This is a genomic window from Paraburkholderia ultramafica (assembly GCF_902859915.1).
Taxonomy (GTDB): Bacteria; Pseudomonadota; Gammaproteobacteria; order Burkholderiales; family Burkholderiaceae; genus Paraburkholderia; species Paraburkholderia ultramafica.
Genome location: NZ_CADIKK010000045.1, coordinates 1 through 48588, shown reverse-complemented (window position 1 = coordinate 48588; position 48588 = coordinate 1). Strand labels below are relative to the sequence as shown.

The window sequence follows — 48588 nt, the reverse complement described above, 5'->3', positions numbered from 1 at the left end:
CACGCCTTGCCAGCCGCCTTCGGCGAACTGGCGGAAGGCTTCCCTGAAACCCGGCGTCGCGGTGACGACGCCATCTTTCCAGCTGCTCGGATTGCGATCGCCTTCGACGTTAAGCGGCGCCAGCACTTCGCCGCACAGTTTCGCCGACTCTTCGAGCACGGCCTGGGCCGTGTCCAGACCCGCATCTTCGAAGCCGGGCAGTTTTGCAATGTCGTCGATGCTGCCCAGTTCCTTGAGCACGAAGAGCATTTCTTTGACGGGGGCGATGTAACTCATGGTCGATTTCCAATCAAGCGGTCAATGGGTAACTGCCACGACGCCCGAAAAGGAAAAACGGCCAGGCGGTGACGATGCCGGCCCATACTACCGAGATATCACGTATGCGGGCTGTCCAATCCCGCCCACGTAGTGACAAATCCAGCCACCTCGAACACGTGGATGCAGGTGGGCCGCCACGCTGGCGGAACCTCACTGCGCGCCGGCGGACCGGCGATAGGTTCCGGGCGTGCTGCCCGTCCAGTGGCGGAAAGCGCGATGAAAAGCGCTGGGATCGTCGAATCCGATATCGCCGCCAATCGCAGCGATCGTATCCTGCGTATCGGTCAGCCGCTGGATGGCAATGTCGCGCCGCAGTTCGTCCTTGAGCAACTGAAATGTCGTCTCTTCGGACGCGAGGCGCCTGCACAGCGTGCGAACAGAGCAATGAAGGTTTTTGGCGGCCTGATCGATGTTAGGCAGATCGGGCAGCTCCGCGGCGAGATACTGCCGCACGCGATGGCTGACCAGTTGCTCGCTGAACGTCTCGAAGATCCACTCGCCGGGCGAACGGGCGAGAAACTTGTGCAGGTTGCGCTTGCTCTGGCGGATCGGCATATCCAGAAACGCCGCGCTGAAACGCATCCGCGTGACGTCACAGCCGAAACGCACCGGCCCCGAAAAGAAATATCGATGATCGAACGCATGCGGCGGACGCGCACACGCGAAATCGACCTGCAATAGCGGTATTTTCTGGCCGATCAACCACGAAGAGACGCCGTGCGCGAGCTTGAGCATCAGCTCCTGGCCAAGTGGTCCGATGTGACCGTAAGCGGGTTTCGGACAGAGTTGGACCTGGGCCACCAGCTCGCTGCGGCGCGATTCGAAACGAAAATCATCGAGGACGATATGGAAGAACTGGCCAAAACGGTGCAGCGCCGTTTCGAGGTTGCGCGCGTCCAGCAGGCTGAGACAGAGGAACTTCAACGTGCCGCTGCGAAACGGACGACTGAAGATGCCGGGCATCTCGTCGTCCAGCTCGATTGCAAGCGTGCGATACAGCGTGGAGAACTGTTCCTCGGTGACCCGTGCGCCCGGCTCGCTGCGCAGCTCAGGTGGGATGCCCGCCTGTTCGAGATAGCGGTGCATGACTTCAGGTTGCGCACCGGCGGCGGCCAGGAAGCCGTTGACCAGCGAAATTGGAACAGTTGCACTTGGCGCTTGCATTGAATGGATAGTCCGGGGAAAACCCGGATCTGAGTGAATCACACCGCCTCAGGCGTAAATGCGCTTCTGGTTGAAGATACCGCCGGCGTCCTGCTTCCTTCTGATAGACGAACAAGCTTACCCGTAACTGGCGGCGCGGAGATAACACTGCACCGTCCTCACATGCTCAACCAACGGCGGCACTGTGAAAAAGGCCCGGCGCGAATTCTAGCCGGCGCTGTGATCAGGTTTGAAATATGAAACCCGGCGGTGCCAACCTTCGATGACTGTCAGTTCAGTTCTTCTCTTCACGATCGAATCGGCAAGGTATCGCAGCCCATGGCAAGGCCTTCATAACGTTTTCCCTACTCGCATCTTTTGAAGCGTTCGTTGAAACGTCAACCACAACCATGCGCATAAGCATCGGGGTGGCTGAAAGCGAATGGATCCAGCGCTCCCCTCTGTCACAAATCCGCTACAGCTGTGGTCCTGACTCCGTCCGAAAACGGCGTGATTGCCCAATCAATTCAGCCCCAAACCCATACAGATCATTGCTGTCCGGGATTGCCGCCGGGATCCATCACGAGAAACCCTGCCCCCCGCCGTGAGGGGGACGCGTATCCAGTCTGGATACGTATGCTTTCGGACCTGACGCAACACGGCTGCCCCACCTTGACCGTGCTACTACTTTACACGTTAAACATTAGACAGGAGACCACATGAAGTTGAGAGTTACAGGAGTGGCTGCGTTGCTCGCATTCACAGGGGTTGCGCACGCGCAGTCGTCGGTCACGATTTACGGCTCGGTAGACTCCGGGCTGCTTTGGCAAAACACGTCGGCGGCGAACTTTCTGCCGAATGCCAAACTGAATCCCAACACGGGTCACGTCTTCCGCTTCAAGGACGGTGGCATCTATTCGAGCCTGTTCGGCATGAAGGGCACCGAGGACATCGGCGCCGGCTACAAGATCAACTTTCGCCTCCAGGGCTCGTTCGACAGCGGCACTGGCAAGTTCGCGCTGAGCGATACGCCGGGTACGCCGGCGATCTTCAACCAGATCGCGACAGTCGGTGCCTCCGGACCTTTCGGCAGACTCGACGCAGGGCGGCAGCTCGCACCGATGGCCTATGCCTTCGCTGACACCGACGTTCGCAACGCGCAGTTTTTCGGCAGTGTCCTGACCGCGTGGCTGACCATGAACACAGCCTCAGGCTGGCCCGGCACCAGCACGAACGGTCAGATCGGCGCCCTTTACGATAGCAACGCGCTGGTCTATAACTCGCCCACCTTCTATGGCGTCTCGGTCGCGCTCGAATACGCGCCCGGCGGCGTGCCTGGCCAGATCCAGGGCGGCACGCGCGAATCGGCGGTCCTGAAGTATTCGAACTACGGCCTGAATGCAGCCGCGGTCTATTACAACGGTCACGATGCCAACCCGTTCGGTCCTAAATTCCCGACCACGCCGGCTACCCCGGCGACCGGCCTGAACAATAACCGCTTCACCTACTTTGGCGCGAAGTACACATGGCGCGGCTTCTCGGTTTCCGGGTCGTTCGGCAACGGTCGTAATCCGGCGAACGAAAACGGTAACGCCGCTATTGGCGGCGCCTCGGGGGATTTCGACATGTGGACGGCCGGGTTGGGATATCGCTTCTCGCCAGCTTTCGGTGTCACCTCCGGTGTCTATTACGTGAAGGATGAGAAGCACTCGCAGAACCAGTCCACGGCCTACGTAATCGGTGCTGACTACTCGTTGTCCAAGGCAACCGTACTCTACGCTCAAGCTGGTTATGTATCGAACCGTGGCGCAATGAATCAAGAGCTTGTGTATGGACAGCCGACTGCGGTTGGGAAGAACACGGCCGCTGGCATGATTGGTATCCGTCACAACTTCTAAAGCGATTTTCCGACGTCCGGTTGGCAAGATTACAGAGCCTGAGAGATAAAAGCACCGGTCGATGATGAGGGTCGCTCGCTTATGCGCGGCGACCCTTCATGTTTTGGTGCCAACCGCATCCCGGCACATTCTTGACGCGCTACTTTGGATCTTTCAGACCGGTGAAAAATGGCACAGGCTCCCGGCTAGCTACGGACCTCCACAAACCTGCTATATGCGCTTCATCGCATGGAGAAAGTCGGGTGCAATGGCTCAGGTCATTGAACTTCTCGACGACGCCACCGACTAGTCGCCATCGGTTCGTGTCGAATAGGCACGCAGTGGCGCCGCCGCCGTTGTCCAACATGACTGCGTGGGCAGTGGCTGCGGCAGGCAGTGCAGGCGACGTGGATTGAAATTGAAAGTCCCGCAATGCGGCGATGCACTCAGGATTTGCTGCTGTTCAGAAAATCGCAGGGCTGGGCGCAACCGTGCAACGATGGCACCATACGGCTCGTTGCCACCGCGAATTGGCCAGCCGGATTCAGACCGCTAGTTGCGCCAGCCGGCTTTCGGCCGCATTGACCTCGACGGTAGACCGCCCGCAGCGAGACCGCGGGCGGCACCAGCTCATTACTGGCCGCCGAACGGCCTTTGCACCGTCAGCCTGTTGGTTACGGACGTCACTCCAGGCACGCCTTTCGCAATTTCCCCGACCGTAGCGATTTGTGACGCATCGGTCACGGTGCCATTCAGTGTCACTGCTCCATTTCTTGCGGTGACGCCGATGCTTCCTGCGCTGATCTCTCTGTGTTTTGAAATCGCGGCGTACACACTGCGCCGCAACGCGCGATTCGCCTTCCTGGCCGGCACGGGCGACGACGACGGTGCGGCAGCGCCAGTAACTGACGCTGCCGCGCCTGCGCCAGACGCGTTGCCACTCTGTGACCACGCGTTCGTGGACATCGCAACCACAATCGCGCCGACAAATAATCCGAGTCCTGCAATTTTCCTCATTGAATGCCTCCTCTTGTTGTCGATGGCAAAATCGCCTCCGATATTCGATACCGACTTCACGCACGGGAATGCCGGGCGCACCCGGCTGGATCTTCACGCTATCGATAACGACCGTGCGTCAGGCTGTCAGGTAGTAGTCACCATACTGCTCGCGGAGCTGGTTCTTGAGCACCTTGCCGGTGCCGCCCAATGGCACCGACTCCACGAAGACGATTGCATCGGGTTTCCACCATTTCGCCACGCGGCCGTCGAAGAATTCGAGCAGCGCTTGACTATCCACGTCGCTGCCGGGTTTCCTGACGACCAGCAGCAGTGGCCGCTCGTCCCATTTCGGATGCCGTGCGGCAATGCAAACTGCCATCGCTACTTGAGGATGGAGGCACGCCACGTTCTCGATGTCGATCGAACTGATCCATTCGCCGCCGGACTTGATCACGTCCTTGCTGCGGTCGGTGATGTGCATGAAGCCGTCGGGATCGATCTTCGCCACGTCGCCCGTCGGAAACCAGCCGTCCCGCAACGGCGACGCGCCTTCGCTGCCGAAATAGTTCATCGCGACCCAGTGGCCTCGCACCAGCAGGTCGCCAGCCGCGACGCCGTCCCACGGCATAGCCTCGCCGTCGGGACCGACGATTTTCATGTCGATGCCGAACAGCGCGCGACCTTGCTTCGACTGCACGGCGTAGCGATCTTGCCTGGGCAACGCTTCGTGATGCGCCTTGAAACTGCAAACCGTCCCGACCGGACTCAATTCCGTCATGCCCCATGCGTGCAACACGTCGACCCGGTACTGCTCCTGGAACTCGGTCGCCATCGCGGTAGAGCAGGCAGCGCCTCCGATCACCGTGCGCCGCATCGACGAAAACTCGCCGCGACGCTCGCCGACATGCGTGAGCAGCCCTTGCCACACGGTGGGCACACCGGCCGACAACGTCACCTGTTCGCCCTCGATCAGTTCATAGAGCGACTTGCCATCCAGCGCGGGACCGGGGAACACCAGCTTCGCGCCGACCATGCACGCGATATAGGGCAGACCCCATGCGTTCACATGAAACATCGGCACGACAGGAAGAATCGAGTCACGCGCCGAGCAGTTCAGCGAGTCGGGTAACGCGGCGGCGTAAGTGTGCAATACGGTCGAACGATGGCTGTACAGCACGCCCTTCGGATTACCCGTGGTGCCCGACGTGTAGCACAACGACGCGGCGCTGTTTTCGTCCAGCAACGGCCAGTCGAATTCGTCGTTGCTGCCCTTGATGAGGTCTTCGTAGCACATGAGCATGATGGGCACATTGTGCTTTGACGGCATGTGCGCGCGATCCGTCATTGCCACGAAGATCTTCGGGCTCTTCAGGAGCGGGGCGGCCGACTCGATCAGCGGTAGAAAGGTCAAATCGAAGAACACGACACGGTCTTCGGCATGATCGAAGATGTACGCCAGCTGATCGACGTGCAGTCGCGGGTTCAGCGTGTGCAGGACGGACCCCGAACCCGATGCCGCGAAGTACAGTTCCATATGCCGGTAGCCGTTCCATGCGAGCGTACCGACCCGCTCGCCAGGACCGATTCCCAGTGCCGCCAGCGCGTTCGCGAGGCGGCGGGCGCGTTGCGCAAGATCGCGGTAGGTATAGCGGTGGATGTCGCCTTCGACACGTCGCGACACGATTTCCTGTCCGCCATGATGCCGCTCGGCATGCGTGAGCAGCGAAGCAACCAGCAAGGGTTGCTGCATCATCAAACCTTCCATCTTCTATCCCCCTGAATTTTCCCGGCTGCATGCCAGACTATCGCATCGCTGCGGCGCCGGTTCATCGAGAACCACCTCCAACTCACCTTCAACGACCCGGATCGGAAAAGTCTTCAAGCGCAATCCGACTGATCCAGGCATGCAGCCAGTTGTGACATCGAAGCGCAGACCGTGTGCCGGACAACGCAACAACGTCCCCTCGAGCTGGCCATTCGCGAGCGAAGCTCCGTTGTGCGGACACGAGTTGTCGATGGCACTGAGCGTGCCGTCGATATTGAACAGTGCGATGCTGCGGCCGTCCACGAACACCAGCTTGCGCTGGCCGGGCACAAGCTCATCGATTGAGCCCGCTTGTATGCAGCGTGACATCCCTTAGTCCTTTTAGTCGCTTAATCCCTGAGGGAGTACATCATTGCGTGCAACATCGCCTCAGAAGATTGCGCACCCGAAAGTGCGAATCTATCGTTGAACGCGAAGTACGGAACGCCGTCCACCGCGTGTCGAGCCTCGGACGAGCGCCACTCGCCCGGGTGACTCCCACCTCGCTGCTCCAACAGATGCAGAACCAGCGCGTCGCGATCGAGACCGCATTCGGCGCCGATCTGCGCGAGCACTTCGGGATCGGAGATGTTCTTTCCATCCATGAAGTAGGCGGTAAACAGCCGCTCGACCACCGCGGCCTGCTGGGCAGCGGTGCCGTTTGCGCGCGACCAGGCGACGAGCCTGTGCGCATCGGCGGTATTGGGCATCAGCTCGATCCGATCGAACGCGAAGCGGATGCCGGCAGCGTCGCCCGCGCGTTGCACCTGGGCACGACGCGCGGCAACGGCCTCGGGGCTGCCAAGGCGTGCAACATAAAACGACTGATAGGGAATACCGCTGACAGGCGTATCGGGAAGAAGCTGTTGAGCTAGCCACGATACTCTGACGCGCACATGCGGCCGCAATGCGGCAAGCTGGCGTATCGCCGTCTCCAGATTGCGCTTGCCGATCAGACACCACGGGCAAATGAGATCGAAATAGACTTCGACCGTCAACCAGCGAGGTTCTCCAGCAGCAGCGGCAGCGCCCTGCTCCACGTCATGCAAGTTCACTGATCAACGTCTCCGCCTGCGGCCATGGGCCATATCCCGCTACCGGGTTCAGATGCCCGACTTCGCCAAGGTCGACGAGGCGGCTGCCCCAGTCGGCGGCCAGCTCCGCGACACGCTCGAACTGCGCGAGCGGATCGTTACGGCTGGCCCCGACAATGCTCGGGAATGGCAACGGTACACGCGGACAGGGCACCCAACCGTTCACGGTCAGTGCATCGAACGCGGGATAGCCGTCCGGAAGCGGCCGCTCGAGATCGGCGGGCGTCGCGAGCAGCGCGCCTTGAATCGGCCGCTTGTGCCGCTGCGCCCAGTGCACCGTGATCATGACGCCCGCGCTGTGTGCGACGAGAATCACGGGACCGGTGATCTTCGCGAGGGCCTGGTCCAGCGCGGCAACGCGAGCGGCGCAGCTGAGCTTGTCGTGTTCGAGCGGCGGCACCGATACCGCCTTGGGCAACTTCAGTTCAAGCAACGTCTGCCAGTGTTCCGCGACGTGGTCGCGCAGACCGGGCACGATCAGAACAGTCGGTGTCGTTTCGAGGGTCATCCCGTTCATCCAGTCAGATCAGTACGGCTTGTCGCCGATAATGCCCGCGCGCTCCATCTTGCGATGGCAAGGCGGATAGTCCATCACGGCGTAATGCTGCGTGCTGCGGTTATCCCAGATAGCAATGCTGTTCGGCGCCCAGCGCCAGCGCACCTGGTACTCCGGGATGTACGCCTGACTGACGAGATAGCGCAGCAGGTCCGACGCGCCGGGGTTGGCGTCCTGGCCGAAGCGCACCCGCGCCGGGGTGTGGTAATTCGTGAAGTGCGTGGTGAACGCATTGACGAACAGCACCTTCTCGTCCGTGTCGGGGTGTGTGCGCACGACGGGATGCTCCGCGTCGGGAAACTGCGCCCTGAGTGCGTGCCGCTTCTCGATCGGCATCGCCGCGCCGAAGCTGGCCTCGATGCTGTGGCGCGCGCGCAGGTCCGCAATCTGACTCTTCACGTGCTCGGGCAGCTTCTCGTACGCGAGAACCATGTTGGCCCACATCGTGTCGCCGCCGACCGGCGGGCATTGGACACATCGCAGCACGGCGCCGAATTGCGGCGCTTCGCGCCACGTGGCATCCGCGTGCCACGCGTTTTCGTAGCGGTCGTTCGGCTGGTCGGGCGTCTTGTAGATTCGCACGAGACCCGGATACTCCGGATCGCTGCCGGCGACCGGGTGATCCTCGAGTTCGCCAAAGCGTTGCGCAAAGGCTACGTGCTCGGATCGCGAAATGTCCTGATCGCGCAGGAACAGCACACGGTGCTTGAGCAGCGCGGAGCGGATTTCGGCGAACAGGCCGTCGTCCTCGATCGCGTCCGCGAGATTGACGCCGGTGATTTCAGCACCGATCGCGTAGGTAAGTTGTTCAATACGCATGGCATGCCTCTCAGATGACGAAGACAGACGAGCCCGTCGTCTTGCGGGCTTCGAGATCGCGATGCGCTTGTGCCGCATCCTCGAGCGCATAGCGCTGGTTGATCTCGATACGGATACGGCCCGCTGCGACGTGGCCGAAAATTTCACTGCCCAGCTCGGCCTTCTCCGCCGGGTCCGCAATGTAGTCGGCCAGCGCCGGACGCGTCAGGTACACCGAGCCCTTCATGGCCAGCAGTTGCGGATTGAATGGCGGGATCGGGCCGGACGCCGTGCCGACACAGACGACGAGGCCGCGGCGCTTCACGGAGTCGAGCGACGCCTCGAAGGTATCCTTGCCGACACTGTCGAGCACCACGTTCACGCCGACGCCATTGGTCAGTTCGCGAACGCGTTTGGCGACATCCTCACGCCCGTAGTAGACAACGTGATCGCAGCCGTGCGCCCGCGCCACCTCGCCCTTCGCCTCGTTCGAGACGGTGCCGATGACGGTCAGACCGAGCAGCTTCGCCCATTGCGACACAATCAATCCGACACCGCCGGCGGCCGCATGTAGCAGGATCGTGTCGCCTGCCTTGAAGTCGTACACGCGGCGCATCAGATAGGCCGAGGTCAGGCCGCGCATCGTCATGCCCGCGGCCGTCTCGCACGAGATGCCGTCCGGCAACTTGATGAGCGGCGCAGCCGGGATCAGGCGCTCGGTGCTATAGGCGCCGAGCGTGTTCACAAAGCCGGTGTACGTGACGCGGTCGCCGACGGCAACGTTGGTCACGTCGGGGCCGATGGCGTCAACCACGCCCGCGGCTTCGACGCCCATGCCGGCAGGCAGCGGCACCGGATACAGACCGCTGCGGAAGTAGGTGTCCGCGAAGTTCAGGCCGACCGCCTCGTGGCGCAAGCGGACCTGTCCAGGACCGGGCTCGCCGACTTCGACGTTCTCATAACGCAAGACCTCCGGACCGCCGGTTTCATGGAAGCGGACAGCTTTCGCCATGGTTCATTCTCCAGTTCGATTACTCAATGACTAAAAGGCTCGTCGGCGTCGGGAAAGGTAGATCCCGCAGGCCGACGCCTGGCCTTGTTACGGTGCGGCCTGTTCCCGCAATGCGTTGACGCGTTCCAGGTCGCGGGTGTAGTTGCGCCAGCCGATGAAAAACGCGATCGCTGCGACCAGCGGTGCCAGCGGCACGACTTGCAGCGCGCCAAGCAGGCCGATGCGGTCAGCGATGATTCCCGTCAGAATCGCGGCGGGTGCGAGACCCAGCAGGTTGTTCGCCAACGTCAGCGTCGCGAATGCCGACGCATGGATCGACGGCGGCGTGAGGTTGGCCACCATTGCCCCCGAGGGGCCCGTGGCGCCAGCGCTGAAGAACATGCCGGCACCGATCAGCGCGAGTTGCAGCGGGCCCGCCGGCAGTTGGAACGCAAGCCCAAGCAATACGAAGCACGCCAGACAGAAAGCGATCGCCGTGAGCCACTTGCGTTGCGGCACCGTCCGGTTGAGACGATCGGCAAGGTTGCCGCAGACGACCATGCCAACGCCCGTCAACAGCACGAACAAGGCCGCGCTCATGGCCGCCTTGCCAGGCGCCATGCCGTAGTAACGGTTCAGGAAACTCGGCATCCACGCCCACACGGCCGCCGGGACGAGCAGATGGATCCCGCTGCCCACATAGGCGCACACGACGGACTTGGTGGAAAACAGTCCCTTCATCAGCGCGCGGAAGCTCATCCGCACGCCAAGGTTGTTCGCGCGTCCGACGCCCGCGGGTTGCAGCGGAGCGAGCCGTTCTTCAGTCACGACGAAGCGGTAGACGATCACCAGCACGAATCCCAGACCGGCCATCGCGGCAAACGACCAGCGCCAGCCGAGGCTGGTCGCGACGGCGCCGCCGAGCGCCATGCCGAGCACGGAGCCGAATGCCCCGCCCGCCATGAAGGCGCCCGTGAGCGTCGAGCGCAGCCGTGCCGGGAAGATGCTCAGCACCACCGCAATGCCGACGCTGCCGTAAGCCGCCTCGCCAATCCCGACGAAAGCGCGCGCGAGCAGCATCTCGCCATAGTTGGTGGAGATCGCACAGCCGAGCGTCGCGATACTCCACATTGCCGCCATCAGCGTGATGCTCTTGACCCGGCCCCAACGGTCCGCGAGTACGGACAGCGGAAAGGTGAGCACGCCGACCATCAGCGCAACGACGCTGCTGAGCGAACCCAGCCGCGTGTCGGAGAGTTCCCACGTGGCCTTGATATACGGAAATACGGCATTCAGAACCTGCCGTGACATATAGTCGGAAAGCAGCAGCCCGACGGTCAGGGCAAAAACCACCCAGGCGTACGGGCGCACATCCGATTGCGCTACCGACGTATCGCCCGTGGTGGGCTCGGCATGCTGCATAAGCATGATCATCTCCTTGGCGTCTCGCGCCATGCGGTCCGCTTTGCCGAGAGGGGCGATGCGGCCGTCAATTTTCGTCTATTACCTTACACCGAGGTAACCGGTTCCGGCGCTCGACATCGCGTGTGGCAAGCCACCCCGATGTCGAGCGCCAGTGCTTTACGCCGCGCGCAACGGCAGGTTTCTGACACCCGTCGTGCGATTCGGCGCCATGCCGTTGGCGGCGAGCGTCTCGTCGATCGTGTCGTACTGCACGTCGATACGATAGATCTCGCGCGCTTCCTTGCCGCTGGCGATTTCGCGTCCCAATTCGCGCGCCACGCGCACGCATTGTTCGATCTGCTGCACCGAGGTCATCCGGTTGCCGTGCTGATCGATAATCGTATCTTCGATACCGCAGCGCGGGTGCAGGCCCATCGCCATCGCCATCATGTTGAACGGCAACACGTTCTTCAGCAGCGACTCCGCCGTCAGCGTGCAGCCATCCGGCGCACGGTGCACGAAGTTGAAGAAGTTGAACGGATTCGGACCGTCGAAGCCACCGCCGATGCCAATCCACGTCAGGTTCAACGGACCCTTGTACGCGCCCTTGCGCACGAGACGATCGAGCGTCTCCAGTGCATGAATGCCCGTGAGCTGGAAGTGCGGCTGAACGTTCGCGGCCTGCAGGCGGCGCAGGTGTTCTTCCACCCAGGCCGGACCCGCCGGCACGGTCATCTCGCTATAGGCCGCCTGATACGCGGGGTGCGCGAGGGAAGTGCCTTCGAGATACTCGGGATAGAGCAACTCCATGATGTTCATCTGCGTGGTGTTGATCGCCACCGTCACCTGATCCGGCTTCGGATCGAGTTCGGCCAGCATGTGGCGCGTATCGTCCGACAGCCACTTGGCAGCCTGCCCGTCGTCTTCCGGAGCGAACGAGATCGAGCCGCCCACTTGAATGATCATGTCAGGCACTGCGGCACGCACGCCGGCGATCAGTTCATTGAATTTCGACAGGCGCTTCGAGCCCTTGCCGTCGAGTTCGCGGACATGCAAATGCAGGACCGTCGCGCCAGCGTTGTAGCAATCGACGGCTTTCTGGATCTGTTCTTCCATCGTCACCGGAATGTCCTCGGGGAAATCCTCGGGCATCCATTCCGGTCCATACGGAGCCACGGTGACAACGACTTTGTCCTGATTCTCCGGGTGTAGCGAATCGTCGAGAAACTGCATCTCTTCCTCCAGATGTGAGTGATGACCTTCCCGTCGGTCACGCGCAATTGCGTCAGGACCACGGGAAGAATTGAATACGCTTGAGTCACACAATACGGGAGCCAGGCGATACACTTTCCTTTTTACGCGCCACCGTTTTATGATTTCGCGCCAGTACGTGTTAACACCGACCTCGACGTGCCACCCCGCGAACGATATGTCAAGGTGGCTCTGCAACGCGTCCCTGAAGTGCCTACGAACATGGTTTGGCGAGATCTGCATCCGATTAGGCAGGCGTAGGAGATCACTTGCGATTTTCAGCACGGATTGTGTGAGAGCGACCGGAGATACCCGATGCAAACAATGCTGAGGTCGGCATCCATGAGCGGCTACTTTGACGTGACAAGACGACTCGGGCTGAACCCGTTCGAACTTGTCCGGCAAGTCGGACTCGATGCCGCGGCACTGACCAACCCCGAAGACCGCATTCCGATCTCCGCCGCTTGCCAATTGCTGGAATTGACGGCGGAGAAAGCGAAGTGTCCGACTCTGGGGCTGCGGATCGCGGAAACGCGCCAGCAGTTCGGTACTGGCGTGGTCAACGTGTTGCTCGCCCACAAGCGCACGTTGCGCGAGGTACTGTTTGCAGCCGCGCAATATCGGCATCTGCTCAACGAAGCGCTGGCTGTCTACGTCGAAACCGCCGGCAAGACCGTGACCATTCGGGAAGAAATCGTGGCGGAGCCAGGCACGCCCACCACTCAGGCGATCGAACTTGCGATTGGCGTGCTGACGCGGCATTCGAGCGCGCTGCTGGGGAAACACTGGAACCCATGGGGTGTCCACTTCACCCACCAGGCACCTGAGGACCTGACCTTTCATCGACGCTTTTTCGGCTGTCCGCTCACCTTCGGCAGCGATTTCAACGGCGTTGTTTGCGCCACGGCGGATCTGGACTACCCGAATCCCAGTGCCGACCCAGAACTGGTGCGTTATGCCGAGAGCCTCGTCAATCCGCTCAATGCCGCAAAGACCGATTCGATTGCACTCGAGGTACGCAAGGCGATATACCTGCTGCTACCGCTCGAGCAGGCCACCGTCGAGCCAGTGGCCCGTCATTTGGGGTTGAGTGTGCGCACCATGCAGCGTCAGCTCAAATCGGCGAACACCAGCTTCAGCGATCTTGTGGAGGACGTGCGTGAGGATCTTGCCGAGCGATACATGAGCAACCCAGGCTACCCGATTGGACGGGTCTCCGCGCTATTGGGCTATTCACAACAGGGATCGTTCACGACCTGGTTTGCGTCGCGTTTTCACATGACACCGCGCGAATGGCGAGTTCGTCACACGAAATGACCTCGCGGTACGGCTGCATTGCTCGCGGCCGTCTGTGGCGCGATTGGGCGAGGAGCGCCCTTCCCTTGGGAAGCGACGCCCGTGTAAGTCAGTCAAGGCTCACAAATGGGCCTTGAGAGTCCATCCAGTCATAGTGTCCGCTTGCGGCAGTCCATGCCCAGCGTGCAGGCTGCTGCAACGTGACGCCACGTGCGCAACGCTCATCGCCCGCATGGACGTCATGCGCCTGAGCGTCGCTCTGTGCCGCATCGGAGGTTTGCAGTTTTTCCATACCTGATTCGTAACTCATCTTCACTTTCCAATTGATAACAAACGGGTGTCAGGCCGCCGCAATCCGCCGCTTGCCTGATCTGATTCCTGCATCGCCGATCGCTCGACCATGGACCGAATATCGCGCAAAGGCGATGTGCAATAACCCCCCATCACCGGGGGGAACTGAAGATTACGATCGGGCTACTGTGTGTTCCAGCAACTAGCGGCGGCTCGCCGTTTTTCTTCTGGTGCGCAAACCGGAACGGCACGGCACGCTTTGTCACTGCAACGGCAGATTTGGACACCGTAATCAAGGGCCAACACAGTACGATGCCCAATCGCGACAGACGGATCGAACCATTTGGCCGATGCAGATCCCTCTGCGTATCACGAGATCATCGAAACGGATTAACGCAGCCCCTGCATATGGAAAAACCATGAACGACCTTAACGGATACGACTTTGAAGACCTGCAGACTGGCATGAGCGCCAGCTTCGCGAAGACCATCACGGAAGCGGATATCCTGCTGTTCGCGGGGGCGTCGGGAGACAACAACGCAGTTCATATCAACGAGAAATTCGCGCAAACGACGCCCTTCAAGGGACGCATTGCGCACGGCATGCTGACCGCGAGCATCATCTCCGCAGCGATCGCGGGCCGGCTGCCTGGTCCTGGCACGATCTATCTTGGACAGAACCTGCGCTTCAAGGCGCCCGTTCGTCCGGGCGATACGGTTCAGGCGGAAGTGATCGTCAAGGAACTGATCGTCGAAAAGCGTCGCGTGGTGTTGTCCACCATCTGCACGGTCGACGGCAAAGTCGTCATCGACGGCGATGCAGTGGTCATGCCCACTTCGCGCGGCGACGAGGCGAAAGCGGGCGCCGCCTCCGTGGCCAATAACGGGTAACGGTGGGGTCCAACATGAAAATGCTATTTAGCATGCCGGATGAGTTCGCGACCGGCTGGCTCAAGGCCGGATTCAGTTTCCTGCGAGCGTTTCCGGTAGCGGGTGGTCATGGCGATGCGGTACTCGACGCAGAAGGCAACGTCATTGAGCGCGTGTCATCCGGTGCGGGAAACGCCGTCATGCAAGCGAGCGTCAACTACTGGCAACAGCAAGCCGAGCTTTGGAGCAGCACCTTTGCAGGCGCGATCGGCGCGCTGCCGGCCCCGAAGTCAGTGGCCGAGCCCGAGCGCGGCGACCGGCGGTTTCACGCGCAAGACTGGTCCAGCAATGGCTGGCATAGCCTTCTGAAGCAGAACTACCTGATCAACGCCAGGATGCTCGAAGAGGTGGTGGAAGCGGCCACGCTCAACGACAAGGAAAAGCACAAGCTGCGCTTTTACACGCGCCAGTTCATCGACCTGACAAGTCCTTCGAATATCGCCGCTACCAATCCGGAAGTGATCCGGCAGGCCGTCGAATCGAACGGTACCAGTCTGCTGGCAGGCCTGACGCATCTGCTGGAGGATATGAAGCAAGGCAGCATTTCAATCACCGATCAAAGCGCGTTTGAAGTGGGCCGTACGGTTGCGGTATCCAAGGGCTCGGTGGTATTCGAAAACGATCTGTTCCAGTTGATCCAGTATGCGCCGCTCACACCGACGGTCGCACACCGTCCGCTAGTGATCGTCCCGCCGTGCATCAACAAGTTCTACATTCTTGACCTGCAGCCGGACAACTCGTTCGTGCGCTTCGCCTGTGAACAGGGGCTCACGGTGTTCCTGGTCTCCTGGCGCAATCCGGATGAAACGATGGCGCATACGGATTGGGATGCTTACGTCGACCAGGGCGTCATGAAGGCGCTCGAAGTGGCACGCGCCATCAGCCGCGCCGACAAGGTCAACGCGCTGGGCTGGTGTGTCGGCGGCACGATGCTGTCGTCCGCGCTCGCCGTGATGCGCGCCAACGGCGACGAGTCGGTGGCCAGTCTGACGTTGTTGACGGCGTTGCTCGACTTCAGCGAACCTGGCGATCTGGGTGTATTCATCGACGAGCTGGGGGTGTCGATGCGCGAGCAGACGATCGGCCGCGGGGGACTCTATCCCGGGCGTGAACTCGGGTTCGTGTTTCAGGCGCTGCGCGCCAACGACCTGATCTGGCCGAACGTCGTGAACAACTACCTGAAAGGCAAGACACCGGCCGCATTCGATCTGCTGTACTGGAACGCGGACACGACCAACCTGCCCGGGCCGATGTATAGCTGGTATCTGCGCAACATGTATCTCGAGAACAATCTCTGCGTGCCGCGCAAGCTGACCATGTGCGGCACCGCTGTGGATCTCGGGCGCATCGATATGCCGAGCTACCTGCTTGCAACGGAAGAAGATCACATCGTTCCATGGCAGTCCGCGTGGCGCTCGACGCATCTGTTGGGCGGTAGAACCGAGTTCGTGCTGGGCGCAAGCGGCCATATCGCTGGCGTCATCAATCCGGCGTCGAAGAACAAGCGCAGTTACTGGACCGGCGGTGCATCCGGCAGTAACGCAGAAGAGTGGCACGCATCCGCCGAGAAACAGGCGGGTAGCTGGTGGAATCACTGGATCGTCTGGGTCAAGCAGCACGCAGGCGACGAAGTGAAAGCCCGCTCGACGCTGGGCAGTTCGAAACACAAGCCGATCGAACCCGCGCCCGGCCGGTATGTGAAAGTGCGTGCTGACTGATTCCCGTCACAGCCGTCACAGCGGTTGGCACGTCCAGACGATCGAGTGAAGCGGCGCAAGCCGCTTCACCGCTCTGGAAGCTTTCGCCAGGCGCATCGCACACAGGCATCTCTCTCCAGAGCGGTACGACGAAGCTAACGCGCAACGCCAGACCGGTGCGCGGCCTCCTGGACACCCCGGACGGCTGCGGCGGTGATCAGTCCGATGATCAGCAATCCGATCACGCCAAGTAATATCGCATCGATCCGGCCGAACGTCGTGGTGGGCACCACGTCGCCGTATCCGATGGTCAACGCGGTAATCGCGCAGAAATACAAGGTTTGCCCCAGCGGCGAAGGCGTTCGGTTCACGGTCTCGACGGGACCACCAAAGTAGTACATTGCGACCGTCAATAGAAGAAAGAGCGCAAGGAGGGCGGCGAGGATCGCGCGCAAGTACCAGAGCGTGCTGCCGAATTCCACCAGAAAATCGCGAGCACGCAGCGGGACGCGCGCGTCGCGCGTGGCATTTTTCATCGCGGGTACCTCTCAGAATGGACTTGAGCCCTTGAGCACGTCGCCGATGCGGATGTTGCGCGCGCTGTCGTCCCGTAGCGTCGCGTCACGGCACGCGACTGCGTTGCTCGAAAAGCCACAGCATCAGACACGCGTAGACAGTAACGGCCACAAATAACCCCATACGCACCGCGAACGCGCTATACACGTCCTCTCCGGCCACGCTATCCTGCACCGACTGCCCAAGCAGAATAATCATCGTGACGAGCGTATTCAACCAGAACCCGGGCGAGTAGCGCGTCTGGCTGATCCGATGAAGCTTGCGTCCCACCAGCAATCCGAACAGCAACATCCACAGAAAAAACATCCAGATATTGACAAATAGCCTGAGCGAAAACCAGAAGACGATTGCGAGCAGGCCCCCGAGCAGCGTGGACCCAAGCAGATCGCGCGCCGCGCCGCGAGCCGATGTGGTGCAGCTTTGTCGACCAAGGCTGACGGACTTCATGATGATCGGCATGTAGCTGGCTGGATCAGTCATGGCAAGCAGCCAGACAGGCATGACCACCAGAGCGGCCCGCAGCGCAATGCGGGCAGCGGCGTCATCCGGCATGACGCGACCGGCAGGCTGCGGCCTTTCGCTCACAGGCTCGGGAAAGACCCAATGAGTGAATATCGACACCAGTACCGCAAGCAAAAGACCCTTCACCAGCGCGCCCACGACCGTCATGGCCAGTTGAAAATCAGCGACGCCCGCTGCGGAGATCATCGTCAGGCCGGCCACCAGAAAAGTCGCGACCAGATTGTTCCCGCCACGCAATCCGAAGCGAAAGGCGATGAAGAGGCACAGACCAATCAGCAGCACGCCGGCGGCCGGGTAGTAGCGAAGCAACGGCACAGTTGCCAGGCCGCTTCCCGTTGTCAACGCTACCACCAGCGCGAGTAACAGTCCTGCCTTGAACGATATCGGCTGGTTCTGCGTAGCGAGCAGAAAGACGGCGAACACCGGCGCAACCACGGGAATCGGCAGTTCCAGCGCAAAACTGATTGCGAGGCACAGCGCCGTGCCGGCGCCCACGCGTAGCGTACGTTGACTTAGGTGCTCGGACTTGTGCGGCATACGCATCAGTAAAGGTATGAAGTCCAGCTCATCACGCGCAAGAACACGCGGCCGAGCGGATTGAGCGGATTACCCACACTCGGAAACGCCATCACCTCGGCTTGCCCCCCCACGCGAATGTTGCGCAGTCGCGCACTCTCGCCCTTTGCAAATTCGACAATCACCGGGAAGCGTTGAGCCGGGCGCAACCAGTCGCGGCTGTTTTGCACAGTGGGCAGGCTTCCCGGTGGCGTGCTCTGGCCCACGCTCACGCCATATCCGATGCTGCGGATCCGCCCTTCGAATATTTCGCCCGGCAGCGCGTCCAACGCGATTGCGACCGGCGTGCCGGGCTGGAGGTGGCCCAGGTTGTTCTCGGTCATATCCGCGCTGACCCACACATCGTGGATCGCAATCAACGTCATGACGGGGTTGCCGGCCGCGGCGAACTGGCCGACTTCGGTGCGCAGATCGGTGATGACGCCCGCCGAGCGCGCCCGTATCCGGGTATCCGCAAGATCGAGTTCGGCCTTTTCCAGCGCAGCGGCGACGCTGCGCAACTGCGCATTCTCCTTATCGCCGCCACCCTGCTGCTCTTTCGCACGCTCCACTTCGGCACGGGCCGCGGCGACCTGACTGACGGCCTGCTCATGAGTCGCGCGCGCGACTTCGAGACGACGTAGCGAGACGGTGCCCTGATCTTCCCGGTAAAGCCTTTCGAGGCGCTCGCTGTCCTGCCGCGCCTTGACCTCGTTCGCGATTGCCGCCCGCAGCGATGCGAGCGCCGAATCGATGCCCGCCGTGCTCGCGCCGATCTGCCGGCGCGTCGACTCGAGATCGGCGCGCGCGCGATCGGCGGCGATCCGGTATTGCTCGCGATCGACCTCGAACAGCACGTCACCTGCGTTGACCTCCTGGTTGTTGTGCACGACGACGCGGGTCACTCGTCCCGATACTTCCGCGGCGACGGGTACGACATAGGCCTGGATGCGCGCCTGTTGCGTATAGGGAGTAAAGCGGTCGGCGAGCAGATACCAGATCAGGCTCACGACGATCAGGCCTACGACCCACTTGACCGCTTTGCGCGATGGGTCGGCAGCGGGCGCGGGGGGATTGGGCGCCGTGGCGGCGGAGTGCTCGGACGTGTCGCTCATCGTGACCGACCTGCGGACGGGCTGGCGGTAGCAGACGGCACATTCAATTCGTTCAGCAGGTCGCCCCAGTCGGTGCGTTGCTGCATCTGCTGGCGGGTCGCCGGATCGACCAGCGGCTGTTCCGAGTACCAGCCTCCGCCGACGGCCTTGTAGAGAGCAATCAGACTGGCCACCGCGTTGCTGCGATTGACGACGAACGCATCCTGCTGGGCGAACAGCGCGCGCTGCGCATCGAGAACCCGCTGGAAGTCCGAGTACCCTTCCCGATAGATCGTATTGGCGAGCGTGAGCGAACGGCGCGCGGCGCCTTGCGCGTCGTGCAGGATACTGTCACGCTGCAACGCCGAGCCAAGCGCTGTCGCCGCATCGTCGGCCTCGCGCGCCGCCTCGCGCACGGTGTCCTGGTAGGCGACGATCAGCTGTTGCAGACGGGCATCCTGCACGCGCACGTTGTTGGTGATCTTGCCGTGGTCGAACAGGTTCCATGTGATGCTCGGACCGCCTGCGAAGGAGAGTGTGCTCGGCGCGCCCGTGAGCGAACTGGCGCTCCAGACGAGAGAGCCCAGCAACGACACGGACGGGTACAGATCGGCTTTCGCCACGCCGATGAGCGCGGACTGCGAGGCCATCTGCAGCTCGGCGGCGCGAACGTCGGGGCGGCGCAGCAGCAGATTGGCGGGCACGTCCTGCAGCACGGCGCGGCTCACTAGCGGAACCACGCCTTCCTTGTCCGGCTGCGCATCCAGCTCCGGCAACGGGCCGGGCGGCCGGCCAATCAGCACGGACAGCGCATGACGCGCGAGGACGATCTGGCTCTCGAGATCGGGGATGCTGCTCAGCGTGCCCAGATACTGCGTCTTCGCTTGCTGGAGATCCAGTTCGTCGCTTTCACCGCTCTTGAAGAGCCGTTGCGTGATCTCATAGCTGCGCTCCTGCAACTGGGCGTTCTCGCGTGCGATGCGCAGCCGTGCCTCGGCCGTGCGCAAAGTGAAATACGTCGTGGCGACCTGCGCGTGCAGCAGGACCAACGCGTCGTCGCGGTTGGCTTGCGCCGCAAAAAACGCGGCATCGGCCGACTCGATTGCGCGGCTGAAACGCCCCCAGAAATCCAGTTCCCAGCCGACGCTGAAGCTCACGCCGTACTGCCAGTAGCCGCCCGACCGGGGGTTGAATCCATCCGAGCGTTTGCGCGCCGAATAGAGCACATCGGCATTGGCCTGCTGCACCTGAGGGTAACGTCCTGCTACCGCGATGCCCAATTGGGCGCGCGCCTCGATGACGCGCAGACCGGCGATTTTCAGGTCGCCATTGCGCTCATCGGCTTGCGCGATCAGACGTTCGAGGTTCTGGTCAGAGAAAATCTGCCACCACTGCCGAACGTCAGGCTGCGAGCCCTGCTGCGTAACCAGCTCGATCGATGCGCTCGTCCAGGTCTCGCTCCAGTCCTCGTGCTGCGGATGAAAGTCTGGTCCCACCAGCATGCAGCCGCTCAGGCAACCTGCCCCAAGCAGTCCCGCTACCCCATATGGGCGCATTAAAGGCGACACGTCGCGCCCCGCAGCCTCAAGGCTGCTTCTCTTCGTAGACAGGTTCAGGTTGCGGCTGGTCTTTCACCCATCGCCAGAACAGCTGATAGCCGACCGCAAGCATCACGGGTCCGATGAACAGGCCAATGACGCCGCCCGTCACCATGCCGCCGAGCGCGCCGATCAGCACCACGGGCATCGGCACCGCGACGCCACGGCCCAGCAGCAACGGCTTGAGCACGTTATCGGCCAGACCCGCGACGAACACATAGACCGAGAAGATGATCGTCCCCGTGCTCACGCCCTCCGTCACAATCACGAAGATGATCACGGGAACCGTGATCAGCGTGGCGGGCAACTGCATGATGCCGATCAGCAGCACGGCGAGCGCGAGCAGGCCCGCGCCCGGAATATCCATGACTATGAACCCGACACCAATCAGCAACATCTGGATGAACGCAATACCGACCACGCCTTGGGCCACTGCGCGAATGGTGGAGGTGCACAGATCGGTAATCTGCAAACCGTTCTCAGGACCGGAGATGCGCGAAGCGATCTGCACCGCGCTGGTGTGGCCTTTCTCGCCGTGAGCCATCAGAATACCCGCGACGATCAGCGCGACGAAGAAGATCAGCAGCCCCGCTCCAAGGCCGGTGACCGTGCCGAGCAAGGCGATGCCGGCCTCCTTGATTTGCGGTGCGAACCGCTGCGCGAGACCGGCGAGGTTGGTAGAGGCTTGCTGCCAGAGGTCATACACACGTTGACCTACCAGCGGCCAGTGGGTCACCGATTCGGCAGGCGGCGGAATGCGGAAGCTGCCGCTCCGGAATACTGTCACTGCACGGTCCATCGAGTCGGCTACGGCGACGCCCAGCAGATACGTCGGCACAAGGATGACGGCAAACGCGACAAGGATGATCAGTGTGGCGATCAAGCCATCCTTACTGGCGAATCTGCTTCGGAGCCTCGCTTGAAGCGGATAGAGCGTGATCGCGAGGATCAACGCCCAGACCATCAGGTTGAGGAACGGTACGAAGATCCGAAAACAGAGCACAGCCAGAACGGCAATCAGTCCGGCGCGGATCAATGCGTCGAGCAACTCTCTGGACAGCGCCCTCGGGGGGGTCGGCGTGGTCAGCATCGGTTGTCTCCTCGTAGGTCGCCGCGAGAGTCTCGCGACGGCAAACCAGACTTGCTAGTAGCCCGCGATGGCCCGAGTTGGACCACGCCGCTGTTGCCGGCGCTTGCGGGGCAAGAACGTTGCCAGTACCCAGTACTACGAGAAACTGTGCGTGGACGATGCACAGTTCCGAATCGAAACCTTGACGGCTGGAAATGCGCTTCCGCCAGTCCTGGACCGGCAAGAAATTCCCGCCGAACAGGTGGTCGCTAGTCCGAGTCTAGGATAGCTGGAAAAAAGGGACAACAATTCGCTAACAGGCCCAAGATATAGGTGAAGTCAAATTAAAAGCCTGCTGAAAAAGCAATGGCGCGGCTATTGGTTGATTCTGCGGTCAGCGAAGCGGGTTGATGCTGGCCAAAGCGTTCGAACCACAACTGGACAGCCTGCAACTGGGCGAATACCTCATTAAATAGCATTTCATTTGCGTCGACTGCCTGCCCGGCGGTGGCGTCTATTAGAATCGATGCCGCCTAAAGCCTTGCCCAGTATGACTCTGGAATCGCCTTGTCCTCTTCCGACAAATAAGGGTTATTCAGGCGGATGATCCTTCGTTCACTTGAACGCGTCCGCTTCAGCGCATCCTGGATATATGGATGGGTATTGAACAGCCTCATATACGAACCATCGCGATAGGCAGCAGCAAATCCTCGAGCGATCGTCGCAGCCAGCCGATCATATGTCGGAGCCACATAGAACAGGAAATCTGAGCGGTAGACCAGCAGCAAACGCTTCTCCACCACGAGATCCGAACCCCTCTGCCCGCGCGCGTCAAGCTCAGTGAACGCTTCAACCATCCCGCGCGGAAAATAGTCCACTCGCCCACCCTCCACCATCTTGAACGCGGTCTCGTAACTCGACGTCGTCTGCACGCTGAGGCCGGCACTGCGCATGATCCCGGCGTCGATCCAGCCGAGCCCCTGAACGCTCGTCAGTGCCTGTAGATCCTTGAGTGTCTCGACCTTGTCGAAATCAGGCTGCCGGTCGCGTCTGATCAGGAATAGCCGATAACCGATCAACCCTCGATGAATCGGAATGTGGACGACGCTCAGCCCGCGTTCGGCTTGCGCCTCAATGCTGGTCCAATGCAAATTGATGATCGTGCCGGACGCGAGTTCCGCGAGCGCCCTGGTGCGCTCCATCACAATCTCCACCTGGCGGATCGTGTAGTCGGCGTTGGCGGCTTTCATCGCGGCATCCAGCGTGGCGAGTGCAAACGCTGCATGCACGTCGCGGCCGGGCCGGATCCGCGGGTAGACGATTTCGAAACGCTCCGACGGTGCGGCGCGTGCGGCGAGCGCCGCGCCTGCGGCACTCGCCGCCGCGACGATAAAGCGCCTGCGTTGCATGGCTGAATTGACGAAACTGAAGTAATGCGATCGGTCCGCGCGAACTGGCGCGCCCTGACATCGTGCGACTGGCCAAGCCGGTCGATAAATTCGGACAAACCCGCTGACGGAACGGCAGCAACAGGCCAACAACTCGCCACCGGTACCGCAAAGGCGCTTGCGCGCGCGCCGCTCGCTTACTCGATAATCAAACCGTGCCGGAGGGCATAGCGGATCACCTCAGCGTTGTTCGCTAGACCGAGCTTTTGCATGAGTCGCATCTTGTGGGTGCTGATCGTTTTCGCGCTGAGCGCACAAGCGTCGGCGATGTCGTTGATGCTCTTGCCGGCCGCCAGCATCTGCAACACCTGAAACTCGCGGTCCGACAGAATTTCGTGGGGCGGCACATCGGCGCGATGCGTTTCGAAGACCATCGCGTCGACCAGCTTCGGATCAATGAAGCGCCCGCCATCGGCAATCTTGCGAATCGCCGCAAGCAGCACTTCGGGGTCGCTGTCTTTCGTCAGATAGCCAGTCGCGCCGGCGCGCAACGCACGTGACGCCACCTGCGCCTCGTCGTGAATGCTCAGCACCAGCACCGGCAACGAAGGCAGTTCGGCGCGCACGCGCCGGATCAGATCGACGCCGCTGATGCCTGGCATTGTCATGTCGAGCAACAGCAGATCGACGGGACACGCGCGCAGCTTGTCGACCACTTCGGAGCCTTGAGCCGCTTCAGCCGCCACGACGATATCATTCGTCGTCGCGACGATCTGCCTGAGTCCGCCACGCACGATCGCGTGATCGTCGGCAATGAGGATTCTGATCATGGATGGAGTGCGCCATTGCGCGGAATATGAATCGAAACCGTGGTGCCGGCACCCGGTTTGCTGTCGATGGAAAACGATCCGCCGATGAGCCGCGCGCGCTCGTTCATGCCTAGCAGGCCATACGAATAACCGCGTCGCGCCGCCTCCAGATCGAATCCGCATCCGTCGTCGCGCACCTGCAATTCGAGCTTCGCCGCAGCGGAGATCAAGGTCACGTCGACACGTGTCGCACGGGCGTGACGGGCCACATTCGTCAGGGACGCCTGCACGATGCGGAACACGGCGGTTGCATGCGCATCGGTCAGCGTCGGCTCGCCACCGTCAAGGCACAGCCGGCACGCAATGGCATTGCGCCGGTTGAAATCTTCAACAAGCCACTCGAGCGCGGACACGATGCCGAAGTTCAGTGCCGCTGGCCTCAGGTGGCTCGCGACATTGCGCACCATCCAGATCGTCCCTTCGACCAGTTCTCGCATGTCGTCGGCTTTCTTCATCGCCTCGGCGTCCTGAGTCAGACGCATCTTGAGCAGCGACACATCCATTTTCAGCGCCGTCAACAACTGCCCGAGCTCATCGTGAATCTCCATCGCGATGCGCTTTCTCTCCTCCTCACGAATCGACTCCATATACGCAGACAATTCACGCTGCTGCTCGCGCGACTCGAACAGCTGCTGCTCGATGCGCTTGCGCTCCGTGATGTCGTTCAGGCCGACGTAGATGGCCGGCGAATCGTCGTAAGTGGCGACGCGCGCCGTCGCTATGGCCCAGAACAGCGTGCCATCGGGCCGCTTGAACTGGACTTCGGTATCGCTGAAGCTACCCTCGGTTTTCAGATGACGAATCAGCCTGTGGCGCACTTGCGGATCGACGTAGAAGTCTTCTATATTCGCGGCGCTGCCCTCGCGCATCTCGATGCCGAAGAGCTCGCGCAACGGTTCATTCGTGTAGAGAATGCGTCCGCCCGGCATCGACGTAATGCACAACGGCACCGGACTCGTTTCGACGATCGTGCGAAAGCGCGCCTCGCTCGCGAGCAGCCGCGCATCGGCGCGCCGCCGCTCGTCGATTTGCGCGGTCAGGTTGGCGTTGGCGCGCGCCAGTTCCTCTGTGCGTAAAGCGACGCGCCGCTCGAGCTCATCGCGCACTTGCGACAAGGCCGTCTCGGTGTCCTTACGAACCGCCACTTCGGCAAGCAGTTGCCGGTTCTGCGCGACGAGTTGCTTGTGCATCGTGCGCAGCGCGAGATGCGCGCCGACCCGCGCCATCATTTCTTCGACGCACAATGGCTTGCTCACAAAGTCCACCGCACCGGCCGAAAAACCTTCCACCCTGTCTTCGCTGCCGGTCAGTGACGTCATGAAAATCACGGCGATATCGCGCGTGCGCTCGTTGCTCTTCAACCGGCGGCAGGTTTCGAAGCCGTCGATCCCGGGCATCTTCACGTCGAGCAGGATCAGATCAGGTTGCGAAAAAGCCGCGCGTTCGAGCGCCTCGATGCCGTCGAGCGCCACCAGCACGCGAATGCCGCGCTGCGCAAGACTATCGATCACCACCCCGAGGTTAGCCGGCGTGTCGTCGACGATCAGGATCGTTCCGGGCGGAGCGACGGGAGCGTCAAGCTCGCTCATGACGCCGTGTCCCCATGCAGATAATGCTCGACCAACTGGAGAATCGCCTTTGACTGATACGCTTTAGCAAGCTGGCGCAGCCGCGTGGCGAACGGCGCATGAGGCGGATCGGTCGCGGCGATGCGTTCGGCCCACAGCGTGATGCCGTGCATGTTGCCGTCCCGGGCGAGGCGATGCAGTTCGTCCATCGCCTCTGTCGACAGCGCGACGGCCGGTCCCGCGAGCGGATCGGGCGGCACCTCCCGCTGACCGTTCGCGTAGGTCCAGGTGAGACCGAGCAATGGCGCCATCTCCGCGAGCAACGCGTCGAAGTCGACCGGCTTCGATATGAAAGCGTTCGCGCCTTCGTCGAGACTCTTCGCGCCGTCCACGCCGAACGGACTCGCCGACACCGCAATGATCGGCAACTGGGCGAATGCGGGCATCGCGCGAATCCGCCGCGTCAACTCGATGCCGTCGATTCCCCGCATCACGATATCGGTGAGAATCAGGTCCGGGCGTTCGTGCTGCATCCGCGCGAGACCATCATGGCCGCTCTCTGCCTCGACGGTGTCGAAGCCAATCCGCTCAAGGAGTTCGACGACAACAGTCCGGTTGACCCGCACGTCGTCGATCACGAGCACCTTCCGGCGCGGGCCTTCGTAACCCGAGACGATCGACACCGGCCGCACTACACGCGCGACCGGCAACTCCGCGAGCGCCGGCGGCAGCTCGAACCAGAAGAGACTGCCTTTGCCCACCTCGCTCTCGACGTGAACCTCGCCTCCCATCGCACGGACGAACTGCCGGCTGATCGCGAGGCCAAGCCCGGTGCCTCCCGCACGCCGCTCCTTACCGCCACCCTGTTCGAACGGATTGAAAATCGTGTCGTGCTGGTCAGGGCGAATGCCGATCCCCGTGTCATGCACCTCGAAGCGAACCGCGCCATGTGCGCTGCGCCTGATATGCAGGCTGATGCTGCCTTCATCCGTGAACTTCACTGCATTCGACAGCAGGTTGAGCAGCACCTGGCGCAAACGCCGTTCATCGGCAAGCACACCGCCCGGCGCGTCGGCCGCAATTGAGCACTGCAATGCGAGAAGCCGCTGCTCCGCCTTCACGCCGATGATCTCGCCAATAGTATCGACAAGACCCGCCAGCGGCACTTCGGTGATCTCGATGCGCAGCTTGCCCGCCTCGATCTTCGCGAAGTCGAGCGTTTCGTCGATCAGCGTCAGGAGGTGTTCGCCGCTCTGCTGAATGACGGCCACGCCGTCGCGCTGACGATCATCCAGCGTGCTGTCGCGCCGCAAAATCTGCGCGTAGCCGAGAATGCCATTGAGCGGCGTGCGCAGCTCGTGGCTCAGATTCGCGAGGAATTCGCCCTTCGCCCGGTTCGCTGCTTCGGCCACGCGCCGGGCTTCACGCTCGGTGTGCGCCTCGCGTTCGTCGAGATAGGCGCGATGCAGTCGCGTGCCCATTGCGTTAAACGCCGTGACCACCCGGTCGAGTTCATCCGGCTCTTTGGGCGGCGTGCGCTGCAGACGGAAGGGACGCTGGGGCTCGTGAAAATCGTAGTCACCGACGATTCGCGCGATCGTCGCAAGGTGCCGCGTGACGAGCCGCGAAAAAATGTAGAACGTGAAGAGCGCGGCGAGAAACGTGTTGGCGGCCTGGCTCACCAGAATCACCAACGCGGTCCGCTTGAGGTCGTGATAGAGATTGCGGAGCGTCGCCTGGACGTACAGCGTGCCGATCCGCTGTTCATGGCCCTGCACGTGATAGATGAGCGGAAACTCCCTTACCACTGTCATGCTCGGCATGCGTTGCCCCGCTTTCACGACCAGTGGCGTAGCGGCCCGCTCCGACTCCCGAACCTCCGCGGCACCAATATCGGCGAGGCGCAGCATGCCGTCGAGCTCGAGCTTGAGTTGCGGCTCATCGAGGCGCCACAGCGCTTCGCCGAGACTGTCGCGATAGCTGCGGTCGATATCGGTCAGCCGGTTCTGGATCTGCTCAAGGCCGAGTTCGTAGTCGCGATAGAGCTGGAACGCCGTCAGGGTCACCGTGATCACACAGCTGAACGCGAGCACCGTCGCCAGCAGGCGCAGCACCATGCTGCCCCGCACGCGACGGACCCCGCTCAACCATACGCCCAACCTGTCGAGAGTCATATCGCCCCACGAGTGCCGCAGCTTTAATCATCCTATTCTGCACTCGATGTCCAATGCCGGTCTATCACGCTTACTTCAAAGGTCTGACGAAATCCGCTCTGCTTGCTGTTTTATCCGCACGTCTTATCCGCACTGCCCCCGGCCCCGGCCAACTGCAATCGGCTTGACCGATTCGATCGGGCGCCCGGCCAGGTCATCTATCAGATCGGCCATTTGACACAGCGTCTGAAATGCATCCGTATCCAACAGGTCCGCGTGATGGCGCCTGAGTTCATGCATCGTTTCACCGAGCCGTCGAATGGCGGCCGGACCGCTGTCGGACATCGGCCAGCAATGCATCAGGTAGGCGAGCGGCATCACATTGCGGGTCTCGCACCAGCTATCGAACAGACGCAGGCAAATTGAATTGATCTGTTCTACGTCATTCTCGCGCTGTGAAAGATAGGAAATCATGACGCCTTGACTAGATTTGCATTTCGGTAACTCATCATCGACGAGCCTTTTTTACCTCGCAGTCAGTGCAGTCTGGAAAAATGCCGAGGCGCTCCCTGATTCGCGTGTCAGGAAATCCTTAACGGAATTCAATGGCAGAGGCGGTCGTGAGGCGCCGGAAAATCCATGCCGGCTCAGCCCGGCCGCGACTCACCGGCTGCCTGAAAGTAAGGAACTCCTGACTGTTCAAATCAGCACTACCTGAATCGACATTCCGCTGATCCCGATGGAGACAGTCAACGCCACGCGCTTACGATCGGTCTTCGGGCATAGTGGAGTACATATGATTGCAGCCAACAAATCATTGCGCTGGCAGATCGAGAAGCTGGTCGGCCCAGTTTGCAAGGATCGGGCTCGCGTGCGACTGATACATCGTTCGCGATCCGGCAAAACCCGCCGTGTCTGCATTCAGGTCGAGCGGCCGACCGGCTGCTGCACGCTGTTTTTCTTCCGCCACGCCGACGGAACATGGCATGTGTTTCCTCCCGATCTGACGCGTCCAGCAATGGGGATTGACCGCGAAGCCGCCTGATGACCCGGCAACCTGTGGAGCGTATATGTGTGACGATGCTTCGAGCGGACTGCCACAGCACATTATCGACTTGCGCGCGTGGATCAGCGACTGGTACGACCACGCTGTCGCCGCGGGATTCGTGCGTCCGCCGTTCATGCTCGACGACGCGACTGCCGAACGGCTCGAAGGTTATTTCATGGTTGGGCTGACGCCTGCAGAGGGAGCCGCCGCATTTTTTGGATCGGTGCATTGAGGCCGTCGAAGTGACCTCGCCCCCGTTTGACGAATCTGCCGCAGAGCCCTCGCAAACGCAGGACACCCTGACATCGTCCCCAATCAAATATTCATGCCTACAGCACGCACGCTGCCGACACGCGTTTCGGCCCACATCGGATGATGAATATTGCTGCCGACAAATGGCGGAAACCGCTCGAAGTCCGCGCGCATCTGGTGACGCACCGGTGAGTTCATTGCGCGCGTGATCGCCTCGGCGCTATCGAACATCAGCTTGTTGCGCTGCATGTAGTGCACGCGCTTCCACGGCATCGCGTCGACCCAGTCCACCCGGGTGAAGATTTCGATTTCGCGCACGCCCTCGAAAAACTTCATGATCTGCGGATGATGCGACAGGTAGTAGTTCAGCCACGCATCGAAATCTTCGGCATGTCCGGGATAGTGGACGAGAAACTGGCACGGCAGCGCGCCATCAGGCACGGCGGGTGTCGGATCGACGGCCGGAAACGGACGGCGCGCCATCACCTGCTGTTCGACCGCGCAATCAGCGAGGATCGCGAAGCTGCCGCGCGCCAGCGCCTGCAGATGTCCGTCTGGACCGATTGCCGTCTCCAGATCCACCAGACGCTCAAAATCGAGCTGGAAAGCGAAGGTCGGCGACGGACCGTCGTTCGTGTAGTAATCCTGCGCGGCAGCCGGCGTGTACAGACGCGCGCGGCTCAAGCCCGGCGTAGCTTCGACGCATCCAGCAACGCGCTCGCGATCGTCGTTGCTGACGCGCGCGCGTGCATCAGGGTGCGTGAAGGTGACAAGGTAGGAAAATTGCATGATCGGCGTGACGAAGATGAGGACATCGAGGCGCGCTCGTGTGCAGCGCGCCACGGATTCATAGGTCTAGCAGCAGGTTCTGCAGCGCGGCGTCATCCGCGCGGGCAGGCGCTGCCGGATCCCTCGCGGCAAGCGCCAGCATCAGCGCAATGCGCAACTTCGGCGGCGCAAGGTCACCACCTGAAAGCATACTGTCGGCGCTAATGAACCGCTGCACCGGCACGAGCCCGCGCGGCGAACGCGTCGCCTGCACGACGACGACGCCCGCCTTCACCGCATCGAGCAACGCCTCGCGCTCGCCGGACGCGGGCCGGCCCGGCGTCAGCCCCGCGCATACGATGCCGCGCGCGCCCGCTGCCACGAACGCGCGAATCGCCGCGCCGTCCGCGCCAGCATAGGACATCGACACGTCAACGCGCGGCAATCCATCCGAAGCGGGCCTTTGCAGCACGTCGCCGAAACGGGCGGTCAGACTCTGCGCGCCGCGCACCGGACGGCGTCGCCATACCACGCTCGCATCCGCGTCGATCCGCCCAAGGGGCCCGTAAGGCGGCGCCTCGAAAGCGGCCAGCTCGAAGCTCGCCGCTTTGGTCACGTCACGCGCCGCGAAGAACAGGCCGCCCATCGTCACCAGCACGCCCGCCTCACGGGATTGCGGCGACGACGCGAGCGCGACCGCGCCGCGCAAATTGGCAGCCGCGTCGCTGCCATCGGTATTCGCGGGACGCTGCGCGCCGGTGATCACCACGGGTTGCGCGATTGACAGCACGAGATCGAGAAACCAGGCGGTCTCTTCGAGCGTCGCCGTGCCGTGCGTCACGACAAAGCCCGCGAGCGTCGGATCCGCCGCAGCGGTATCGTGAATCAGCTTCGCGAGCTCGAGCCAGTCGCGCGGCCCGATCGATACGCTGCCGAGGCTGCGAAACGGAATCGGCACGATGTCCGCTTCGGGCGCGAGTTCACCGAGCCGTTGCAGCAGATCGTCGAGCGGATGGATTACGCCGCTATCGGCGTATTCGATCCAGTCGAAACGGTGCCGCCCGTGCATCGCGAACGTGCCGCCCGTGCCGATCACCGCAATGCGCGGACGCGAAGTGTGCGGCGTCGTCATGGCTGCAACCTGACGAAGAGCAGGTCGCCGTCCACACGCGTTTCGTGATGCCGCGTGTCGCGGGTGACCGGCGCTTCGGTCGCGCGGCCCGTGCGCACATCGACGAGTCCAGCGTGCAGTGGGCACTCGATCTCGTAGCCGTCGAATTCGCCCTCGCTCAGCAGCGCCTGGCCATGTGTGCAGATGTCGTCGAGCGCGTGAATCTCGCCATTCACGCGGAACAGGCCCACTTTCAGGCCATCCAGTTCGATGCCGCGGCAGTCGCGCTCGCCGAACACTTCGCCGGTTGCACCAATCGCATACCAGCCGTCTTCACCGCGCACGTACTGTACGGCGTCGGCCAGTTTGATCTCGTGAATCGCGTTCATACGGCCACCTGGTTTCTCAGGTCGACCGGCTCATGCATCCGCACGGCGCCGATCAGGTCGGTCAGTTTCGTCACACCGTGACGTTTGCACCACGCCGTCATATCGTCGATCAGGCGCGGCATCGCGGTGGGCGATACGAAGTTCGCCGTGCCCACCTGCACGGCCGTGCATCCCGCCAGCAGGAATTCGAGCGCGTCCGCAGCCGTCGCAATGCCGCCGCAGCCGATCACGGGAATCTCGACCGCCTGCACGCATTGATAGGCGATGCGCAGCATGATCGGCCTGGTGGCGGCGCCGGTAAGGCCGCCCATCACGTTCGCCACGCGCGGACGGAAGGTTTCGACGTCGATCGCCATCGCCAGAATCGCGTTGCTGACGACGAGCGCATCCGCGCCCGCTTCCTGCGCGGCAAGCGCGACTTCGACAACGTTGCCTGCGTTCGGCGTCATCTTCGGCCACACCGGCACGTCGGTCGCGCACTTCATCGCGCGGACCACCGCGGCCGTTGCTTCGGGATCCATACCGAATGCCTTGCCGTTCTTCTTCAGGTTTGGACACGACACATTCGCTTCGATAGCGGCGACGCCCGGAACGCTGATTTTCGCGGCGAGCATGCCGAACTCTTCGATCGTATTCGCCGAAATACTTGCCACCAGCGGCGGCGTGTAGCGGCGGTAATACGGCACGGTCTGCTCGATGTAGTAGTCGCTGCCCTTGCTCGGAATGCCGATCGAAAACAGCGTGGCATCGCGGAACTCGGCCACGCGTGGCGGCGGCACGCCTTCGCGGACGTCGTGAGTGATGGTCTTGGTGACGATCGCGCCGAGGCAGTTCAGGTCGAACACCTGCGAGGTGCCTTCGGCGAAGGTGCCCGACGCGGGCATCACCGGATTGCTCAGTTCGAGCGAGCCGATCCTGACACTGAGAGCTACCATGATGTCGTTTCCTGAAGGTCGAAGACGGGGCCATCCCAGCACACGCGGCGATAGCTCAGCTCATCCGAGCCGGCGTGCTTGCGGAATGGGCGCACGCACGCGTAGCACGCACCGATGCCGCAACCCATGTGCTGCTCGAGTGCTACTTCGCCGGGAATCCCGAGTTGCGAGGCGACGCGTTGCAGCATCGACAGCAGACGGTTCGAACCGCAGGTCGACGCATAGGTGATCGGCTGTTGCGCGTGCACACGGCGGATCAGACTTTCGACCTGCACGACATCGCTCGTCTGCTCGTCGTCGGTCACGATGATCACGTTGGCGCCCGCGTCGCGCAGATAGTCGGCGGACATCATCAGCGCCGGCGAGCGAGCACTCAGCACGGCCGTGACGCGTGCGCCGGCGGCGATCGCCGCATGCGCGAGCGGCGCCAGCGTGGCGAGGCCGACGCCGCGCGCGAGCAACAGCACGTGCCCGCCTGCCGTCGTATCGGGCAGCGTGAAGCCCTTGCCGAGCGGCCCGAGCGCGTCGAGCGTATCGCCCGCCGCAAGTTGCGCGAGACCGCGCGTGCCCGCGCCCTGCACCTTGTAAAGAAACTCGATGCGCTGATTTTCGGGCGCCACGCAATAGAGGCTCATCGGACGGCGCAGATACGGCGTGTCGTCATTCGACGCAGGACATGCGAGATGGAAGAACTGGCCTGAGCGCGCCGTCAGCGCCAAGGCGGGCGCGCTCAGCACGAGATGCTTGTATTCGGCGTTGACCCAGTCGTTCGAACGCACGAAACACGGGTTCTCGGCGATCGAAAGCGGCGTCGCGCAGGCGGACTGCGCCGCCGAACAGAGCGGAATGACCCGTGCGGCGGGCGCGTCGCCGGAAGCCGTCTGCGGATCGGTGGTGATTGTCGTCATGGGGACCATCCAGTCATTGCGTGCCGGCAAGCTCGTTCGCCGAAGAGTGGCGCAACGCGGTGAGCGACGCGAAGTCGCTCGCCAGCGGCAGCGCCGGCGTGCCGGGCTCCATCATGTGCAATTGCGCAAAGCGCATTTCACTGATGAGCCACACGCCCGATTCGGTGCGTTGATACTTCTCTTCGGTGACGGCGCCAAGCATCACGGCATGCGCGTCGTCGTCGCGCAGCGCGAGCTGCCAGAGCCGCCAGTTGCCGCTCGCGTGCCCGGTGTCATGAATGTCGAGCGTTTCGCTGACGTAGTAGTGGATCGCGAAGCGCCAGGGCGAGCGTTCGAACCATTCGCCAAGGCGCTCGCGTCCGACGAGGTCGTCGCCGAAACCCGCGCCGCCGCCCCATACCGCGTTTTCGGTGAAGCAGGCGGCCTGCTGGCGCGCGATGCCGCGCATGATGTCATCGGGCTGGCGGCGGTAGTCGCCTGTGTACTTGGCGTCGGCGAGCGCGGCGTAGCGCGCTTTCAGTGCACGGATCGCGTCGATGGCTTCGAGGCGCGCCACGCGCGTTTCGAGCGATTGCACCAGCGTTGGCGTGATCGTTTGAGTCTGCGTCATCACACCAGCTCCTTCAGCGCGACCGCGGGATCGGCGAGCCGCGTGGCATCCACGGGCTTGCGGCTGCTCACGAGCTTTTCGACATGACGCCGCTCACGGCTTTGATTGATCGTGACGCCCGCGCTCACGCAGCCGTCGCGCAAGCTCAGCACCGTCGCATTGGCCGCATCCAGATCGCCGCGCACGACCGTTTGATCTCCCGCGTCGGCGATGCCGGTCACCTGAATCGCGTGACCTAGCTGATCGGTCCACATCCACGGTGTTTCGCGGTAAGGCTCGGTGCGGCCGAGCATGATTTCGGCGACGGCGCGCGCCTGGTTTTCCGCGTTCCGCCATGTTTCCTGACGCAGATGGCGGTTGGCGGACGAGTCGAATGTGCATGCCGCATCGCCCGCCGCATACAGCCACGATGCGGCGGGACTGCGGCACCATTCGTCGACGATGATCCCGCGCGCGTCCGACAGGCCGGTGCCGTGCAGAAACGCCGGATTGCAGTCGACGCCGATCGCCACCAGCACGCAATCCGCGTCGAGCGTCGCGGCGACGCCGTCCTTCTCGAAGTGGATGTGCAGCGGCAATACGGCGGCGCCCGACGCTTTGTCGCGCTCGATGCCGGTCACGCTCACGCCGGTGCGCAGATCGACGCCACGCGCGACATGCTGTGCCGCGAGCCACGCGGCGACGGACGGCGGCAGGCAGCGCGTCATCACGCCCGCGCCGCCTTCGAGCACGGTGACCGGCACGTCCAGCGACAGCGCGCTCGACGCGACTTCCATGCCGATCACGCCTGCGCCGAGGATCGCGAGCCGCCTGCATCCGGTGAGCGATGCGCGCAGGCCGAGGCAATCGTCGAGTGTGCGCAGCACGTGCACGCCTTCGAGCGGCGCCTGCATGAACGGGGGCAGCCTCGGCGCGCCGCCCGTCGCCACGACCAGCAGATCGAAGTCGACGCTGCGGCCATCGCGCAGGTGCAAACGCCGCGCTGCGAGGTCCAGCGAATCCGCCGTGGCATGCATGCGTTCGATGCCGGCACGCGTCAATGCATCGTCGTGCCAGAAATCGGCGGGCGCGAGCCGGATGCTCTGCTGCTCGCTCTTGCCGAGCAGCAGCTCCTTGGACAACGCGGGACGCTCGTAGGGCGCATGACTTTCCGCGCCGATCAGCGTCAGGCGTCCGGTGTGGCCGAGCGACTTCAAATGCTGGGCGACGCGGCCGCCCGCGTGACCCGCGCCGACGATGGCGATGTGCGAGGCGGCGCTCATCGCTGGTTCTCCGTGGCGGCGGTCGTTGCGGCTGCATCGCCCACCACGCGATACAGCACGCAGTTCGCTTCGAGGCACTGATAGCGGCGCGCTTCGAAGGGCGGAATCAGAATCGCCTCGCCGGCGGACAGCACATAGTGCTCTCCCGCAGCGACGATATCGACGCGGCCTTTGAGCACCGCCGCGACTTCTTCGCCGAGCGCCGATGCCGCGAACTCGATCACCTCGTCCTGCTGCAACGCTTGCGTGGTCATCGAAAGCGCCGCGCCCTGCGCACGGCTCGCGTCGGCGCCCTCGACGGCCGCGGCGAGCGGCGAACAACGGATTGCGTTGAGCGTGCTCACGATGCCTTCTCCCGGTCGGCGAGCGGGTAATACGGCACTTCGTCGTCGCTGCGATATTCGGCGCGCGGTGGCGTGACGACGTTCAGCCGCATGCTCATGCCCGTACCTTCGAAGCGGTTGACGCCGTAGTGGCTCAATCCAGCGGGAATGAGCATCCCTTCGCCCGGGCCCATCTTCTGCTCGACTTCCTCGCCGTCCAGATGCACTTCGAAGATCGAGCAGGCGCCGCGTACCTGCAGCGACGCTTCTTCGCCGTGGCTATGCGCTTTCGCCGGCAGTTCGCGGCCAGCCGCTTCAACGAACTTGATCACCGCGACGCTCATCGTCTCGCCGATCATCGTCTTCATATAGAGACCATCGGCGACGACTTCCTTCAGGCCGTGGTCGATGCCGAATACCTTGCAGCGGGGCATGTCGTCCTCCTCGTTTGGCAGCGCGGCGCGCATCAGATTGCGGGCCGCATCGCGAATGTTTCGTCAGCGGCGAAGCGGAACGGATCGTAGCCGTCGATCACATACGGCTGGTTATAGAACTCGACCGCCGGCGCGATCTCCGCGAGCGACAGCAGCAGATACATCGCGGTCTTCGCGTCCTCCGGCAGCGCGTCCATCTGATACTGGTCGAGCCACGCGACGAGCTCGTTGACGCGCGGCAGCAGCGCGTCCCTGAACTCGACGATCGCGTCCATGCCGGCCGTGTGGCGGCGCGTCGTGCGCGCGGTCTCCGTGGCCAGCGCCCATGAGTCGACGAAGCGGTTCAGATCCGCGAAGGCTTCCGGCAGCGGCACGACCCGCGCCGGGGCGCCGCTGCGATTCGTGATGACGATGACTTTTTCTTCCATGATCCTTACTCCGCGATGGCTTCGGTTCTGGCTTCGGTTGTGGTTCTGCCTTCGGCCTCAGCGAGCAGGCGTTCGATGACGTGATAGCTGTGGCGCACGAGCAGTTCGTTGTCCTGTAGCACCATGTGCTTCTTCACGCCGGTTTCGGCCGCACGCTGCGTGCGTTCGAGCGTGCTCAGGTCTTCGAGCAGTACGTCGCGCAGCGCGACCTTCATGTATTCGAGGAAAAAGCGCCCGCCGGGGGTCGTCATCTCGGGGTAGTACACCCGCGCTTCGAAGAGCGTCTTGTTGTGCGCGATCGGACGGAAGTTGTACGCCTGGATGTAGTTCGGACGCAGCGAAACGTAGAAGTCCGGGAAGATCACGTTGATGTCGAACAGCCAGTTCGGGCTCTTCGTCCAGTTGACGCCGCTCGGCAGCGCGTCGAGCGGAAACGCATGGCGTGCGCTGCCCAGACCGGCGCGCAGTGCCGCGGCCGCAATCGGGCGCGTGGTCGCCGCATCGGACAAGGCTTCGGCCGCGGCGGCGCCGCCCGAGGTGACCGCCTTCGGATTGCCGTACACCGACTTCTGGTTGCCCGCCAGCGACAGACGCCGATGGAAGTCACCGCACAGCGCATCGAGCGGCGGCATGCTGCCGCCGTCGCTCTTGTCGATTGCATCGGCAATTGAATTGCCATGCACGTAGGCAACGTGATACGCCTCCTGGAACGCGTCGAGCGCGAGCTTCCAGTTGCAGTTCACGACCGTCTCCCACTGAAAGCCGACCGTCATCCTGTCGAACGGATAGCCCTCCACGTCGCCGTACATCGGCTTCATGAAGTCCGCGAGCGACATTTTCGGGTTCGGGTCCATGTTCACGAAGATGAAGCCCTGCCACACGTCGCACGCGACGCGCGTCAGCGCGTAGTCCTTGAAGTCGAGCCCGAAAAAGCACTTCTCGTCAGGTACGCCGGTCAGCTTGCCGTCGAGGTCGTACGCCCAGCCGTGGAATTTGCAGAAGAATTTGCGGGTGTGGCCGGTCTTGTCATACGCAATCTGATTCAGCCGATGCGAGCACACGTTGTGCATCGCGCGAATCTGGCCTTGCTTGTTGCGCACCACGATGATCTCCGTGTCGCAGGCATCGAGCTTCTTGACGAAGTAGTCGCCTGCTTGCGCAATCTCTTCCACGCGGCCCACGTGCAGCCACGTCTTCTTGAAGATGTGTGCCTTCTCGCGTTCGTAGTATTCGGCGGAAATGTACGGTTCGACCGGAATCAGGCCGGCGCCGAGCTCCGCATAGCGGGCGGTCAGCGTGCCTTCGGGGGCTTGCGTCGCGATCATGAGCGAAATCCTTATGAGAGGAAGAGCGTTTGTTCTAATAATGAATGGCATTCTGTTTTCAACCAAAATCCATGTCAAGCCCTGATCGCAAAACTTTTGTTGCTGCGCTGCAGCGCGGGGGCGCAAAGCGCCAGTTGCTAGAATGCCGGGGCCGCTGACTAGCGGCCCGTTCGCACATCACCACCAGGAGATTCCGTGCCGCAGGTCAAGAAAGCAGAACTCCGCGAAGCGATTCTGGCGGCCGCCTTTTCGGCGTTCAGCCGCAAGGGGTACTCGGCCACCACGATGACCGAGATCGCGCGCCAGGCCGGCACGACCGTCGCCAATCTGTATGTGTATTTCGATTCGAAGCTGGTGATCCTCTACGAGATTTACCAACCGTGGCTGAACCGGCAACTGCATGCGTTACGCGCCGAAGTGATGCTGCTGTCGAATCCGCGCAAGAAGATCCGCCGCATCATCAAGGGGATCTGGGCCGATATTCCGGCCGCCGACCACGCGTTTGCGAACGCGCTGATCGACGCCCTGGCGAGCGCGCCGCCCGAGTTGCGCAAGCCGGTGAATCTGCTCGAGACTGTGGAAGGTTTCCTCACACAGTTGCTGGTCGAATCGCTGCCGCCCGAGCGCGCCGGCGTCGTGCACGGCGAGCTGCTCGCGCATCTGATCTGGATGGCCTTCGATGGCTTCGTGATCAACCACCGCATCGGCGACGAGCGCGACATCGACAGAATTTCAGCGATGATGGCCGATCTGCTGCTTGGCGACGCCGCGGCCGACTCCCGCTGAGACTTCGCGAACACCTGCTGCGCGGGGCTTCGGCGCTGTCCTGGGGAAAACCACAATCACAGCCATTTTTGAAACCTTTGACAGCGCCGAAAAAAGAATGCGATTCTGTATTTAGGCCGCGACGCTGACGCGTTGGGCCCGGACATCCGACTGTCGAACCACGTTGGGGCGTGCCTATGGTGCGCGACAGTGCCATCCGTCGCGCGGCTTGCCTGCAAGCGGACGACGGCCGGTCGCCCGACGACTGAACGACGTCCCCACTACCCTGAGGTGTTCCGAATGGCCGCACTCTCCGATTGCTCACACGCGCGTTCGTTCGATCCGCCGGCGCGGACGACGTATATGGTGCTCGTCCTCTGCTTCCTGACCATCGTGGCCGAAGGCTACGACATCGGCGTGATGGGCACGATCGTGCCGGCGCTGCTCGCCGATCCGGTATGGAAGCTCACACCCATCGAAATCGGCGCGATGAGCAGTGCCGCACTCTTCGGCACCCTGGTCGGCAGCTACTTCATCAGCGTGATGAGCGATCTGGTCGGTCGCAAGCTGCTGCTGATCGGCTGCGTGGCGCTGTTCTCGCTGTCGATGCTCGGGGCCGCGTGGGCGCCGACGCCTTTCGTGTTTTCGGTGTCGCGCTTCATCGGCGGACTGGGACTAGGTGGCGTCATTTCCGCCGCGGCCGCGCTCACCGTCGAGTATTCGCCACTACGCAAGCGCAATCTCAACTTTGCGTTGATGTATTCGGGCTACTCAATCGGTGCACTGCTTTCGGCGCTCATCGGAATCGCCTTTCTACACTCGCACGGCTGGCGCTTCGTGGTCGCGCTCGGCGCGAGCCCGCTCATCGCCACGCCTTTCCTTGCGTTCCTGTTGCCTGAATCGCTCGACTTCCTGCTCGCCCGCGGCCAGACCGCACGCGCCCGGGTGCTGGCCGCGCGTCTCGGCATCGAAGAGGCAAAGCTGCAGCGTCCCGCCGACCGCGCGGGCCCGAAGCCGAGCATCGGCGCGGTCTTCGCCGAAGTGTTCTCGCGTCACAATTTCTGGGCGACGATCAGCCTGTGGATCGCGCAGGTCGCCGCCGTGCTGGTGATCTATGGACTCGGCACGTGGCTGCCGCAACTGATGCGCAAGCTCGGCTACGACCTTGGCCCGAGTCTGTCGTTTCTTGCTGTGTTCATGCTGTCGGCGGCGTTCGGCGGCATCCTCATCGGTCAGATCAGCGACCGCATCGGCACGCGCAAGACTATCGTCGGAGGCTACGTGATCGGCGCGCTCGCGGTGTCGGGTCTTACGGTGAAGGGCGGCCTTCTGATGAACTACGTGCTCGTCGCGCTCGCGGGCTTCGGCAGCATCGGTGTCGCGATGGTGCAACTCGGCTTCATCGCCAGCTACTATCGCGCGCATGCGCGTGCAAGCGCGACGGGCTGGGCGGTCGGCGTGGGACGCTTCGGCGCGATGGCGGGACCGATGGTCGGCGCTTACCTTGCGGCGCAGAACGTCGACGTGAAGTGGAATTTCTTCGCGTTCGCGGCCTCGGCGCTGGTCGCGGGCGCAGCGATTGCCTGCACGCGCAGCCCGCACGCATCGGGCGCGACTATCCACGCCGCCAAGGTCTCTCTCGAACACTGAGCGTTCGCGTCGGGCAGGGCCGCGCGCCGTGCCTGACGCACTCGGTCAATCCATCGGCGAACAACTTCATGAGCATCGGTTTCGGCTATCTGGCCCGTATCGGACATCTGTATCCATCGGGCGGCTTGTGTGATTTTGAAATCCAGGCGATGGCGCCCGAGGGCGTGCAGTTCGTCACGACGCGCCTGCCCTTTCGCGACACCTCGATCGAATCCGACCGCCGCCTGGTGTCCGATCTCGAAGCGCACGCGAAGCTGCTGGCCGACGCGAAAGTCGATCTGATCGCGATGAACTGCACAGCGGCGGGCGTGGTGGCAGGCCCGGATTCGGTCAACGCGCGGATTCGCCAGGCCACCGGCATTCCGGCCGTCACGACGATCCAGGCGGTGCTCGCCGCCTGTGACACGTTGCACGCGACGCGCATCGCGCTGATGACCGCTTATCGCCCGGAAGTGGTCGACGCAGAAATTGCATTCTTCGAGGCGCGCGGTATCGAAGTCGTCACGCACGCGAGTCAGCCCTGCAGCACGCCGTACGAACAGGCGATGCTCGAACCGCACACATGGACGGCGCTCGCCACGCGGCTGAAAGGCGACTTCGATGCGGTGCTGATCAGTTGCGCGGGCGTGCGCGTGAGCCGCGTGATCGCGGATATCGAACGTGCCGCAGGCAAACCGGTCGTCACCAGCAATTCGGCGTTGCTGTGGTTTTGCCTCGAGACGCTTGGCATACAGATACGACCAACGGGATATGGTGTGCTATTGGCGTCCTCACGGAGTTCGTGAAGGCTGGTTTCGTTGGCAGCGCTATGGATCACCGGGTCGACGAGGCATTCGCCAGTGGCTCGCCGAGGGCGTGGTCAAGCAATATGAGCACATTCTGCATGAAGCTTGCGCGACCTGGACGCCATGCGGTCAGTTGAGCGGAGCCGACGATTCCCGCGCCAGATGGGTCAGAATTCTGTGCAAGTTAATATCGAAAGGCCAAAGCGCGTAGGCTTCCTTAGTGCGCGTTCCACGTAAGCAGTCGTTCGCCGAGGGCGAGTCCCGCTTCTGACCGTCGCCGCGCGCTTCGCCAAATCACTCCCGACGGCCCGAGAAATTCTGTCTGCCTTCACACACCCAATCCTGCTTCGAGCGACTACATTTATATTGTCGGAAGACGATATTGCGCGTGGAGACAGTCCTGCCTCCCAATTGCGTCCCCCAGGTTCCAGGGTGAGAACGACATGAAGAAATTCATCTGCGCATTGCTGCTTGCGTGCACGAGTCTATTCGCATGTGCCGACACCCCGTCGCTTTACTCCCCTAGCGTGATCGTGTACGACGTCGCGCGTGGCGAAGTCCTGCTGGAAAAAAATGCTGACGATGTCCGACCCATCGCGTCGCTGACGAAACTGATGACAGCGATGGTCGTACTCGACAAGGCGCAGGAGATGGGAGATACCCTGACCATTGACAAGGCCGACATCGACCGCCTCAAGCACTCGGGCTCGCGGATTCCCGTCGGTACCTCGCTCGAACGCGAGGCGATGCTTCGCCTTGCGCTGATGTCATCCGAAAACCGTGCGGCGTCCGCCCTGTCACGCTCGTTCCCTGGCGGCCAGTCGTCGTTCATCCGGCAGATGAATCTAAAGGCGCGCGCGCTAAACATGGCCGACACGCATTTCGAGGATCCGACGGGGCTCTCGCCGGACAATGTCTCCACAGCTCGCGATGTCGTCAAGTTGGCGATCGAAGCGTCGCACTATCCGATGATCGGTTCGTTTACCACCCTGACAGCGTACGAACAGACAATCGGCAACCGGACCAGGTTCTATCACAACACCGATCCGGTGGTCCGCTGGACGGATTGGGACACGCAGCTCGCGAAAACCGGGTACACGCGCGAGGCGGGTCGCTGCATCGTGGTCGACGCCGCCATGCCGAGAGGCACGGTGATTATTGCGCTGCTAGGCGCAAGATCATCCGGTGCCCGCTCCGCTGATCTGGCGACGATCCGCAACTGGGTGAACGGCGATCAAATGCCCGTAGCCGTACCTCGCCTGTACCATGCCTCTGCGCATTTGCATCACCGCCATCCAGTCGTCGCCAGCCAACAACATCGCGTGAACGTGCGACTCGCATCCTGGCGGACCGCGTCCGCCGTCTCGTCACATCGCCACCCGTCGCACCGCATTATCGCCAGTCGAGCTCGTACGTAAGCATGCCCGATTCGACAAACGTCTGCGGGTTTATTCGAGCAGGCGGAATCGGTTTAAAGGCCCGCCGGGCGTGGGTTCTACCCGTCTGACACGCGGCTGGACATCAACCCTGATTCGCGCGGCAGAAAAGGACCGAAGCGCGGGCGCGCGCCGTAGGCGTCGGAGCTCGCGCGCGTGGCCGCCACATTTGACAATCAGGTGATTGGCGATCTGTTGTCGTGGTTCGCGATCTTCTGCACGGCGGTGGTCGCAGGGCTCGTCCGATACGACCTCCCGGTAGCGGACGGCTCGTGTGTTGTCAGCTGAACAACCTATACCGACCTACACCGGCCGTCGACTTGTCGTGACGGGCCGACGATCGGTATGGCCGATAACGCGGCGAATGTGATTGACGCGACAAACGGATTCGGCGCATCGGACCTAAAATTAAAAGTAGCGCCGGTCCCTTTGCGTGGGGCGGCTCGCCTTATCCCCTTCTATCAACGGCAGGCGGCCATGAACACTCACGATGCGCGTTTCGTTCGCCCGGCGCTGGCTGCACTCTGCGCGGCTTCGCTCGCAACTCTCGCCGCGTGTGGCGGAAGCGCCTGCTTCGGCCTCGATGGCTGTGGCGGCGGAAACGGGATGTCAAACTTCGCCCTATCCGGCACAGCCGCCACCGGCAAGGCGCTCGCCAGCGCGATGGTCACCTTCAGTTGTGCACGAGGTTCGGGCTCCACCCTGTCAGACGGCGGTGGACACTACGGCATCGCGTTCAACGCCACCCTTCCCTGCATCCTCACCGTGACCTCCGCCGGCACGACCCTGCATTCGCTGGCATTTGCCGGCGGCACCTTCAATACGACGCCCGAGACCGAGCTGATGCTCGTCTACCTCGCTTCGCAACTTCGGACGAGCGAGACCAGTCTGATTGCGGACTTCCCGAGCAACTCACAGTTCCAGCAGGTGCTGGCAAACCAGGCCGATGTGCTGGCTGCGCAATCGGCTGTCGTCACAAATCTGCAGCAGCGCTATGCGGTCACGCTGACGGCACCGGCGTTTCTAACGACGCCGTTTATTGTCGGGAAAGCAGGCGTCGACAGCGATCTCGGCGCGCTGGCGGCAGCAGGCGCCATCACCGCCGAAGGCATGCCAGATTCGGCCGCCGTCTCGCTGCTGTCAACGGCGGGTCTCGCCCATCCGCTCACAACGACGTCCACACCTTCATCCGGCACTGGCGGCACAGGCAGCGCCACCGGCGGCATGATGTGAACTGTGGGGTGCTGCTGCTTTGTCATATGCCGTTGTGCGCCAGGCAGTTTGAGGCTGACGTCATCAGGCCGCACCTTGAGCTTCTGACTTGCATGGAGTGCGACGACGCGGCGCGGCGGAATGGGAATCCGTACGCCGGGTTTCGGGTTTCGACCGGGATCCGGCCGTTTGTCACGCAATTGAAAGTTGCCGAAGCCGGACAACTTCGCACTTTCGCCGTTTGCCAGCATGTCGCGCAACACCGCAAAGCATGTTGATGGGCGTCGACAAGTTGCGCCACATGTCACGGGATCGTGGATCGCACTGGTTGCGATGCTTGCTGGTACTTCCCATCACGTCAGTCCGCACGCGTTCCTCTTGCGTCCGGCACCGCGAGTTCTCCAACGCGCCGCGCTGGCTGCCGGGCGCCTCTTTCCATAACCTATCAATCGACACGCGCGGCGTGTCAGGAGTCCGCCTGTTTCATACGATCGTGCGTGGAGCCGGATAGCGGACGATCGGAGTTTCTCAGGCGGCGCTTTTTCGATAACGCACCAGCCAATTGAAGACCGTCAGCCGTCGTGTGCTGGAGGAACAAGTTTTCTGAGCAGCGGACCAAACGTCAGGCCCTGGACCAGGATGGAGAAGATCACAACGATGTACGTGCTCGTGAGGATCAATTGGCGCTCCTGACCGGCTGGTAGCAGAAACGCCAGCGCGATCGAAATTGCGCCCCTCAGGCCGCCCCACGTTAGAAGCGTGACGGTACCCTTCGGATATGACGCGAGAAAACTCCCGATCCTGATCGGGATCAGTACGCTGATGGCACGCCCAACCAGTACACAGGCAATTCCGATCAACCCGAGGAGCAGATACATCCCCGTCTCGTTGATCGCGACAATTCGAGGCCGATCAGCAGGAACAGCAAGCTGTTCAGGATTTCGTCAACCAGTTGCCAGCACTTCCCCGGATACTCCTGCGTCTGTTCGGACATCGCGAGTTTCCATTCTTTGTTGCCCAGGAAGAGGCCGGCGACAACGGTGGCAATCGGGCCTGACATATGAATCGCATCGGCAAGCACATAAGAGCCCATGCATAGTGCGATGGAAAGCAGTACCTCGACTTAAAATATCGGAATGCCCGCGAAGCCCTTGACTGGCGGAAGGCAGCAGACTTCAACTACCGCGCGGAGAGCCGCGCCAGGTTTGGCTCCCACCCTCCGCGATCACCGCCTACCCATCATCCTACCCATACTTCGTGGCGACATACGGAGACCAGTATCTAACCCTGGTTTCGCCGCGTCAGTCGGCGCCACTTTCACAAGATACTCCGGTCAGCCATGTGCCGCGCAGCTGGGTTTTCGCACAGCGGCTCCGCAAGCGGCGCCGCGCACCTTGAAATCGATTCTCTACCCAGTTTTCTGGTGCTTGCATGGCTCCTTCAAGCTCTGTCAGGATCGCGTTGGAACAATTCTGACGGTATCGATGACACGTTGATGCTCCGACGCGGTCTGGCCAGAGCTGATAACTGCTGACTGGATTTCTCGGTATCGCTGACGGTATCGTCGCTATCAACTTACGCTCGCCTCGACGAGTTGGTCGGCAAGTTGTCGGCCATAGCAGCCGCTGGCGCGACCGTCGTCCTACGGCCGCTATGGTTAGCTTTGCTGACCTCGGGCTCACGATCAGTTCGAACGGCAGCTTTACTCCAACTGATAGGACAGCAGTCGACCCAAGGGCGACATTCGCCTCGCAGCCGCTTACGTCGGGTTGCCTGCTCATTGCGGACACCTACACGGTCACGGACGTCAATGACGAACAGCACAAATGGCATCATTCGAGGATGCTTGAAGAAAGTACCTTGCTGATTGCCAAATGCCTACCCAGTGGATCACTCTGTCGGCACGCGTGATCCACTCTGTCGGGATCGTAATGCCATCCGCTTTCTCCTCCTGTGGCGGCTTATCCAAAGTCCATAGCTCCTGCTCACTCGGGGCTCATAGGCTCCTGTTCATCATGCCGAGGTACACGAGTCTTCACGGATGCAGAACTGAAGGCACCTGCCTGAACGCCGTCATTCCGCCCCAAGCCCAGCCAATTCTCGATCGAACACCGGGATAAGTTTTACGAAGGTTTCCGGCAGATGCCCGCGCTCCTTGAGCCCCTTCAGGATCACCGAGCCTTGCTCAAGATAGGTTCGGCGCTGCACTGGCGAATCGGTTGCCCGGCCGAGTTCCAGGTAACCCATCGCCAGAAGAACCTGCATCATTGGGTTATCGGGATTGGCTTTCAACACTTTGCGAATAGTGTCGACTGCGCGGGTCAACGCGTCCTGGCTTGCTGCATGATCGCCTGATAATTGCTTCGCCGTTGACAATGCGAGAAGGGACTGACCGAGATTAGCCATATTAAGCATGTTCGTCGGATCATCCTTCACCAGCGGCTCGTAGGTCGCAACTGCTTCGCTTGCGGCAGATACTGCGCCCGCAGTGTCTTTCGTCTCCAGCAGCACTTGCGCGAGAATCATTCGAGCCTCCCCTAACGAGGAACGCCAGTCAGCGTTTGCAGGATCTCGCGCAAGCAGTCTTTCAAAGATAAGAGCCCCTTTCTCCAACGGCTGCTTTGCGTCATATGGTGCGTCATCGAGGTTCCGGGAAACGGCCTCGATGACATATGCCTGCCCCAGGATATTGAGCCACGCAGTTTCGTCCGGCGCCCGTTGCACTGCGTTTTCGAGACCAGCGACCGCCAGCCTCGCTTCCGCAGTCGCTGCACCCGGGTCACCCGCCATGAACAGCGGGCCTGCCGACAAAAAGTGCATCGCGGCCGCCGCTCCTTGTCGGTCAATGTTGGTTGGATCCTTTTGCGCCATCGCGGAGTATATGGTTCCCGCCTTCCTAAACTCGGCGAGCGCGCTGTCCGTATCCCCCTGCAGCATGCGCACCCCACCAATCTGAAAATGATATTCCGCAGCGGTAAGCTGCCAATCGTCGTTGCCAGGGTCCCGTTGCGTTAGCAGTTCGCTGACCTTCAACCCCTGCTCAAAGGCGCGAATCGCACCAGTCAGGTCTCCCTGCGTCAGCAAGGCCTGGCCGAACGCTCCATTGGCAGCGAGCACAATTAAATCCGCGTTGTGATGGCCTACGGACACACCGCTTACTTTCGCTGCTTCCGTTCGTGGTCGCGTCGTTTGAGGCTCCGCAATCTCCCTTGCCTGCCGGTATTCGTTCAGCGCGGCCGACAGTTTGCCGGAACTTTCGAGAATTCTGCCTGCTCGCAAATGATTGGCAGCCGTTGCCAACTGCACAGCGGTGTCGTCCGGGTAACCCTTCAGCAACGGCGTCGTAATTGCAATCGCCGCTTCATATTGCGCAAGCGCAGCGTTGGAGTCGCCCTGGTCTCGCAACGCACTTCCGAGGATCGCATGTGATTCCGCCAAGTCGATCTGCAGAGGTATGTCGTCAGGCGCACGTTTTGCCAAAGGCGCAAGCAGGGCGAGTGCCTGCTGGTATCGGGCAACTGCGCCTTGTAGATCACCCTGTGTTTCGAGTGACTCACCGATCCTGTAAGTGCTGATCGCCAACTCGCGCGAGGCATCGACCTGGTCTGGATATTTTCTCAGATTCGCCTCCGCAATCGACGCCGCACTGACGAACGTGTCTTTCGCCGCCTTCGTATCTCCCAGCAAGTTCTGAAGGTCGCCGATGAAGATTTGCGTTTTCACGTCAGCCGGATCGTATGTTGCGGCTGTCAGATATGCATTCAACGCGGCTCTCTTGTCTGTAAGAAAAGCCAACGCACCGCGCTGACGGGCCAGCTCTGCCGCCTCCTTGCGATGTTGTTCAGCGTAGACGGCATCTTTTTCCGCGCTCTTTAGCGCACCCTTTTCCTGGTCTTGCAACAGTGCCTCGGACGGAGCGGAATTTCCCGCAGCAAGGGCCTGTGCCGCCTCTTTCTCCCGAGGCCCGGCGTTGATCTGATTCGCCAGCGCCTGAATGGTGGCGATCGCTTTCTTATATTCAACGCGAACTTCTGCGAGCAGACGTTGCGTCTTCTGCTCGCCACGGATGGCGGCGTCTAGTTGTGCACGCGTCTTCTCGTCGAGGTCGCCCCCGACCTTGACCACGTTGCCGGTACCGGACACGTTTATCGCGTGGCCATTCTGCGCGTTCGCCACCTGGCCGGGCGCGGACGGCGAGGTAGCGGGTTTGGGCGTTCGCGCAGACTGCGCACCGGGTTCAGAAGACACTGCGCCCGCAAGCAGCATCAGAAGGAGCAGGAGACATGTGCGGACGCTTTTCATGGCTTCTCCATATGCACGTAATTCCCTGAACCTTGCACGTTCACGGCGGCGCCGCCTGACGCATTCGCGCTTTGACTGGGCGCGGCGCTTTGCAGTTGGGAAGGGCTGACGGTCGAAGCTTCCGGAGCGACATCGGGTGGTGGTTTGCGGAAGACACCAAAGCTGACAAGTAACGCCACGGCCGCGGCGATAGCCGCGCCTAGGAAGCGAAGCGTCTTTTGGTTTCCGTCCTGCTTCAGCCAGGCCCAGACTCCATGCGAACGCGTGCTGCGTCTCTTGACTGACGTCCCAGCGTCCTGTCGTACTCGATCACGCATGGTAGCTCCTTGCGGGGATCGAAAAATTCGGTAAAGGTAAAACGATCGTAATTCAGAGAATGGAAAAGCCGTCATCTGCTCGCCACGAGCCACCCTGCATAGGCAAAACGACCACGTACGGCGAGCTGAACTCAATGGGCAAGAATCTCGTGGAGTAATCTGGCCACTGGCATGTTACGGCCCGCACCACCCACGACCGAATGCTGCCGGTTCGTGGCGATGTATTCTGAATGATCCGCTTAATGTCAAACCGTCGAGTGAGTACCCGCGCGCCACGGCAAGCCTAGCGGCTAACGTACTCCGTATTCCGACGTCCTGGACGGCCGTCATCGCGTGGTGATCGGCCATTCTGCAGTTCAGGATGATTGTCTCGTGCTGGCCGTCCTCTGCCGGATGCGGATGTCACTACTCGACCCGAAGCACCTACGTGCTTGGGTTGGCGTGACGGCTGTTTCCAAGGTTTAGCGGTCAATACAAAAGCGCCTATG

Annotated in this window: 49 protein-coding genes and 2 pseudogenes; 13 read left to right on the top strand and 38 right to left on the bottom strand. The window is 62.0% G+C overall.

The window, feature by feature from the left end; all coding sequences use genetic code 11:
• Together HV744_RS31990 and HV744_RS31985 are read right to left on the bottom strand one after the other, a co-directional pair.
• Nucleotides 1–276 (bottom strand): annotated as a pseudogene (locus HV744_RS31990) (acyl-CoA dehydrogenase N-terminal domain-containing protein); the annotation flags it as partial.
• Nucleotides 277–468: 192 nt separating this feature from the next.
• Nucleotides 469–1482 (bottom strand): AraC family transcriptional regulator, encoded by a 1014-nt coding sequence (locus tag HV744_RS31985; protein WP_175153323.1) that lies wholly within the window; start codon nucleotides 1480–1482, stop codon nucleotides 469–471.
• Nucleotides 1483–2180: 698 nt separating this feature from the next.
• Here HV744_RS31985 and HV744_RS31980 point away from each other — a divergent pair.
• Both HV744_RS31980 and HV744_RS38610 read left to right on the top strand, forming a co-directional pair.
• Nucleotides 2181–3359 (top strand): porin, encoded by a 1179-nt coding sequence (locus HV744_RS31980; RefSeq protein WP_175153322.1) that lies wholly within the window; start codon nucleotides 2181–2183, stop codon nucleotides 3357–3359.
• Nucleotides 3360–3420: 61 nt separating this feature from the next.
• A complete protein-coding gene (locus tag HV744_RS38610; protein WP_175153321.1) occupies nucleotides 3421–3648 on the top strand; it encodes a transposase in 228 nt (75 codons plus the stop codon).
• Nucleotides 3649–3971: 323 nt separating this feature from the next.
• On the opposite strand, the gene HV744_RS31970 is transcribed toward HV744_RS38610, so the two are convergent.
• The 9 genes from HV744_RS31970 to HV744_RS31930 form a co-directional block, all read right to left on the bottom strand.
• On the bottom strand, nucleotides 3972–4355 hold the full coding sequence (locus tag HV744_RS31970; RefSeq protein WP_175153320.1) for a BON domain-containing protein: 384 nt from the start codon (nucleotides 4353–4355) through the stop codon (nucleotides 3972–3974).
• Between the two features lie 118 nt (nucleotides 4356–4473).
• Complete coding sequence (locus HV744_RS31965; protein ID WP_175153319.1) at nucleotides 4474–6102, bottom strand: 3-(methylthio)propionyl-CoA ligase; 1629 nt, start codon at nucleotides 6100–6102, stop codon at nucleotides 4474–4476.
• Nucleotides 6103–6105: 3 nt separating this feature from the next.
• Nucleotides 6106–6471, bottom strand: a complete 366-nt coding sequence (locus tag HV744_RS31960; protein ID WP_175153318.1) for a Rieske (2Fe-2S) protein — start codon at nucleotides 6469–6471, stop codon at nucleotides 6106–6108.
• Nucleotides 6472–6491: 20 nt separating this feature from the next.
• A complete protein-coding gene (locus HV744_RS31955; RefSeq protein WP_246279294.1) occupies nucleotides 6492–7196 on the bottom strand; it encodes a DsbA family oxidoreductase in 705 nt (234 codons plus the stop codon).
• Nucleotides 7183–7743, bottom strand: a complete 561-nt coding sequence (locus HV744_RS31950; protein WP_175153317.1) for an RBBP9/YdeN family alpha/beta hydrolase — start codon at nucleotides 7741–7743, stop codon at nucleotides 7183–7185. Before HV744_RS31950 ends, HV744_RS31955 begins: the two co-directional genes overlap by 14 nt.
• Nucleotides 7744–7761: 18 nt before the next feature.
• Nucleotides 7762–8610: a TauD/TfdA dioxygenase family protein gene (locus tag HV744_RS31945; RefSeq protein WP_175153316.1), complete on the bottom strand. Its 849-nt coding sequence runs from the start codon at nucleotides 8608–8610 to the stop codon at nucleotides 7762–7764.
• A gap of 10 nt (nucleotides 8611–8620) precedes the next feature.
• Nucleotides 8621–9601, bottom strand: a complete 981-nt coding sequence (locus HV744_RS31940; RefSeq protein ID WP_175153315.1) for a quinone oxidoreductase family protein — start codon at nucleotides 9599–9601, stop codon at nucleotides 8621–8623.
• A gap of 87 nt (nucleotides 9602–9688) precedes the next feature.
• Nucleotides 9689–11008 (bottom strand): MFS transporter, encoded by a 1320-nt coding sequence (locus HV744_RS31935; protein ID WP_175153314.1) that lies wholly within the window; start codon nucleotides 11006–11008, stop codon nucleotides 9689–9691.
• A 153-nt stretch (nucleotides 11009–11161) separates the two neighbouring features.
• Nucleotides 11162–12217, bottom strand: coding sequence for a beta-keto acid cleavage family enzyme (locus HV744_RS31930; RefSeq protein WP_175153313.1), 1056 nt, complete (start codon nucleotides 12215–12217; stop codon nucleotides 11162–11164).
• Nucleotides 12218–12550: 333 nt separating this feature from the next.
• Between HV744_RS31930 and HV744_RS31925 the strand changes: the two genes are divergently transcribed.
• Nucleotides 12551–13552 carry an AraC family transcriptional regulator gene (locus HV744_RS31925; RefSeq protein WP_175153312.1) on the top strand — a complete coding sequence of 334 codons (1002 nt, stop codon included), beginning with the start codon at nucleotides 12551–12553 and terminating at the stop codon, nucleotides 13550–13552.
• An 88-nt stretch (nucleotides 13553–13640) separates the two neighbouring features.
• Here the strand turns inward: HV744_RS31925 and HV744_RS31920 are convergent, their stop codons facing one another.
• A complete protein-coding gene (locus tag HV744_RS31920; protein ID WP_175153311.1) occupies nucleotides 13641–13823 on the bottom strand; it encodes a hypothetical protein in 183 nt (60 codons plus the stop codon).
• A 418-nt stretch (nucleotides 13824–14241) separates the two neighbouring features.
• On the opposite strand from HV744_RS31920, the gene HV744_RS31915 reads away from it, so the two are divergent.
• Together HV744_RS31915 and phaC are read left to right on the top strand one after the other, a co-directional pair.
• Entirely contained in the window at nucleotides 14242–14712 is a 471-nt protein-coding gene (locus HV744_RS31915; protein WP_175153310.1) for a MaoC family dehydratase, read from the top strand.
• 14 nt (nucleotides 14713–14726) lie between these two features.
• The gene (gene phaC / locus HV744_RS31910) at nucleotides 14727–16469 is read left to right on the top strand and encodes a class I poly(R)-hydroxyalkanoic acid synthase (RefSeq protein WP_175153309.1); all 1743 of its coding nucleotides are present in this window, start codon (nucleotides 14727–14729) and stop codon (nucleotides 16467–16469) included.
• A 134-nt stretch (nucleotides 16470–16603) separates the two neighbouring features.
• Here phaC and HV744_RS31905 read toward each other — a convergent pair whose 3' ends face one another.
• The 11 genes from HV744_RS31905 to HV744_RS31860 all read right to left on the bottom strand — a co-directional run bounded on the left by HV744_RS31905 (nucleotide 16604) and on the right by HV744_RS31860 (nucleotide 28314).
• Nucleotides 16604–16984 (bottom strand): potassium channel family protein, encoded by a 381-nt coding sequence (locus HV744_RS31905; protein ID WP_175153308.1) that lies wholly within the window; start codon nucleotides 16982–16984, stop codon nucleotides 16604–16606.
• Between the two features lie 85 nt (nucleotides 16985–17069).
• Entirely contained in the window at nucleotides 17070–18083 is a 1014-nt protein-coding gene (locus HV744_RS31900; RefSeq protein ID WP_175153307.1) for a DUF2955 domain-containing protein, read from the bottom strand.
• A 5-nt stretch (nucleotides 18084–18088) separates the two neighbouring features.
• On the bottom strand, nucleotides 18089–19216 hold the full coding sequence (locus HV744_RS31895; RefSeq protein ID WP_175153306.1) for an HlyD family secretion protein: 1128 nt from the start codon (nucleotides 19214–19216) through the stop codon (nucleotides 18089–18091).
• Nucleotides 19213–20751, bottom strand: a complete 1539-nt coding sequence (locus HV744_RS31890; protein WP_175153327.1) for a TolC family protein — start codon at nucleotides 20749–20751, stop codon at nucleotides 19213–19215. The genes HV744_RS31895 and HV744_RS31890 overlap by 4 nt, the downstream gene beginning before the upstream one ends.
• Nucleotides 20752–20779: 28 nt before the next feature.
• Nucleotides 20780–21883 carry an AI-2E family transporter gene (locus HV744_RS31885; RefSeq protein WP_175153305.1) on the bottom strand — a complete coding sequence of 368 codons (1104 nt, stop codon included), beginning with the start codon at nucleotides 21881–21883 and terminating at the stop codon, nucleotides 20780–20782.
• 323 nt (nucleotides 21884–22206) lie between these two features.
• Nucleotides 22207–22341, bottom strand: a complete 135-nt coding sequence (locus HV744_RS38125) for a hypothetical protein (protein ID WP_281363687.1) — start codon at nucleotides 22339–22341, stop codon at nucleotides 22207–22209.
• Nucleotides 22342–22395: 54 nt separating this feature from the next.
• Entirely contained in the window at nucleotides 22396–23112 is a 717-nt protein-coding gene (locus tag HV744_RS31880; RefSeq protein ID WP_343056489.1) for a hypothetical protein, read from the bottom strand.
• Nucleotides 23113–23447: 335 nt separating this feature from the next.
• On the bottom strand, nucleotides 23448–24080 hold the full coding sequence (locus HV744_RS31875) for a response regulator (RefSeq protein ID WP_175153303.1): 633 nt from the start codon (nucleotides 24078–24080) through the stop codon (nucleotides 23448–23450).
• On the bottom strand, nucleotides 24077–25708 hold the full coding sequence (locus tag HV744_RS31870; RefSeq protein WP_175153302.1) for a response regulator: 1632 nt from the start codon (nucleotides 25706–25708) through the stop codon (nucleotides 24077–24079). The genes HV744_RS31875 and HV744_RS31870 overlap by 4 nt, the downstream gene beginning before the upstream one ends.
• A complete protein-coding gene (locus HV744_RS31865) occupies nucleotides 25705–27861 on the bottom strand; it encodes a hybrid sensor histidine kinase/response regulator (protein ID WP_175153301.1) in 2157 nt (718 codons plus the stop codon). Before HV744_RS31865 ends, HV744_RS31870 begins: the two co-directional genes overlap by 4 nt.
• Before the next feature lie 123 nt (nucleotides 27862–27984).
• Nucleotides 27985–28314: a hypothetical protein gene (locus HV744_RS31860; RefSeq protein WP_175153300.1), complete on the bottom strand. Its 330-nt coding sequence runs from the start codon at nucleotides 28312–28314 to the stop codon at nucleotides 27985–27987.
• A 265-nt stretch (nucleotides 28315–28579) separates the two neighbouring features.
• Here HV744_RS31860 and HV744_RS31855 point away from each other — a divergent pair, with 265 nt between their 5' ends.
• Together HV744_RS31855 and HV744_RS31850 are read left to right on the top strand one after the other, a co-directional pair.
• Nucleotides 28580–28885 (top strand): hypothetical protein, encoded by a 306-nt coding sequence (locus tag HV744_RS31855; protein ID WP_246279293.1) that lies wholly within the window; start codon nucleotides 28580–28582, stop codon nucleotides 28883–28885.
• A gap of 25 nt (nucleotides 28886–28910) precedes the next feature.
• Complete coding sequence (locus tag HV744_RS31850) at nucleotides 28911–29120, top strand: hypothetical protein (protein WP_175153299.1); 210 nt, start codon at nucleotides 28911–28913, stop codon at nucleotides 29118–29120.
• A gap of 83 nt (nucleotides 29121–29203) precedes the next feature.
• Here HV744_RS31850 and HV744_RS31845 read toward each other — a convergent pair whose 3' ends face one another.
• From HV744_RS31845 to HV744_RS31795, 11 genes are read right to left on the bottom strand one after another with little or no spacing between them, the layout of a single operon-like run.
• The gene (locus HV744_RS31845) at nucleotides 29204–29929 is read right to left on the bottom strand and encodes a hypothetical protein (RefSeq protein ID WP_175153298.1); all 726 of its coding nucleotides are present in this window, start codon (nucleotides 29927–29929) and stop codon (nucleotides 29204–29206) included.
• Between the two features lie 58 nt (nucleotides 29930–29987).
• Nucleotides 29988–31040: an asparaginase gene (locus tag HV744_RS31840; RefSeq protein ID WP_175153297.1), complete on the bottom strand. Its 1053-nt coding sequence runs from the start codon at nucleotides 31038–31040 to the stop codon at nucleotides 29988–29990.
• Entirely contained in the window at nucleotides 31037–31408 is a 372-nt protein-coding gene (locus HV744_RS31835; protein WP_175153296.1) for a non-heme iron oxygenase ferredoxin subunit, read from the bottom strand. The genes HV744_RS31840 and HV744_RS31835 overlap by 4 nt, the downstream gene beginning before the upstream one ends.
• Entirely contained in the window at nucleotides 31405–32343 is a 939-nt protein-coding gene (locus HV744_RS31830) for a dihydroorotate dehydrogenase (RefSeq protein WP_175153295.1), read from the bottom strand. Before HV744_RS31830 ends, HV744_RS31835 begins: the two co-directional genes overlap by 4 nt.
• Nucleotides 32337–33251: a dihydroorotate dehydrogenase electron transfer subunit gene (locus HV744_RS31825; RefSeq protein ID WP_246279292.1), complete on the bottom strand. Its 915-nt coding sequence runs from the start codon at nucleotides 33249–33251 to the stop codon at nucleotides 32337–32339. The genes HV744_RS31830 and HV744_RS31825 overlap by 7 nt, the downstream gene beginning before the upstream one ends.
• A 13-nt stretch (nucleotides 33252–33264) precedes the next feature.
• Nucleotides 33265–33861 carry a nuclear transport factor 2 family protein gene (locus HV744_RS31820; protein WP_175153293.1) on the bottom strand — a complete coding sequence of 199 codons (597 nt, stop codon included), beginning with the start codon at nucleotides 33859–33861 and terminating at the stop codon, nucleotides 33265–33267.
• Complete coding sequence (locus tag HV744_RS31815) at nucleotides 33861–35123, bottom strand: NAD(P)/FAD-dependent oxidoreductase (RefSeq protein ID WP_175153292.1); 1263 nt, start codon at nucleotides 35121–35123, stop codon at nucleotides 33861–33863. The genes HV744_RS31820 and HV744_RS31815 overlap by 1 nt, the downstream gene beginning before the upstream one ends.
• On the bottom strand, nucleotides 35120–35467 hold the full coding sequence (locus HV744_RS31810; protein ID WP_175153291.1) for a cupin domain-containing protein: 348 nt from the start codon (nucleotides 35465–35467) through the stop codon (nucleotides 35120–35122). The genes HV744_RS31815 and HV744_RS31810 overlap by 4 nt, the downstream gene beginning before the upstream one ends.
• On the bottom strand, nucleotides 35464–35880 hold the full coding sequence (locus tag HV744_RS31805) for a cupin domain-containing protein (RefSeq protein ID WP_175153290.1): 417 nt from the start codon (nucleotides 35878–35880) through the stop codon (nucleotides 35464–35466). The genes HV744_RS31810 and HV744_RS31805 overlap by 4 nt, the downstream gene beginning before the upstream one ends.
• Before the next feature lie 32 nt (nucleotides 35881–35912).
• Nucleotides 35913–36308 (bottom strand): hypothetical protein, encoded by a 396-nt coding sequence (locus HV744_RS31800; protein ID WP_175153289.1) that lies wholly within the window; start codon nucleotides 36306–36308, stop codon nucleotides 35913–35915.
• 5 nt (nucleotides 36309–36313) lie between these two features.
• Nucleotides 36314–37633 (bottom strand): aromatic ring-hydroxylating oxygenase subunit alpha, encoded by a 1320-nt coding sequence (locus HV744_RS31795; protein WP_175153288.1) that lies wholly within the window; start codon nucleotides 37631–37633, stop codon nucleotides 36314–36316.
• A gap of 195 nt (nucleotides 37634–37828) precedes the next feature.
• On the opposite strand from HV744_RS31795, the gene HV744_RS31790 reads away from it, so the two are divergent.
• From HV744_RS31790 to HV744_RS31770, 6 genes are all read left to right on the top strand, one after another.
• The gene (locus HV744_RS31790) at nucleotides 37829–38419 is read left to right on the top strand and encodes a TetR/AcrR family transcriptional regulator (RefSeq protein ID WP_175153287.1); all 591 of its coding nucleotides are present in this window, start codon (nucleotides 37829–37831) and stop codon (nucleotides 38417–38419) included.
• 279 nt (nucleotides 38420–38698) lie between these two features.
• Nucleotides 38699–40048: an MFS transporter gene (locus HV744_RS31785; RefSeq protein ID WP_175153286.1), complete on the top strand. Its 1350-nt coding sequence runs from the start codon at nucleotides 38699–38701 to the stop codon at nucleotides 40046–40048.
• A gap of 68 nt (nucleotides 40049–40116) precedes the next feature.
• A complete protein-coding gene (locus HV744_RS31780; protein WP_175153285.1) occupies nucleotides 40117–40833 on the top strand; it encodes a maleate cis-trans isomerase family protein in 717 nt (238 codons plus the stop codon).
• Between the two features lie 443 nt (nucleotides 40834–41276).
• Nucleotides 41277–42251 (top strand): D-alanyl-D-alanine carboxypeptidase family protein, encoded by a 975-nt coding sequence (locus HV744_RS31775; protein ID WP_175153284.1) that lies wholly within the window; start codon nucleotides 41277–41279, stop codon nucleotides 42249–42251.
• A 174-nt stretch (nucleotides 42252–42425) separates the two neighbouring features.
• Nucleotides 42426–42557 (top strand): hypothetical protein, encoded by a 132-nt coding sequence (locus tag HV744_RS38120; protein ID WP_281363686.1) that lies wholly within the window; start codon nucleotides 42426–42428, stop codon nucleotides 42555–42557.
• Nucleotides 42558–42746: 189 nt separating this feature from the next.
• Nucleotides 42747–43502 carry a hypothetical protein gene (locus HV744_RS31770; protein WP_175153325.1) on the top strand — a complete coding sequence of 252 codons (756 nt, stop codon included), beginning with the start codon at nucleotides 42747–42749 and terminating at the stop codon, nucleotides 43500–43502.
• A gap of 74 nt (nucleotides 43503–43576) precedes the next feature.
• Here HV744_RS31770 and HV744_RS31765 read toward each other — a convergent pair.
• The 4 genes and pseudogenes from HV744_RS31765 to HV744_RS31750 all read right to left on the bottom strand — a co-directional run.
• A pseudogene (locus HV744_RS31765) lies at nucleotides 43577–43750 on the bottom strand (HU family DNA-binding protein); the annotation flags it as partial.
• Between the two features lie 303 nt (nucleotides 43751–44053).
• Nucleotides 44054–44359 (bottom strand): cation:proton antiporter domain-containing protein, encoded by a 306-nt coding sequence (locus HV744_RS38115; protein WP_175153283.1) that lies wholly within the window; start codon nucleotides 44357–44359, stop codon nucleotides 44054–44056.
• The gene (locus HV744_RS38110; protein WP_175153282.1) at nucleotides 44338–44574 is read right to left on the bottom strand and encodes a cation:proton antiporter domain-containing protein; all 237 of its coding nucleotides are present in this window, start codon (nucleotides 44572–44574) and stop codon (nucleotides 44338–44340) included. Before HV744_RS38110 ends, HV744_RS38115 begins: the two co-directional genes overlap by 22 nt.
• Nucleotides 44575–45554: 980 nt before the next feature.
• Nucleotides 45555–47783: a tetratricopeptide repeat protein gene (locus HV744_RS31750; RefSeq protein WP_175153281.1), complete on the bottom strand. Its 2229-nt coding sequence runs from the start codon at nucleotides 47781–47783 to the stop codon at nucleotides 45555–45557.
• Nucleotides 47784–48588 lie beyond the last annotated feature (805 nt).

Excerpts from the sequence above, each read along its gene's own strand:
- HV744_RS38610 (WP_175153321.1), top strand. The coding sequence starts at position 3,421 with ATGATGAGGGTCGCTCGCTTATGCGCGGCGACCCTTCATGTTTTGGTG.
- HV744_RS31835 (WP_175153296.1), bottom strand. The coding sequence starts at position 31,408 with ATGAACGCGATTCACGAGATCAAACTGGCCGACGCCGTACAGTACGTG.
- HV744_RS31770 (WP_175153325.1), top strand. The coding sequence starts at position 42,747 with ATGAACACTCACGATGCGCGTTTCGTTCGCCCGGCGCTGGCTGCACTC.
- HV744_RS31845 (WP_175153298.1), bottom strand. The coding sequence starts at position 29,929 with ATGCAATTTTCCTACCTTGTCACCTTCACGCACCCTGATGCACGCGCG.
- HV744_RS31805 (WP_175153290.1), bottom strand. The coding sequence starts at position 35,880 with ATGCCCCGCTGCAAGGTATTCGGCATCGACCACGGCCTGAAGGAAGTC.
- HV744_RS31865 (WP_175153301.1), bottom strand. The coding sequence starts at position 27,861 with ATGACTCTCGACAGGTTGGGCGTATGGTTGAGCGGGGTCCGTCGCGTG.
- HV744_RS31940 (WP_175153315.1), bottom strand. The coding sequence starts at position 9,601 with ATGGCGAAAGCTGTCCGCTTCCATGAAACCGGCGGTCCGGAGGTCTTG.
- HV744_RS31785 (WP_175153286.1), top strand. The coding sequence starts at position 38,699 with ATGGCCGCACTCTCCGATTGCTCACACGCGCGTTCGTTCGATCCGCCG.
- HV744_RS31840 (WP_175153297.1), bottom strand. The coding sequence starts at position 31,040 with ATGACGACGCCGCACACTTCGCGTCCGCGCATTGCGGTGATCGGCACG.
- HV744_RS31850 (WP_175153299.1), top strand. The coding sequence starts at position 28,911 with ATGTGTGACGATGCTTCGAGCGGACTGCCACAGCACATTATCGACTTG.
- HV744_RS31800 (WP_175153289.1), bottom strand. The coding sequence starts at position 36,308 with ATGGAAGAAAAAGTCATCGTCATCACGAATCGCAGCGGCGCCCCGGCG.
- HV744_RS31870 (WP_175153302.1), bottom strand. The coding sequence starts at position 25,708 with ATGAGCGAGCTTGACGCTCCCGTCGCTCCGCCCGGAACGATCCTGATC.
- HV744_RS31970 (WP_175153320.1), bottom strand. The coding sequence starts at position 4,355 with ATGAGGAAAATTGCAGGACTCGGATTATTTGTCGGCGCGATTGTGGTT.
- HV744_RS31925 (WP_175153312.1), top strand. The coding sequence starts at position 12,551 with ATGCAAACAATGCTGAGGTCGGCATCCATGAGCGGCTACTTTGACGTG.
- HV744_RS31985 (WP_175153323.1), bottom strand. The coding sequence starts at position 1,482 with ATGCAAGCGCCAAGTGCAACTGTTCCAATTTCGCTGGTCAACGGCTTC.
- HV744_RS31915 (WP_175153310.1), top strand. The coding sequence starts at position 14,242 with ATGAACGACCTTAACGGATACGACTTTGAAGACCTGCAGACTGGCATG.
- HV744_RS31890 (WP_175153327.1), bottom strand. The coding sequence starts at position 20,751 with ATGCGCCCATATGGGGTAGCGGGACTGCTTGGGGCAGGTTGCCTGAGC.
- HV744_RS31775 (WP_175153284.1), top strand. The coding sequence starts at position 41,277 with ATGAAGAAATTCATCTGCGCATTGCTGCTTGCGTGCACGAGTCTATTC.
- HV744_RS31830 (WP_175153295.1), bottom strand. The coding sequence starts at position 32,343 with ATGGTAGCTCTCAGTGTCAGGATCGGCTCGCTCGAACTGAGCAATCCG.
- HV744_RS31930 (WP_175153313.1), bottom strand. The coding sequence starts at position 12,217 with ATGCAGTTTCTCGACGATTCGCTACACCCGGAGAATCAGGACAAAGTC.
- HV744_RS31905 (WP_175153308.1), bottom strand. The coding sequence starts at position 16,984 with ATGAAAAATGCCACGCGCGACGCGCGCGTCCCGCTGCGTGCTCGCGAT.
- HV744_RS31945 (WP_175153316.1), bottom strand. The coding sequence starts at position 8,610 with ATGCGTATTGAACAACTTACCTACGCGATCGGTGCTGAAATCACCGGC.
- HV744_RS31965 (WP_175153319.1), bottom strand. The coding sequence starts at position 6,102 with ATGGAAGGTTTGATGATGCAGCAACCCTTGCTGGTTGCTTCGCTGCTC.
- HV744_RS31960 (WP_175153318.1), bottom strand. The coding sequence starts at position 6,471 with ATGTCACGCTGCATACAAGCGGGCTCAATCGATGAGCTTGTGCCCGGC.
- HV744_RS31980 (WP_175153322.1), top strand. The coding sequence starts at position 2,181 with ATGAAGTTGAGAGTTACAGGAGTGGCTGCGTTGCTCGCATTCACAGGG.
- HV744_RS31820 (WP_175153293.1), bottom strand. The coding sequence starts at position 33,861 with ATGACGCAGACTCAAACGATCACGCCAACGCTGGTGCAATCGCTCGAA.
- HV744_RS38115 (WP_175153283.1), bottom strand. The coding sequence starts at position 44,359 with ATGTATCTGCTCCTCGGGTTGATCGGAATTGCCTGTGTACTGGTTGGG.
- HV744_RS31860 (WP_175153300.1), bottom strand. The coding sequence starts at position 28,314 with ATGATTTCCTATCTTTCACAGCGCGAGAATGACGTAGAACAGATCAAT.
- HV744_RS31885 (WP_175153305.1), bottom strand. The coding sequence starts at position 21,883 with ATGCTGACCACGCCGACCCCCCCGAGGGCGCTGTCCAGAGAGTTGCTC.
- HV744_RS31875 (WP_175153303.1), bottom strand. The coding sequence starts at position 24,080 with ATGATCAGAATCCTCATTGCCGACGATCACGCGATCGTGCGTGGCGGA.
- HV744_RS38110 (WP_175153282.1), bottom strand. The coding sequence starts at position 44,574 with ATGGGCTCTTATGTGCTTGCCGATGCGATTCATATGTCAGGCCCGATT.
- HV744_RS31815 (WP_175153292.1), bottom strand. The coding sequence starts at position 35,123 with ATGAGCGCCGCCTCGCACATCGCCATCGTCGGCGCGGGTCACGCGGGC.
- HV744_RS31895 (WP_175153306.1), bottom strand. The coding sequence starts at position 19,216 with ATGAGCGACACGTCCGAGCACTCCGCCGCCACGGCGCCCAATCCCCCC.
- phaC (WP_175153309.1), top strand. The coding sequence starts at position 14,727 with ATGAAAATGCTATTTAGCATGCCGGATGAGTTCGCGACCGGCTGGCTC.
- HV744_RS31920 (WP_175153311.1), bottom strand. The coding sequence starts at position 13,823 with ATGGAAAAACTGCAAACCTCCGATGCGGCACAGAGCGACGCTCAGGCG.
- HV744_RS38125 (WP_281363687.1), bottom strand. The coding sequence starts at position 22,341 with ATGCTATTTAATGAGGTATTCGCCCAGTTGCAGGCTGTCCAGTTGTGG.
- HV744_RS31795 (WP_175153288.1), bottom strand. The coding sequence starts at position 37,633 with ATGATCGCGACGCAAGCCCCCGAAGGCACGCTGACCGCCCGCTATGCG.
- HV744_RS31900 (WP_175153307.1), bottom strand. The coding sequence starts at position 18,083 with ATGCCGCACAAGTCCGAGCACCTAAGTCAACGTACGCTACGCGTGGGC.
- HV744_RS31780 (WP_175153285.1), top strand. The coding sequence starts at position 40,117 with ATGAGCATCGGTTTCGGCTATCTGGCCCGTATCGGACATCTGTATCCA.
- HV744_RS31950 (WP_175153317.1), bottom strand. The coding sequence starts at position 7,743 with ATGACCCTCGAAACGACACCGACTGTTCTGATCGTGCCCGGTCTGCGC.
- HV744_RS31855 (WP_246279293.1), top strand. The coding sequence starts at position 28,580 with ATGGAGACAGTCAACGCCACGCGCTTACGATCGGTCTTCGGGCATAGT.
- HV744_RS31935 (WP_175153314.1), bottom strand. The coding sequence starts at position 11,008 with ATGCTTATGCAGCATGCCGAGCCCACCACGGGCGATACGTCGGTAGCG.
- HV744_RS31880 (WP_343056489.1), bottom strand. The coding sequence starts at position 23,112 with ATGAAAGCCGCCAACGCCGACTACACGATCCGCCAGGTGGAGATTGTG.
- HV744_RS31750 (WP_175153281.1), bottom strand. The coding sequence starts at position 47,783 with ATGAAAAGCGTCCGCACATGTCTCCTGCTCCTTCTGATGCTGCTTGCG.
- HV744_RS31825 (WP_246279292.1), bottom strand. The coding sequence starts at position 33,251 with ATGACGACAATCACCACCGATCCGCAGACGGCTTCCGGCGACGCGCCC.